This window comes from Planctomycetota bacterium (assembly GCA_018242585.1).
GTDB lineage: Bacteria > Planctomycetota > Planctomycetia > Pirellulales > PNKZ01 > JAFEBQ01.
Map to the genome: position 1 here is coordinate 57672 of JAFEBQ010000041.1, position 57671 is coordinate 115342.

At 62.1% G+C, this 57671-nt stretch carries 49 protein-coding genes (2 of these 49 cut by a window edge); 36 read left to right on the plus strand and 13 right to left on the minus strand.

Annotated features, from left to right (window positions below):
- From JSS27_18700 to JSS27_18750, 11 genes are all read left to right on the plus strand, one after another.
- On the plus strand, positions 1 to 959 hold the 3' portion of the coding sequence (locus JSS27_18700) for a TerC family protein (protein ID MBS0210978.1). 28 nt of this gene lie to the left of the window's left edge; 959 of the gene's 987 nt are visible here — the last part of the coding sequence; its start codon lies off the left edge, out of view; its stop codon occupies positions 957 to 959.
- Positions 960 to 1209: 250 nt separating this feature from the next.
- Entirely contained in the window at positions 1210 to 1659 is a 450-nt protein-coding gene (locus JSS27_18705; protein ID MBS0210979.1) for a hypothetical protein, read from the plus strand.
- 263 nt (positions 1660 to 1922) lie between these two features.
- Positions 1923 to 4328, plus strand: coding sequence for a PQQ-like beta-propeller repeat protein (locus JSS27_18710; protein MBS0210980.1), 2406 nt, complete (start codon positions 1923 to 1925; stop codon positions 4326 to 4328).
- Positions 4329 to 4370: 42 nt separating this feature from the next.
- Entirely contained in the window at positions 4371 to 5429 is a 1059-nt protein-coding gene (locus JSS27_18715; protein MBS0210981.1) for a MoxR family ATPase, read from the plus strand.
- Positions 5386 to 6291 (plus strand): DUF58 domain-containing protein, encoded by a 906-nt coding sequence (locus tag JSS27_18720; protein ID MBS0210982.1) that lies wholly within the window; start codon positions 5386 to 5388, stop codon positions 6289 to 6291. The genes JSS27_18715 and JSS27_18720 overlap by 44 nt, the downstream gene beginning before the upstream one ends.
- Before the next feature lie 207 nt (positions 6292 to 6498).
- A complete protein-coding gene (locus JSS27_18725) occupies positions 6499 to 8658 on the plus strand; it encodes a VWA domain-containing protein (protein MBS0210983.1) in 2160 nt (719 codons plus the stop codon).
- 1 nt (position 8659) lies between these two features.
- Entirely contained in the window at positions 8660 to 11035 is a 2376-nt protein-coding gene (locus JSS27_18730; GenBank protein MBS0210984.1) for a hypothetical protein, read from the plus strand.
- 56 nt (positions 11036 to 11091) lie between these two features.
- Positions 11092 to 14919, plus strand: coding sequence for a hypothetical protein (locus JSS27_18735; protein MBS0210985.1), 3828 nt, complete (start codon positions 11092 to 11094; stop codon positions 14917 to 14919).
- Positions 14916 to 15803, plus strand: a complete 888-nt coding sequence (locus tag JSS27_18740) for a hypothetical protein (GenBank protein ID MBS0210986.1) — start codon at positions 14916 to 14918, stop codon at positions 15801 to 15803. The genes JSS27_18735 and JSS27_18740 overlap by 4 nt, the downstream gene beginning before the upstream one ends.
- A 22-nt stretch (positions 15804 to 15825) precedes the next feature.
- Positions 15826 to 16863, plus strand: a complete 1038-nt coding sequence (locus JSS27_18745) for a terpene cyclase/mutase family protein (GenBank protein MBS0210987.1) — start codon at positions 15826 to 15828, stop codon at positions 16861 to 16863.
- Positions 16864 to 16875: 12 nt separating this feature from the next.
- Positions 16876 to 18120: an NPCBM/NEW2 domain-containing protein gene (locus tag JSS27_18750; protein MBS0210988.1), complete on the plus strand. Its 1245-nt coding sequence runs from the start codon at positions 16876 to 16878 to the stop codon at positions 18118 to 18120.
- 195 nt (positions 18121 to 18315) lie between these two features.
- Here JSS27_18750 and JSS27_18755 read toward each other — a convergent pair whose 3' ends face one another.
- Positions 18316 to 18627, minus strand: a complete 312-nt coding sequence (locus tag JSS27_18755; GenBank protein ID MBS0210989.1) for a Rieske (2Fe-2S) protein — start codon at positions 18625 to 18627, stop codon at positions 18316 to 18318.
- Positions 18628 to 18860: 233 nt separating this feature from the next.
- Between JSS27_18755 and JSS27_18760 the strand changes: the two genes are divergently transcribed.
- The gene (locus tag JSS27_18760; GenBank protein MBS0210990.1) at positions 18861 to 19658 is read left to right on the plus strand and encodes a 2-dehydro-3-deoxyglucarate aldolase; all 798 of its coding nucleotides are present in this window, start codon (positions 18861 to 18863) and stop codon (positions 19656 to 19658) included.
- 83 nt (positions 19659 to 19741) lie between these two features.
- Here JSS27_18760 and JSS27_18765 read toward each other — a convergent pair whose 3' ends face one another.
- Entirely contained in the window at positions 19742 to 20428 is a 687-nt protein-coding gene (locus JSS27_18765) for a metal-dependent hydrolase (GenBank protein ID MBS0210991.1), read from the minus strand.
- A 236-nt stretch (positions 20429 to 20664) separates the two neighbouring features.
- Positions 20665 to 22092, minus strand: coding sequence for a glucose-6-phosphate isomerase (locus tag JSS27_18770; GenBank protein ID MBS0210992.1), 1428 nt, complete (start codon positions 22090 to 22092; stop codon positions 20665 to 20667).
- Between the two features lie 393 nt (positions 22093 to 22485).
- On the opposite strand from JSS27_18770, the gene JSS27_18775 reads away from it, so the two are divergent.
- Together JSS27_18775 and JSS27_18780 are read left to right on the plus strand one after the other, a co-directional pair.
- Positions 22486 to 23691, plus strand: coding sequence for a 2,3-bisphosphoglycerate-independent phosphoglycerate mutase (locus tag JSS27_18775; protein ID MBS0210993.1), 1206 nt, complete (start codon positions 22486 to 22488; stop codon positions 23689 to 23691).
- Between the two features lie 161 nt (positions 23692 to 23852).
- Positions 23853 to 25205 carry a hypothetical protein gene (locus tag JSS27_18780; protein ID MBS0210994.1) on the plus strand — a complete coding sequence of 451 codons (1353 nt, stop codon included), beginning with the start codon at positions 23853 to 23855 and terminating at the stop codon, positions 25203 to 25205.
- Positions 25206 to 25333: 128 nt separating this feature from the next.
- On the opposite strand, the gene JSS27_18785 is transcribed toward JSS27_18780, so the two are convergent.
- The 6 genes from JSS27_18785 to JSS27_18810 all read right to left on the minus strand — a co-directional run bounded on the left by JSS27_18785 (position 25334) and on the right by JSS27_18810 (position 33428).
- The gene (locus JSS27_18785; protein ID MBS0210995.1) at positions 25334 to 26260 is read right to left on the minus strand and encodes an ABC transporter ATP-binding protein; all 927 of its coding nucleotides are present in this window, start codon (positions 26258 to 26260) and stop codon (positions 25334 to 25336) included.
- A complete protein-coding gene (locus JSS27_18790; protein MBS0210996.1) occupies positions 26257 to 28464 on the minus strand; it encodes a hypothetical protein in 2208 nt (735 codons plus the stop codon). The genes JSS27_18785 and JSS27_18790 overlap by 4 nt, the downstream gene beginning before the upstream one ends.
- Positions 28461 to 28802, minus strand: coding sequence for a nucleotide pyrophosphohydrolase (locus JSS27_18795; GenBank protein ID MBS0210997.1), 342 nt, complete (start codon positions 28800 to 28802; stop codon positions 28461 to 28463). The genes JSS27_18790 and JSS27_18795 overlap by 4 nt, the downstream gene beginning before the upstream one ends.
- Before the next feature lie 195 nt (positions 28803 to 28997).
- Complete coding sequence (locus tag JSS27_18800) at positions 28998 to 31856, minus strand: tetratricopeptide repeat protein (protein MBS0210998.1); 2859 nt, start codon at positions 31854 to 31856, stop codon at positions 28998 to 29000.
- 78 nt (positions 31857 to 31934) lie between these two features.
- Positions 31935 to 32477, minus strand: a complete 543-nt coding sequence (locus tag JSS27_18805; protein MBS0210999.1) for a hypothetical protein — start codon at positions 32475 to 32477, stop codon at positions 31935 to 31937.
- Positions 32478 to 32495: 18 nt separating this feature from the next.
- Positions 32496 to 33428: an HAD family phosphatase gene (locus JSS27_18810; GenBank protein MBS0211000.1), complete on the minus strand. Its 933-nt coding sequence runs from the start codon at positions 33426 to 33428 to the stop codon at positions 32496 to 32498.
- A 258-nt stretch (positions 33429 to 33686) separates the two neighbouring features.
- Between JSS27_18810 and JSS27_18815 the strand changes: the two genes are divergently transcribed.
- Positions 33687 to 34922: a protein-L-isoaspartate(D-aspartate) O-methyltransferase gene (locus JSS27_18815; GenBank protein ID MBS0211001.1), complete on the plus strand. Its 1236-nt coding sequence runs from the start codon at positions 33687 to 33689 to the stop codon at positions 34920 to 34922.
- A gap of 193 nt (positions 34923 to 35115) precedes the next feature.
- On the opposite strand, the gene JSS27_18820 is transcribed toward JSS27_18815, so the two are convergent.
- Positions 35116 to 36249 carry a rod shape-determining protein RodA gene (locus JSS27_18820; protein ID MBS0211002.1) on the minus strand — a complete coding sequence of 378 codons (1134 nt, stop codon included), beginning with the start codon at positions 36247 to 36249 and terminating at the stop codon, positions 35116 to 35118.
- Between the two features lie 270 nt (positions 36250 to 36519).
- Here JSS27_18820 and JSS27_18825 point away from each other — a divergent pair, with 270 nt between their 5' ends.
- From JSS27_18825 to JSS27_18915, 19 genes are all read left to right on the plus strand, one after another.
- Complete coding sequence (locus JSS27_18825; protein ID MBS0211003.1) at positions 36520 to 37650, plus strand: TIGR03000 domain-containing protein; 1131 nt, start codon at positions 36520 to 36522, stop codon at positions 37648 to 37650.
- Positions 37651 to 37822: 172 nt separating this feature from the next.
- A complete protein-coding gene (locus JSS27_18830; protein ID MBS0211004.1) occupies positions 37823 to 38452 on the plus strand; it encodes a hypothetical protein in 630 nt (209 codons plus the stop codon).
- A 73-nt stretch (positions 38453 to 38525) separates the two neighbouring features.
- A complete protein-coding gene (locus tag JSS27_18835) occupies positions 38526 to 39551 on the plus strand; it encodes an HTTM domain-containing protein (protein ID MBS0211005.1) in 1026 nt (341 codons plus the stop codon).
- 282 nt (positions 39552 to 39833) lie between these two features.
- Positions 39834 to 40871 (plus strand): aspartate-semialdehyde dehydrogenase, encoded by a 1038-nt coding sequence (locus JSS27_18840; protein MBS0211006.1) that lies wholly within the window; start codon positions 39834 to 39836, stop codon positions 40869 to 40871.
- Between the two features lie 151 nt (positions 40872 to 41022).
- On the plus strand, positions 41023 to 41844 hold the full coding sequence (truA, locus tag JSS27_18845; GenBank protein ID MBS0211007.1) for a tRNA pseudouridine(38-40) synthase TruA: 822 nt from the start codon (positions 41023 to 41025) through the stop codon (positions 41842 to 41844).
- 134 nt (positions 41845 to 41978) lie between these two features.
- The gene (locus tag JSS27_18850) at positions 41979 to 42953 is read left to right on the plus strand and encodes an acetyl-CoA carboxylase carboxyltransferase subunit alpha (GenBank protein ID MBS0211008.1); all 975 of its coding nucleotides are present in this window, start codon (positions 41979 to 41981) and stop codon (positions 42951 to 42953) included.
- A 764-nt stretch (positions 42954 to 43717) separates the two neighbouring features.
- Complete coding sequence (locus tag JSS27_18855; protein MBS0211009.1) at positions 43718 to 43999, plus strand: hypothetical protein; 282 nt, start codon at positions 43718 to 43720, stop codon at positions 43997 to 43999.
- A 402-nt stretch (positions 44000 to 44401) separates the two neighbouring features.
- On the plus strand, positions 44402 to 44680 hold the full coding sequence (locus JSS27_18860) for a hypothetical protein (GenBank protein MBS0211010.1): 279 nt from the start codon (positions 44402 to 44404) through the stop codon (positions 44678 to 44680).
- A gap of 229 nt (positions 44681 to 44909) precedes the next feature.
- Positions 44910 to 45419, plus strand: coding sequence for a hypothetical protein (locus tag JSS27_18865; GenBank protein MBS0211011.1), 510 nt, complete (start codon positions 44910 to 44912; stop codon positions 45417 to 45419).
- Positions 45416 to 45766, plus strand: coding sequence for a hypothetical protein (locus JSS27_18870; GenBank protein MBS0211012.1), 351 nt, complete (start codon positions 45416 to 45418; stop codon positions 45764 to 45766). The genes JSS27_18865 and JSS27_18870 overlap by 4 nt, the downstream gene beginning before the upstream one ends.
- Before the next feature lie 2 nt (positions 45767 to 45768).
- Positions 45769 to 47217: a hypothetical protein gene (locus JSS27_18875; protein MBS0211013.1), complete on the plus strand. Its 1449-nt coding sequence runs from the start codon at positions 45769 to 45771 to the stop codon at positions 47215 to 47217.
- Positions 47218 to 47233: 16 nt separating this feature from the next.
- Complete coding sequence (locus tag JSS27_18880; GenBank protein MBS0211014.1) at positions 47234 to 48277, plus strand: hypothetical protein; 1044 nt, start codon at positions 47234 to 47236, stop codon at positions 48275 to 48277.
- Complete coding sequence (locus JSS27_18885) at positions 48240 to 48527, plus strand: hypothetical protein (protein MBS0211015.1); 288 nt, start codon at positions 48240 to 48242, stop codon at positions 48525 to 48527. Before JSS27_18880 ends, JSS27_18885 begins: the two co-directional genes overlap by 38 nt.
- 262 nt (positions 48528 to 48789) lie before the next feature.
- A complete protein-coding gene (locus JSS27_18890; GenBank protein ID MBS0211016.1) occupies positions 48790 to 49185 on the plus strand; it encodes a hypothetical protein in 396 nt (131 codons plus the stop codon).
- A gap of 46 nt (positions 49186 to 49231) precedes the next feature.
- The gene (locus JSS27_18895) at positions 49232 to 49465 is read left to right on the plus strand and encodes a hypothetical protein (protein ID MBS0211017.1); all 234 of its coding nucleotides are present in this window, start codon (positions 49232 to 49234) and stop codon (positions 49463 to 49465) included.
- On the plus strand, positions 49458 to 50450 hold the full coding sequence (locus tag JSS27_18900; GenBank protein MBS0211018.1) for a hypothetical protein: 993 nt from the start codon (positions 49458 to 49460) through the stop codon (positions 50448 to 50450). Before JSS27_18895 ends, JSS27_18900 begins: the two co-directional genes overlap by 8 nt.
- Positions 50447 to 50884 carry a hypothetical protein gene (locus JSS27_18905; protein MBS0211019.1) on the plus strand — a complete coding sequence of 146 codons (438 nt, stop codon included), beginning with the start codon at positions 50447 to 50449 and terminating at the stop codon, positions 50882 to 50884. The genes JSS27_18900 and JSS27_18905 overlap by 4 nt, the downstream gene beginning before the upstream one ends.
- Positions 50862 to 51722 carry a hypothetical protein gene (locus JSS27_18910; GenBank protein MBS0211020.1) on the plus strand — a complete coding sequence of 287 codons (861 nt, stop codon included), beginning with the start codon at positions 50862 to 50864 and terminating at the stop codon, positions 51720 to 51722. The genes JSS27_18905 and JSS27_18910 overlap by 23 nt, the downstream gene beginning before the upstream one ends.
- Before the next feature lie 1039 nt (positions 51723 to 52761).
- Entirely contained in the window at positions 52762 to 52905 is a 144-nt protein-coding gene (locus JSS27_18915; protein MBS0211021.1) for a hypothetical protein, read from the plus strand.
- A gap of 86 nt (positions 52906 to 52991) precedes the next feature.
- Here the strand turns inward: JSS27_18915 and JSS27_18920 are convergent, their stop codons facing one another.
- Entirely contained in the window at positions 52992 to 53519 is a 528-nt protein-coding gene (locus JSS27_18920; protein ID MBS0211022.1) for a CvpA family protein, read from the minus strand.
- A 414-nt stretch (positions 53520 to 53933) separates the two neighbouring features.
- Between JSS27_18920 and JSS27_18925 the strand changes: the two genes are divergently transcribed.
- Entirely contained in the window at positions 53934 to 54626 is a 693-nt protein-coding gene (locus JSS27_18925; protein MBS0211023.1) for a metal-dependent hydrolase, read from the plus strand.
- A 212-nt stretch (positions 54627 to 54838) separates the two neighbouring features.
- Here the strand turns inward: JSS27_18925 and pdxA are convergent, their stop codons facing one another.
- Positions 54839 to 55873: a 4-hydroxythreonine-4-phosphate dehydrogenase PdxA gene (gene pdxA / locus JSS27_18930; GenBank protein ID MBS0211024.1), complete on the minus strand. Its 1035-nt coding sequence runs from the start codon at positions 55871 to 55873 to the stop codon at positions 54839 to 54841.
- 103 nt (positions 55874 to 55976) lie between these two features.
- On the opposite strand from pdxA, the gene JSS27_18935 reads away from it, so the two are divergent.
- Positions 55977 to 56558 (plus strand): hypothetical protein, encoded by a 582-nt coding sequence (locus JSS27_18935; GenBank protein ID MBS0211025.1) that lies wholly within the window; start codon positions 55977 to 55979, stop codon positions 56556 to 56558.
- A 214-nt stretch (positions 56559 to 56772) separates the two neighbouring features.
- Here JSS27_18935 and JSS27_18940 read toward each other — a convergent pair whose 3' ends face one another.
- Positions 56773 to 57671, minus strand: partial view of a ZIP family metal transporter gene (locus JSS27_18940; protein MBS0211026.1) — the 3' portion only. Its footprint extends 4 nt past the window's final position; the window shows 899 of its 903 coding nt (coding positions 5-903); its start codon lies off the right edge, out of view; it ends in the stop codon at positions 56773 to 56775.

A 57671-nucleotide genomic window follows, 5' to 3' on the forward strand; every position in this document is an offset into this window, starting at 1 on the left:
GGATTGCCTTTGGCCTGTTCGTCACCGTGATGCTGGTACTGGACCTGACGGTCTTTCACCGCAAATCGCACGAGCCGACCACCCGCGAGTCGTTTTTCTGGACGGTTTTCTGGTGCAGCCTGGCGGTCGGATTCGCTGGCGTGGTCTGGTGGATGTACGACAAGCAGCAGCCGGGCATCGGCTGGGACAAGGCGGTGCTGTTCATCTCGGGCTATCTGACCGAGTGGTCGTTGTCGATGGACAACGTGTTTGTGTTCGTGGTCATTCTGACCCACTTCAAGATTCCGCTGAAGTACCAGTACCGGGTGCTGTTCTGGGGCATCCTGGCGGCCGTGGTGATGCGATTGGTGTTCATTGTCGTCGGCGCCGCGATCGTCGAGCGGTTTGAATGGGTGCTCTATCCGCTGGGGGCGTTCTTGATCTACACCGGCGCGACGCTGGTGTTCAAGGAAGATGAAGTCGACCCCGAACAGAGCAAGACGTTGATCTGGTCGCGCAAATTGTTGCCGGTGGCCCCGGGCGATCACACCGTACACGGCGAAAAATTCTTCGTCCGTCACGAAGGCAAGCTGATGTGCACCACGCTGTTCCTGGTGCTGTGCGTGATCAACATCACCGACATCGTGTTCGCCGTCGACAGCGTGCCAGCTATTTTCGGCATTATTCCCGACGATACGTTCCTGATCTTCACGTCGAACGTGTTCGCCATCTTGGGGCTGCGGGCGCTATACTTTCTGTTGGCCGATTTCATGGGGATGTTCCATTACTTGAAGTACGGGCTGAGCGGCATCTTGATCTTTGTCGGCGGTAAGATGGTCATCAAACACTGGATTCAGATTCCCAATCTGATTTCGCTGTTGGTCATTGGCGCCTTGCTGGCGCTGTCGATTGGGGCCTCGATGATGTTTCCGCCCTACAAGGAAGAAGAGCACGCCGGGGCAGGGGGCGGGAAGTTGTAAACAGGTCAACCACTGGGTGGCCCAGGTGCTTGCACCTGGGCGGCCGAAGACCGCAAGAAACCTCGGGCAGCGGTTTCACCAGGTGGTGGCTCGCTTTCATGGTTGGCGCGGCGATCGAGGTTTCTTGTTGCTGCGCAACACCGGTTGCAGAGCAACCGGTGCTACCCGATGACTTGATCATTGACTCATCCTGATTCGCACTGGTGGACAAGCCACCAGTGGCACCCTGATACCAGGCTCGACGAGAAACGTGACTGGCGAACCACACGTTATCCGGTTGCGGGGGCCTTGGCGGTACGAGCTGCCCGAGGGAGCAAGCTTGCCCGAGTTGGCGGGTGTGCCGCTGCCTCGCACCGGGACGCTCAATCTGCCGGCCGAGCGATGCCGATTGCACGACCTAGGCTACTCCGGCCCGGTGACTTACCGGCGGCGATTTCACACGCCGACGGGTTTGGAACCGGGCGTGCAGGTGCTCCTGGTCATTGCCGAATCGAACTGCGCCGGCGCAATCCTGCTGAACGGCAAATCGCTGGGGAACCTCGCTACAAACACGACGTTCACCTCGCCGCCGGTCGAGCAACTGCTGGCCGCGCACAACGAAGTCGTTCTTCACATCTCCGCTCCGGGCGAAATGCCCGGGCAGGTTTACCTGGAAATCCGGGCGGCGAACCTCTTGGCTGGCGGAACCAGCTTCCCATAACTCGCCATCCTGCATATAGTTATGTGAACGCGCCGGCGTCTGGCCCGATCTGTGGGTTGCCCGACGACGACGCATGCCCGATGGTAAAGCATCTTGGCTGTCGTCCGGGCTCCCGGGCGTTGGCCCACGGGAACCGTTCCGACCCGAGAACTGTCAGTAATAGATGACGGTTCGAAGGTGGAATCGGGGACGACCGCAAGGAACGAGAAATCGAGGGCGATTAGATGGGCCCGGAGCGGCGCAGCCACGGTTGGCTCGCACTGTTGGTTACCCTGGGATGGCTGGCCGGACTTTGTGGTCCGGCCCTGGCACAGCCTGGCTTTGGTCAAAGCCAGTTTGAACTGTCCGGCAATGTTCACCTGCCCGAGATCGATTCCGCCACGCGGCAGCACCTGAATCGCGTCGAAGCGTTGATCAATAACCGCCAATGGGACGAGGCGGTCGACACCCTGCAACAGGTGATGGAGAACCAGGCCGACCATGTGGTGTCGGTCGATGGGCGTCTGTACCTGAGCGTCCGCGACTTCTGCCAGTGGAAGATCAGCCAGTTGCCCGAGGAAGCCCTGGCGGCCTATCGCGGCCGGGTTGACCCGCTGGCCAAGGTCTGGCTCGAACAGGGGCAATCGTCGCGCGATCCCGCGCCGCTCGTCCAGTTGCTCGACACGATGTTCTGTAGCAGCTACGGCGACTCGGCATTGCTCGCACTGGGGGACCTGGCGCTCGAGCGGGGCGAAACCGGCGTCGCGGCTGATTACTGGCGTCGGCTGATCGAATCGCCTCCGCACAAAGTCTCGCGCGAGAACTTCAACAAGCTGCTCGAAGCGGCTGACGTCAACGACGCCCAGCGCGAACTGCTGAACACCCACTACCAGGCCGACCCGGCGCGCGATGGCAAGTGGCTGAACCTGAAAGCTGTGGTCGGAGATCGCCGCGGAATTGATACCGACCTGATCGCGGTGGCGAGATTGTTCCGCGAGCACCGGCTGAGCGATCCCTGGCTGGTTTATCCGGGAACCGATTTGCCGCTCGCGGAAGTGTTGGCGCGATTGGTGCTGGTCGAGATTCTCGAACGCTCGGACCAGGCCCCGCAACTGGTAGAATGGTTTGCCCGCGAGCATGGCAACGCCGAGGGGCGCTTTGCGGGACGTGTTCAGCCGCTGGCCGCGGCGCTCGAAACCTTATTGAAGCAAAGCACCGATTGGCCGCGAGCCAGGCCGCAAACCGACTGGCCGACGTTCGCCGGCGCGCCGTCGCGGTTGTTCATCGCTGAACCGACGCTGCAGTTGCGCAAATGGGCCTGGAAGATCGCGCTGCCCAAGCCGACCGAAAACGGCATGCACGTCAGCGAGTCGCGCTACGATCAGTCGAGTTACTTTCCCGTGGTGGTCGGGCGAACAGTATTCGTCGCCACGGCCACCCAAATCGACGCCTACAACCTCGACACCGGGGCGCCGGCTTGGGGAACGGCGGCAATCTTTGAAGACCGTGACACGACGCAGAACTTCAACATGGGACGCCCGCCGCTCGGCGTGGCCCGCTACACGTTGACGGCCCACGACGGCAAGCTGTTCGCGCGAATGGGTTCGCCCGTCACCAGCAGCTCGCCGCAAAGCCAGCGCTCTCAGTCACACCAGAGCTACCTGATCTGCTTGGACCTGGAACGGGAAGGAACGCTGCTCTGGGACACGCGGCTGATCGAGCCGCTGGAAGAGCGCTGGAGCTACGACGGCGTGCCGGTGTCGGACGGGCGAAATGTGTACGTCGCCATGCGGCGGAGCGAAGTGCATCCCAAGGCGTTCGTGGCCTGTCTCGACGCGCAAACCGGTCGCCAGCGCTGGCGGCGCGAAGTTTGTAGCGCCGAAACCCTGGCCCAAGGCACGAACGACGAAATCACGCACAACCTGCTGACGCTGCAAGGGGGCGCGCTCTACTTCAGCACGAATCTCGGCGCGATCGCCTCGTTGGCGACCGGCGACGGGCGCGTCCGCTGGATCTATCGCTATCCGCGCTATCAGGGAAAGATTCAGATCACGAATCCGCCGGTGAACTTCTGTCGCGACCTGACTCCTTGCGTGTACGACCGGGGGACGATCTATGCCGCGCCAGCCGACAGTTCGCACGTGATGGCGTTGAACGCGACCACCGGCGAGTTCTTGTGGCAGACGTTCGACATCAACGACGCCCAGGTTCACTTGCTGGGCGTGGCGCAAGGAAACGTGATCGCCACGGGCCGGAACATGCGCTGGATCGAAATCGCCACCAATGGCAAGATCGGTCCCTTCTGGCCCGACATGCCGCGCGTCAACGGGCGCGCCGGCTATGGGCGTGGCTTGCTTTCGGACGGGCGCGTCTATTGGCCAGGCATCGATCCCATTCAAGGGCAAAGGATTTATGTCTTTGACCAGGCCAGCGGTCGACAAGTGGCGCAGCCCATCGAATTGACCATCGTGCGCGAAGCGGCAGCGGGAAATCTGATCGTGGCCAGCGACCATTTGCTGGTGGTTTCGCCCGACTCGATTTATGCTTTCCCGTTGTTGGGCGTCGGCGATGTCGCGGGCGCGGACAAGCCAGCCGACGAGGAATCATCGAACGCCCCCGCCAAGCCCCCCCAGTCCGACGCCCCCCAGCCTGAACCGAAAGGCGCCACGCCCGCCACGCCACGCCCCTAGCCCCTTCGACGTTTCCAAGCACCACCCTGGTGAAAGCTAACTATGTCGTTCGCAGAAGACGATCTCCAAGCGGTTTCCCGGCTCAAGAAAGCTCACGAGCAAATCACCTCGGAATTGGGCAAAGTCATCGTCGGCCAGCAACAGGTGATCGAAGAGTTGCTGATCGCGATCTTTGCTCGGGGACACTGCTTGCTAGTGGGCGTGCCGGGCTTGGCCAAGACGTTGATGATCCGCACATTGGCCGAGACGTTGTCGCTCGATTTCAGCCGCATTCAATTCACGCCCGACCTGATGCCGGCCGACATCACCGGCACGGAAGTCATTCAAGAAGACAAGTCGACAGGCAGCCGATCGTTCAAGTTCCTCAAAGGGCCGATCTTCGCCAACGTGATCCTAGCCGACGAAATCAACCGCACGCCTCCCAAGACCCAGGCCGCGCTCTTGGAAGCGATGCAAGAGCACCAGGTCACGGTCGGTGGCCAGCGGCACCGGCTCACCGAGCCGTTCTTCGTCTTGGCCACGCAGAACCCGATCGAGCAAGAAGGAACCTACCCGCTGCCCGAGGCGCAGCTGGACCGGTTCATGTTCAACACCTTCGTCGACTATCCGAGCGAAGAAGAAGAGCTGCAGATCGTCAAGCGGACGACGGTCGAAGCCACGCAACAACTTTCGCCCACTCTGTCGGCCGACGACATCCTGCACCTGCAACACCTGGTGCGCAAGGTGCCGGTGGCCGATCACGTGGCCCGTTACGCCTTGCGATTCACCCGCGTCACGCGCCGCAACCAGGACGATACGCCCGACTTCATCAACGACTATGTCAGTTGGGGCGCCGGCCCGCGCGCCAGCCAGTACCTGGTGCTGGGGGCCAAGTCGCGCGCCGTGCTGCACGGACGCTACCACGCCACGTGCGAAGACATTCGCGCGGTCGCGGCGCCGGTGCTGCGACACCGGATCATGACGAACTTCAACGCCGAAGCCGAAGGGATCAAGCCCGACTGGATTGTCCAGCGGTTGTGCGAGACGATCCCGTCGCCCGAGGAACAGGTCGCCGAACGTGGAAACTTACCAGAAGTATTTCGATCCGCGGACGTTGGCTAGCCTGGAAGGGCTGGAGCTGCGCGCGAAACGAATTGTCGAAGGCTACGTCTCCGGCGTCCATCGCAGTCCGTATCACGGCTTCTCGATCGAATTTGCCGAACACCGCGAATACGTTCCCGGCGACGACTTGCGCTTCGTCGACTGGAAGGTGTTTGGCAAGACCGACAAGATTTATCTCAAGCAGTTCGAAGAAGAAACCAATCTGATCAGCTACATGCTGCTCGACACCAGCGAGAGCATGCGCTATCAGAGTTCGCAAGCCGCGATGTCGAAGTTGGAGTACGCCCAGTGCATCGTGGCGGCGCTGTCGTACCTGGTCTTGCAACAGCAAGACAGCGTCGGCCTGGTGACCTTTGACCGCGAAGTGCGGAGCTTCGTTCGGGCCAGCGGCAACCCGTCGCACCTGAAACAGTTGCTCCACGTGATGAGCAACGCCGCGGCCGAACGCAAGACGCGACTGGGGCCCGTGCTGCACGATCTGGCCGAGCGGCTCAAGAAGCGCGGCGTGGTGCTGGTGCTCAGCGATTTCTTCGACGACGTGCCGGCCATGCTGACCGGACTGAAGCACTTCCGCCACCGGCGGCACGAAGTGATCGTGTTTCACATCCTGGACCCAGCCGAGCTCGATTTTCCGTTTGACCGGATGACGTTGTTCAAGGGACTGGAAGAGTGGCCCGATCTGTTGACCGACCCGCGGTCGCTGCGCAAGGCGTACCTCGAAGAGTTCGGCGCGTTCCAAAAGCAGCTTCGCGTCGGCTGTCGGAACGCCGGCATCGACTACTTCGAGATGCGCACCGACCAGCCGTTGGACATGGCCCTGACCACGTACCTGACGCGACGGATGATGCAGTACAAGATGTGAGGGAGAAGTTGCTGGTTGCGAGTTCCTAGTTGCTAGTTTTTGTCCGTTGTCAGTAGTCAGTTGCACTCGTTTGCTGGCCTTCCTCACAACTGACAACGGACCACTGACAACTGACACGAGTTTGAAAAACGCTCAGAGTCACTTTTGATTACGCCATTCGTAACCCCTGTACCGGCCCTGTGGCTCCCCCTCGCTTTCGTCGAGAGCATGGGGACGTTGTTGGCTTGGGGCGGGCTGGTGGCGGCGCCGCTGCTGTTGCACCTGCTCAGCCGGCGTAAGTACCGCGAGGTCCAATGGGCCGCCATGCAGTACCTGCTGGCGGCGATCAAAAAGAACTCGCGCCGAGTGCAGATCGAACAGTTGATTCTGTTGCTGCTGCGAACGCTGGCCGTGGCTTGCATCGTGCTGGCCGCCGCCAAACTGTTCTTCGAGAACAGCCCGATCGCCGGCAGTTCGCATCAGCGGACGCACCGCGTGATCGTGCTGGACGCTTCGTATTCGATGGCCTACAAGCCCGCCGATCGCAGCCGCTTTGAGTCGGCCAAGCAGCTCGCCGAGAACATCGTCCAGCAAGGAACGCAAGGTGACGGCTATTCGCTGGTCCTGCTCGGCGCGCCGCCGCGCGTGGTCGTGGGGAATCCAGCCTTTGAACCACGCGACTTCCTGGAAGAACTGAAGAATATCCACCTGGCCCACACCGGCGCCGACTTGTCGGCCACGCTGCAACAGGTCGAGCAAGTCATCACCGCCGCCAAGACCGAGCATCCACGACTGGTGGCTCGCGAGATTTACTTCCTGACCGATCTGGGGCGCAACACGTGGCAGCCCGACCTGAAGGAAACCAGTGCCGACGACTTCCGCGCCCGCAGCCAGCGACTGGCCAAGGAAGCGCGACTGGTCGTGCTCGATCTGGGGCAGCCCACGTGGGAGAACGTGGCGGTTACTGGCATTCAGTTGGCCGATTCCACGCTGGCCACGGCGCGCGACGCCACGATCGAAGCCGAGATCAAGAACTTCGGCAACCAGTCGATTACCCGGCTGCCCGTTGAATGGTACGTCGATGGCCGCCGCGCCGGTCAGGACGCGGTCGATCTCGACGCCGCTGGCCGCGCCACCGTGGCGCTGACCCACCATTTCGACACGCCGGGCGATCACTCGATCGAGGCGCGGCTCGCCAGCGATCTGTTGCCGGTCGACAATCATCGCTGGCTCTCGCTGCGCGTGAAGCCCCAGTTGCGAGTGCTCTGTGTCGGCAGCGGGCAGTCCGACGGTTATCTAGCGCCGGCCGAGTATCTGGCCCTGGCGTTGCGTCCCGACGACGATCGCGCCGACAGCAGCGACATTCAATGCGACGTCCTCGGCGAAAGCTCGCTGGCCGACGCCGATCTGGCGTCGTACGACTGTGTCTTCCTGGCCAACCTGGGGCAATTCACCGCCAGCGAAGGGACGTTGCTCAGCTCGTACGTGGCGCACGGCGGGAACCTGGTCTGGTTCCTGGGCGAGCAAGTCCAGCTCGACTCGTACAACCGCCGGCTGTGCAGTCTCGATACCGGCGCCGAGCGGGCCCTGCCGGCGCGCCTGACGGGCTTTGCCCCTGCCGGACAGTACATGTTTGATCCGCTCGACTACCAGCATCCGCTGCTGGCCGCTTATCGCGGGCGCTCGGACCATACGTTGCAAGCCACGCTGGTCACGCGGTATGTCAAAGCCGAACTGCCGCCGCTGTCGAAAGCCCGGGTGGCGCTCGCCTATGAAAATGGCGACCCGGCGATCATCGAAGAAGCGATCGGCCGCGGACGGAGCATTCTGGTCACCACCAGCGCTGACCGTTCCTGGTCGGTCATGCCGTTGATTGGCAGCTTGAACGAACTGGTTTACGAGATGCTCGGCTGGGTGGTCCATCCGGCCGCGCCGGAGCGCAACCTGCTGGTCGGTCAACCGATCGGCGACACGCTCCACGGCCAGGCGGTGGCGGCCAACGTCCAGTTGCACATTCCCGGCGGCGAGCAGCAGCAACTCCGCCTGAACATCGACGGCGACTACAGTGTCTGGTCGTTTGCCGACACGCAACTCAGCGGCCTGTACAAGGCGGAACTTCCCAGCCCCTGGGGCGTCGAAAGCTTGTCGGCCGTGAACGTCGACACTTCCGAAAGCGACCTGACGGCCGCCGATCCGACGGAACTGTCGGCCAAGTTGTGGGCCGGCGTCCCGTTCACGCACCTGACCGATTGGCAAGACATCGCCGAAGCCGCCGCCGACGCGGCGCCGCGCCGGCATGTGTTGCAGGTTTACCTGTTGTCGATCGCGATCATTTGCCTGCTGGCCGAGACGTTCCTGGCTTGGCGCTTTGGCACACGGGGCGCCTGATATGCAAGAACACCTTTCGCAATGGTTCGTCAACTTGTTGGCCCGGCTGGCCGGCGTGCCCGAAGCGCGCCCGGGCGAAGGGATCAACGTGCGCGTGGTCTGGTCCTGGCCGCTGCCGCCGTGGCTCACGTTGATCGTCGCCGTCGCGGTCGTCGGGCTAGTGGTCTTCTGCTATCTGCGCGAGCGCGGCACGGCCAACCCCGCCGTCCGCTGGATGTTGACCGGCATGCGGTTATTGATGCTGCTGTGCATGGCCTTCATGGTGTCGCAGATCAAGCTCCTGCCCGAGCGAACCGGCTTGCCCTACTTCGTCGTGTTGCTCGACGATTCGGCCAGCATGTCGATCGCCGATCGTTACGACGACGAGCAGATGAACCGCAACCTGGCTGACAGCTTGAAACAGGTCGGCCTCGACGAGCCAACGCGCTGGAATCTGGCCCGTTCGATTCTGCTGGGGCACGACCACCGACTGCTCGACGTGCTCGGCGAGCGGTACAAACTCAAGCTCTATCTCGTCGCCGACACCCTGCGACCACTGACCGGCGAGTTGGACAAAGTCGCCGCCGACCTCCGCGAGCAGAAACCAACCGGCGCCTCGTCACGCTTGGGCGAAAGCGTCCGCTCGGTGCTCAACGAGCTGCGCGGGACGCCGCCGTCGGCGATCCTGTTGTTGAGCGATGGCGTGGTGACCGAAGGGCCAGCGCTGGGCGAAGCGGCGCAATACGCCCGCCGCAAGGGAGTGCCGCTGTTCACCGTGGCTCTGGGGAGCCAGAACCCGCCGCGCGATGTCGAGCTGGCCGACTTGCTGGTCGACGAAGTGGCGTTCGTCGACGACGTGTTGAACTTCGAGTGTACGCTGACCGGTTCGCGGATGGCGGGACGCTCGGTGCAAGTCCGCCTGCGCGAAACCGGCGACGCCGAGGTGCTGGCTTCGGTCGATGTCACGATTGGCGCTGATGGCCGCCCGCAAAAGGTCCGCGTTCCCTACCGGCCGACCGAAGTGGGCAAGTTTGAATACATTGTCGATGTCGAGCCGTTGAACGATGAAGTCAGCTCCGAGAACAACCGCTTGTCGCGCGTCGTCACGATCCGCAAGGAACAGGTCCGCGTGCTGCTGGTCCAGGCCTATCCGAACTTTGAATACCGCTACCTGAAGCAGATGTTGCAGCGCGACTCGACGATCGTGCTGAAGGCGGTGTTGCAGGAAGCCGACCCGGAATACGCCGAGTTCGACCAGACAGCGCTGCGCGTCTTTCCGGTGCGGCGCGAGGAGCTGTTCGAGTACGACGTGCTGATCCTGGGGGACATCGACCCGGCCTTCTTCAGCTCGTCGGCCTTGCAATACATCGAGCAATTCGTCACGCAAAAGGGGGGCGGCGTCGTGCTGATGGCCGGCCCGCAGTACATGCCCTGGGCCTATCGCGACACGCCGCTGGCGACGTTGATCCCGGCCGACTTGACCGACGGCCAGCCCGAGACGCCGGCCACGAACCTGGGCTACCAGATCGAACCGACCGAACTGGGGAACTCGCTCTCGTCAATGCAGCTTGGCAACACGCCGCAAGAGACGGCGGAAATCTGGCGCAATCTCCCACAGTTGTATTGGCTCAGCCAATTGCACGAGTGGAAACCCGGCGCGCGCGTCCTGGCCCAGGCGCGGTTCGACACCGAATCGATCCCGGCCCTGGTGTTGCAGCACACTGGCGCGGGCAAGGTGCTATTCCACGCCACCGACGAAACGTGGCGCTGGCGCTGGCGCGTGGGGGATGTCTTCTTTGCTCGTTATTGGGTGCAGACGTTGCGGTTCCTGGCGCGGTCAAAACTGTTGGGACAGGATCTGCAGGTCGAAATGGCCGCCGACCGGCAACAATATCGCCGTGGCGACTCGGTTCGCTTGCGTGTCCGCTTTCTCGACGAACGCCGGGCGCCGGCCGAAGACGACGGCGTGGTCATTATGGTCGAGCAACAAGGGCACCCGAATCGGCGCGTGACGCTGCGGCGCAATCCGACCTATCGCGGCGTGTTCGAAGGCAGCGTCAGCAAACCCTCCGACGGCAAGTACCACGCCTGGGTCACCGTGCCGGCCATCGAGCACGGCACTGCGGCGGCCGATTTCACCGTGGTCGCTCCCCCCGGCGAGTTCGAACGGCCCCAGGCCGACCTGGTCGAAATGAAGCGCGTGGCGACCGACACCAAGGGACATTTCTACACCGCCAGCACCGCCAACCGGCTGATCGACGATTTGCCCCAAGGGCATCAGACGCCGCAAGAAACGCTGACAATGCACGAACTGTGGAACAGTCCCTATCTGCTTGGCGTGCTGTTTCTGCTGCTAATTGGTGAGTGGATTATCCGCAAACTGGTAGGGATGCTCTAAGAATCGCCAAGCGTACAATGAGATTGGTCCGCGAACCCTAGCGACGGTTACACACCATGCACCTGCTCACCAAACGGCTCGAAGCACTGCGCCGGCGGCTGCGGCGTTTGCTGCTGGGCTATGCGCTCGGCTGGTGGATCGTAGCCGTCGTGGGTATCGGCACCATATTGGCTGCCGCCGATTACCTGATTGGGTTCCACGATCCGGGCTTGCGGGTGATGTCGTCGCTGGCGTTGTTGGCGGCGCTGGTAATTCCGGCCTATCGGCTGGTGTGGCGATTGGCGCGCGAGCGATTCGGCGACGTTGACCTCGCCTTGCGCATCGAACGACGCTATCCCGAGCTGCGCAGCCGGCTGGCCAGCGCCGTCGAGTTCCTCGACGACCCCGAAGCGGAAGAAGCTGGCTCCCCCGAGATGCGCCGCAAGGCGGTGCATCAGATGTGCGAGGAGTTCGTCCGGGTCGACCTGCAACCGGTGCTCGACGTGCGCCCCACCCGCCGCGCCTTGGTGGCCGCGGCCATTGTGCTGGTTTTGGCTTCGGCCTTGGCGCTCGAGAATCCGGCGGCGACCGGCACGGCGCTCGCGCGCTTGGCGCAACCCTGGGGGGGACCGGCCTGGCCCCAGCGCAACCATTTGCAACTCTTGAAGCCGATCGAGCGCGTGGCCCTGGGCCAGCGCTTTGAGGTCGAAGTCGTCGACCCGACCGGCGTGACGTTGCCCGACGACACGCGGATCGTCTATCGCCACACCGCCGCAAATGGCGCCGTGAACGAGCGGGTCGAACCGCTACAGCGCGTCGGCGATCGGCAAATCGCCACCCAGGAACAAGTCACGCGGCCATTCCAGTATCGCGTGCTCGGCGGCGACGACGAGTCGATGACCTGGATCAATCTGCAAGTCATCGAACCGCCCCAGGTCGAACGCCTGACCTCGACGGTGCGTTATCCCGTGTACACGTCCTTCCGCGACACGCAAGCCGAGGGTCAGATTCGCGCCCTGGTCGGTTCACGCGTGGCCCTGTCGGGTACGGTCAACAAACCAGTTCGCTCGGTGACCCTGGTGCGCCCGAACGAACCCGAGATCAAGCTCGACGTTGCCGAGGACGGGCTTCATTTCGACTGGTCGCTGGAGCGCGAGCCGGCATTCCTGGTCACTAAGGGCGGCCCGTTCACGCTCGACTTGGAAGACCGCGAAGGTTTTCACGGCGGCCTCGACGTGCGATATGAAGTCGTCGCCACGACCGACCGACCGCCGACGGTGACGCTCGAACTGCCCACCGCCGATGTGTACGTCACGCCCGAGGCTGAAGTGCCGGTGCGCGTTTCGGCCAAGGACGATTTGGCATTGAAGACGATGCGACTCCTCTGGCAGCGCTCGGAAGACGCCAAAGGCGCGCCGACCGAGCTGTCGCTATTCACCGGGCCCGACCAATTGCCCGCGGGTGACTTTGCCGCCACGGCCGCCGCAGGGCATTCGGCGTCGGTTGACCACCGTTGGGGCCTGAGCGAGTGGAAACTGAAGCCGGGCGTGTCACTGACGATTCGCGCCTCGGCCATCGACTATCACGGGGCCGAGGCGCAAAGCCCGACGCGGCGTGTGATCATCGTCTCGCGCGATGAACTGCAGGACCGGCTCTCGGATCGGCAAAGCGCCATCTTGGGCGAGTTGGCCCGGATGCTCAAGTTGCAACAAGACGCGCGGCAACGAGTCGCCGGGCTGCAAATTCAATTGGACCAGGCCGGCCAGGCCAGCAAGCAAGACGTCGACCACCTGCAACAAGCCGAGCTGACCCAGCGCAAGGTGCAACAAGGGATCGGCAAGCCCGAGACCGGCCTGCCGTCCCAGGTGAAAGAGCTGCTCACCGATCTGGAGAACAACAAGATCGAAAGCGTTGACGTGGCGGCTCGGCTCGACGACTTGCTCAAGGCGCTGGAAGGACTCGGCAAGGAACAGTTGCCGACCATCGCCGGCGAGTTGACCACCGCGCTCAAGGAGTTGCAAAGTCAGCCGGGCGAATCGCGCGGCGGCGCGAACGACAAGCCCGCGACGAGTGACCAGAAGCCGGCGGAAAACGACCAACAGTCGCCAGCGAAGCAATCCGGCGGCAAACAATCCGGCGATCAGCAGCAGGCCGGCGACAAGCAGCAATCTGGCGACAAGCAATCGGCGGGCGACAATAAGCCCAGCGGCGAGTCACAGCAGGGTAAGCCCTCGGCATCAGGCAAGCCCAGCGGCAAGCAGCCGCCGGCCGCGAATAAGCCAACCGACGTCGCGCGCAGCGCTCTGGCCGAGGCGGGCGCCAAGCAGGATGAAACGATCGACACGCTGGAACAGATGCTCGGCCAGCTTTCCGAGTGGGACAACTACCGCCGCTTCCATCGCGACGTGGGGCAACTGCGCCGCGAGCAGGAACAACTGGCCCGCGACACCGAGCAAGCCGCCGCCAAAACGCAAAGCAACGACCTGAAGAATCTCAAGCCGCAGCAACTGGCCGACCTGAAGAAGCTCGGCGCGCGGCAATCGGCCCTGGCCCGCAATCTCGAAAAGCTCGAACAGCGGATGCAGCAGATGGGAGACCAGCTGCGCGAGAACGACCCGCTGGCGGCGACAACCCTGGAAGACGCGCTGCATCAGGCTCGACAGCAACAACTGGCCGGCCAGATGCGCGAAGCCGCTCGCCAGGTCGAACAGAATCAAACCGGCCAGGCCTCGGCGGCCCAGCAGCAAGTGCAGAAGGGGCTGGAGTCGATGCTCGACGTGCTGGCCAATCGCCGCGAGCGCGAACTGGGACGCCTGGTCAGCAAGCTGCGCGAGGCGGAAAACCAGCTTGCCGATTTGCTCAAACGACAAGAAGGGCTGCGCAAGAAGATGAACGAGGCGGCCAAGATCGCCGACCCAAAACAGCGCGATCAAGAACTGCAACGACTGACCAAGGAGCAGAAGCAGCTTCAAGCCGAAGCCGAGCGGATGGCTCGCTCGCTGCAGCGGTTGCAAGCCGACAAGGCCAGCCGCAGCGCCGGCAAGGCCAGTTCGAAGATGGCCAAGGCCGGCCAGCAAGGCGAATCGGGGCACAGCCAAGATGCCGCCGAACAGGCGAAGCAAGCTGAGCAGGATTTGGCCGAAGCCCAGAGCCAGCTCGCCCAGCAGCGCAAGAAGGCCGAGCAGGATTTGGCCAACGAGTTGATGGCCAGCATGGAAGACACCTTGCGCGCTGTGCGCCAACAGCAACTCAAGCTGCACGAGGACACCCGGCACTACGACGAGATCGCCCAAACCGAAGGAGGCCTGAAGCGGGCCCAGTGGCAAAGCCTGCGCGAGTTGGGCCGGGCGCAACGCGCCTTGTCGGGCAAGTCGACAGGCATCGCCGAGCAATTGGGGCAGGGGGCGCCGGCGTTCGATCTGGCCTTGCGCGACGTGGCCCGGCACATGACCCGCGCCGCCGAAGGGCTCGACCAACGCATCACCGGCGAGCCGACGCAGCGGCCCCAGCAAGACGCCGACAAGCGGCTGGCGCAACTGCTCGACGCATTGAAGCCCGACAACAACGCCGACCAAAAAAAACAGCAACAGCAGCAAGGTGGCGGAGGCGAGGGGGGCGGCAAGGACAGCCGCCCGCGCGTCGACCTGTCGGAGTTGAAGCTGCTCAAGCTGATGCAGCAAGGAGTGAACGACCGGGTCCGGCAATTGACCGATCAGCTCGGCGCCCGCAAACCGACCAAGGAACAGCTCGACGAGATTACCGAGCTGAGCCGGCAGCAAGGCGAGATTGCCGACCTGCTGTTGGAGATCACCAAGCCGGCGGCCGATCCCGAGAAGGACAACCTGGACGACGATTTGAAGAAGATGATCGATCCCGAGCGCAAAGCCGGCGAGGTGCAGCCATGATGTGGCGATTATTGATCGGCGTGGTGCTCTTGGCGACGTTGTTCAGCGTCGCCCCGCGCACCCAGGCCGACGACCCCGCGGCCAAGCCCGAAGCACCAGCGACAAAGCCTGAGAATACCGGCAAGGCCGAGGCGGCCAAGCCCGCGGCCACAAAAAAGCCCGCCCAGCCCGCTGCGTCGCTAGACGACGACTTGCTTGACGCCTTGGGAGGCGACAGCAAGAAAAAGCCGCTGACGCCGGCCGAAAAGCCGCAACCCAAGAAGCCCTCGGGAGCAAGCGCGCTCGACGACGATCTGCTCCGCGAACTTGGCGACGATGGCAAATCGAAGCCCAAGACCGACAAGAAAGATGAAGGGGCCGGCCCCGGCGGCGGGGCAGAAGACAGCGACGACCCGTTGGTCAAGTTGAACCGTCAGATGCGCGACGCCCAGCAACGTCTGGCCCAGGCCGAGACCGACGAAGCGGTCCAGAAGCTGCAACAGGACATCGTCAAGCAGCTTGAAGAGCTGATCAAGCAAGTCCAGCAACAGCGGCAGCAACAGTCGAGCAGTTCGTCCATGTCGCAATCGAAGCGCAGCCAACAACGCGAGCAAGTCGCCCAGCCGCAAAAGCAGCAAGGCCAAGCGAACCAGGGGGGCAAGCGCCCCTCGCAACAACCCGCCCGCGACAGCACGGAAGGGCTCGCCAAGCGTGAGACCGAGAAAGTCGACGCCAAGAAGCTGGACGACGCCCTGAAAGACATCTGGGGCGAGCTGCCGCCGCGACTGCGTCAGCAAATGCTGCAAGGTTCGACCGAAAGGTTTCTGCCCAAGTACGAGTTGTTGATCGAACAATACTTCAAGGCCCTGGCCGAGCGCAAGAAGGGCTCGACCTCGCGCCCCTAGGCGAACAACGACAGGGACGGCCATGACTACCATCTTGCTCCGTGGCGCGCTGGCGTGCGTGTTGCTCGGCATTGCCGCGCAGGCCCGGGCGTTCGACGAAGACCCCGAGCGCACGGCCGTGGAGTTTGTCACCCCCGAGACCGAGCGCGCCGTCGAGCGCGGCCTGAGCTTTCTGGCCAAGCAACAACTCGAAGACGGCTCGTTCGGCAACGGCGGCTACAGCAAGGACGTCGCCGTCTGCGGCCTGGCCGGCATGGCCTTCATGGCCAGCGGCAGCACGCCGGGGCGCAGCCGCTACGGGGCCGAGGTTGACCGCTGCGTCGCCTTTATCATGGACAATTGCCAGGACAGCGGGTTCATCAACGTCTCGCAACAATCGGTTAGCCACGGCCCGATGTACGGGCACGGTTTCGCCACGCTGTTCCTGGCCGAAGCCTATGGCATGACCCAGCGCACGGCCATTCGCGACAAGCTGGCCAAGGCAGTTGAGTTAATCATTAACACACAAAACTCGGACGGTGGCTGGCGCTATCAGCCCGTGCGGCGCGATGCCGATCTGTCGGTGACGATCTGCCAGGTGATGGCGCTGCGCGCGGCGCGCAACGCCGGCATGTTCGTCCCCCACGACACGATCGATCGCTGTGTCGGCTATGTGAAGCGCAGCCAGAACCCCGACGGCGGCTTCATGTACATGATCCAAGGTGGCCAAAGCGCGTTCCCGCGCTCGGCGGCCGGCGTGGTCGCGCTGTACAGCGCCGGCATCTACGAAGGGCCCGAGGTCGAGCGTGGGCTACACTACATGATGGAGAATCTACCCCGCGGCGGGTTCTTCAACCGCGAGAGCCATTACTTCTATGGCCATTACTACGCCGTCCAGGCCGCCTGGCACGCCGGGGGCGAAAACTGGCGGCGCTGGTACCCGGCAATTCGCGATGAGCTGCTGGCTCGCCAGCGCGACGACGGCTCGTGGATGGATTCGATCTGCCAGGAGTACGGCACGGCGATGGCCTGCATCATCCTGCAAATTCCCAACAACTACCTTCCTATTTTCCAGCGCTGAGAAGAATCGCGTATGAAGTTTGGCGCTGGATTGATGCTGCTGGCGGCGCTGCTTTGCGCAAGCGCCGCGCGAGCCGAGGAGTTGCCGCGGCTCTTGCCGCTGGTTGGCAAAAGCGTGCCGGCGTCGCTGGTGCAACTTTCCGCCGAGGGGCAAGGGCGTTGGCAGCCGGTGAGTGGCGAGCCAATTGACCGGCCGCTGGCTGAAATCGTCTCGTGGGGCGCGCCAGCCGAGTTGGTGCATGGTCCGGTCGTGTTTCTGATTGATGGCAGCTGGATCTCGCCCGGGCTCTCGCCGCCGGTGACCAAGCCGGCCCAGTTGCTGCGCTGGTCGAAAGATCGCTTGACACTCCAACGCAGCGAACTGGGGCAGCTCAGCTTGCCGATCGAAATGGTCCGCGGTGTGCTGATTCAATTGCCCGGCGACCGGCAAGCGCGCGACAAGGCGATCAATCGGCTAATAGCCGACGGTCAGCCGCGCGACACCGAAGGGGACCAAGTCCGGTTGGAAAACGGCGACCAGGTCGTCGGACCGATCACCGCCTGGGACGATCGACAGCTAACGGTCAAGGTGGGCGAAGCCGATCGCGCGTTCTCGCTCGAACGGTTGCAGTCGGTGGTGTTCGACCCGGCTTTGCTGGCGCGGCCGACACCACTGAAATCGCGCATGCTGGTCGGACTGCGCGATGGTTCGCGAGTGCTCGTGTCACAGATCGAGCGCAAAGAACAACACGTGCTGCTGACGCCGGCCAAAGGGCTGCTTAACGATTCGCAGCAATACTGGATCGCCACGGCCGAAAGCCTGGTCAGTCTGCAACCGCTCGACGGGCCGGCGAAGTATCTGTCGGACATGACGCCCGAGGGGTATCGGCACTTGCCCTACCTGTCGGTCGAGTGGCCGTACGAGCGCGATCGGAATGTGCTGGGGACGCAACTGCGGGCCCGCCGGCGGCTGTACGCCAAAGGAATCGGCATGCACAGCACGTCGCGGTTGACGTTCAAGCTGGACGGCACGGCCCGGACGTTCGAGAGCGAGATCGCCATCGACGATGCCGCGCGCGGCGGCGGCAGTTGCCGCTTCCGCGTGTTTGTCGATGCCGCAGAAAAGTTCGCCAGTCCCGAGATCACCGGCGGCGACGCCCCCGTGCCGGTTCGCGTCGAGTTGGGCGACGGGAAACTGTTGAGCTTGATTGTCGATTTCGGTGACCGGGCCGATGAACTCGACTACGCCAATTGGCTGAATGCTCGGCTTGTCCCCTGATTCGACATCATTGGGGTAGCACCGGTTGCTCGCCAACCGGTGTCGCGCCGCGACAAGAGGCGTCGGACGCTGCGTGCAACAACGAAGCAGCACACAACCCTTGCGTGCTTTTGCTCGTTCCCTCTTGCAGGCTGCGCCTGCCCAGGTAGACGAGCTACCTGGGCTACCCAAGGCAGGAGCAAACTCCCCGCCTTGCTACTCCGGCGCTTTCACTTGAATCGCGTCCCCTTCGACGCGGACTTCGAAGCAGGCAACCTTGAGCTTGGGGTTATCGAGCCAGCAGCCGTCGCTGACCCGGAACCGCCAGGCGTGCCAAGGACAGGTGACCGCGCCCCCCACGACTTCGCCGGCGCCGAGCGAGGCCCCCATGTGCGGACACAAATCGTCGATCGCGAAGTACCGGCCGTCGGCCAGGAACACCGCCACCAGCTTTTCGCCGACGGTGAACGTGCCCCCTTGTCCCTCGGGAATCTCGCCCACCCGGGCCACGGTTACCCAATCGCTCATCAGTGTTACTTTCTGGTGCGTTGCTTTTTAAGGCGCCGCTTTATGTTCCGACGCTTGCTGTTGCATTAAAACCCTGGCCGCACGCTTCCGCGCACTTGCGTCGCGGGCGCAGCGCCGTTATTTGTTAGTGATTATGACGCATCGGCCGCCGGCTGGAAACCGCCGCGCTTGAGGCTGCTGCGGCGCAACCCACCACGAACCACTCCCGTCCCTCACCCACGAAACACACTTCCATGCGCACCAACCCGGTCAAGCGAAAACTGCAAGCGGGCGAACCTACTTTTGGCACCTGGCTGTCGCTGGGCGATTTGTACGCCACGCGCGTGCTGGCCCGGATGGGCTTCGATTGGCTGACGCTCGACATCGAGCACTCGGCCATCGACTGGTCCCAGGCCGCCATGATCTTCGGCTGTATCGCCGACGCCGGCTGTGTGCCGCTGGCCCGAGTGCCCAAGGGGAATCACGATTTCATCAAGCGCGTCCTCGACGCGGGCGCGTGGGGCATTGTCTGTCCGATGATCGACACGGTCGAGCAAGCGACCATCGCGATCCGCGCGGCCAAGTACCCGCCCGAAGGGAACCGCAGCCTGGGTGGCGGCATGCACGCCATGAACTTCGACACCACGGCGCAAGAGTATTACCAGCGGGCCAATGACGAAATCCTAGTCGTGCTGCAAACCGAAAGCCCGACTGGCGTGGCCAACGCCGAGAAGATTTACGCGCTGCCGGGCGTCGACGCGATCTTCGTCGGGCCAGTCGATCTGCGCGCCAACATGACCACGCCCGACGGCCGCAAGGCGACCGACGCCGAGTTCGAGGATCTGCTGGCCCAGATCGTGGCGGCCGGCAAGAAGACCGGCTGTCCGACCGGCATGCACACCATGGAGCCCAAGGCGGCGCTGGCCCGAGCCGAACAAGGCATGCAGTTCATCGCCATCGGCAGCGAGCTGCGGTTCATGACCCAGATGGCCCAGCAGACGTTAAAGGCCATCCAGCCCGACGGCGTGGTGAAGGAACTGGCGAAGTACTAGGAAAAAGTTGCTAGTTGCTGGTTCCTAGTTGCTAGTGAACCAGATGCCTTTCCTAGCAACCAACAACTAGCCGCTAGCAACTTCTACAACGCCCAGCTCTCGCCTGGTTTCAACAAGTGTGGCGTCGCCGTTGTTTCGGCCTTCACGCGGGCGCACCAGGCCGCGGCATCTTGATGGATCGGCGGCCAGGTGTTGAAGTGGGACGGCAGCACGTGCCGCGGGTTGACCAACTTCACCGCTTCGAGCGCGTCGCCCGGGCCCATCGTGAACAGATCGCCAATCGGCAGCACTGCCACGTCAACTCCGCCCGCGCCGATCAGCTTCATGTCGTAAAACAGCCCGGTGTCACAGGCGAAGTAGACCCGCGGGCCGCCCGTGAGCGAAAGGAGAAAGCCACTCGGGTTGCCGCCATTGCCGCCGTCGGGCAGTTGCGAGCTATGATGAGCGATCGTCAGCTTGACGCGGCCGAAGGCCTGTTCCGAACCGCCGCCCAGGTTGTGAGCCGACGTGTGCTTGACCCCTTGCGCGGCGAGCCAGTTGCAGATTTCATAGTTGCTGATCACCAGCGCGCCGGTTCGCTTGGCGATGGCCGCCGCGTCAGCCACGTGATCGGCATGGCCGTGCGAGACGAGGATGAAGTCGGCGCTAACATCGGCGGCCTTCACCGTGGCCGTCGGCGAATCGTCGAGGAACGGATCGACCAGGATCGCGTGCCGCCCGGTCTTGACCAACCACGTGGCATGACCAAGCCAGGTGAATTCGGTGGACATGGTTCAGGTCTCCACTTACCGCATCACTCTTCACCAATACTCACCATTGGACTTGGGTGCCATGCTCAAGCCCTTAAGGCTTGAGCATGCCTATTGCATGCTTCACATGCTCAAGTCTGCTGACTTGAGCATGGCACCCGAACCAACTGGCAAGCCGTAGGTCAGGCCTTGGCCTGACGCAATTGTGCGCACAACTCTGTCAGGCCAAGGCCTGACCTACGATTGACCTACTCCGCTTACTTCCCGCGCAGGATCGCGTTCATGTTCTTCTTGTACGCTTCGACCCCCGGCTGGCCGTATGGGTTGATGCCGATCAGGCGACCTTCGAGCACCGTGGCCAACATGAACATCTGGAACAGTTGTCCCATCGCCGGCTCGTCGGCCCGCGGCAGGTGCAGATTGGTCGTCGGGCGACCGACCTCGGCATAGGCCTGGTTCGTTCCCTGGATGGCGGCGCTCATGATGTCGGGCAGGGTCTTGTCGGCCAGCGAATTGAGTTGATCCTGGTCCAGTTCCGATTTACCGATGGCCAGCCGATCGCGTCGCACGTGGTCGATGATCACATTGGTAATCAGCTTGTCGCGGCGTCCTTCCTGGTGCTGCTGGCCGCGCGAGTGGAGGTCGCGGGTGTTGACCACGGTGATCGGCGTGGCCCCCTTTTCGTGCTTGCCCAGACTTTCGCTCAACAACTGGTCGTACCAGAGCCCGGCCGCTTCGAGCCCCTTGCTCCAGCACGACAGCACGCGAATATTCGCCCCGCGCAGTTCCTCCATCAGATGGCAGACCGCCACGTAATCGAGCACCGGGTTCGAGCCCTGCGGCGCCGACTCGAAGCGATCGGTCATCGCCGCGGCCCCTTCCAACAGCTTGACCACGTCCAGCCCCAACAACGCCGCCGGCAGCAAGCCGACCGCCGACAGAATCGAGAACCGCCCACCGACGCCGTCGGGAATGGGGAACGACTCAGGACAGCCAATCGCTCGGGCCAGGTCATGCAGCCGACCGCTGCTGCCCGTTACCGGCACGATCAACTCGGGCAACCGCGCCGGGTCGTTGCGGCACGCTGTGTGGAGCGCGGCCAGGAACTTACGGAAGGCGACGGCGGTTTCCATGGTGCCGCCACTCTTGCTGATACAGACAATCGCCCAGCGCTCATCGACGTTGGTGGCCGCGCGTTCGCGCCCTAGCACGTCGAGCAGCCCTTGCACCGAATCGTTGTCGACGTTGTTCCCTTCGAAATAAATCCGCGGGCGGCCGCCACGCTCGGCGCGGCTCAGCTCGTTGTGGTAGGGGTGGCAGCACGATTCGAACAACGCCCTAGCCCCCATGTACGAGCCGCCGATGCCCAAGATGACCACGCGATCGACCTGTTCGCACAACCGCCGCGCCGTGGCCAGAATGCGGCCCAGTTCGCTCCGTTGCCGATCGAGTCGATAGTCGGCCAGCAACCGCTCGGGCATGTCGATAAAGCCGGCGTCGAGGGGCTGCTTCTCGACCGGCGGCGTGACACCGCTGTGCCACAACTCGAGATCGGCGAACACCTCGGCCCGCGCCGCATCAAGCCGCGGCACCAGCGCGCCAATCTGCTCCTGGCTGATTCCGGTCTGGAGGATGAGGGCGGCGCGGTAATCGTAAACGATCGGCTCTTGGACGCTGTTGCTCATACGACACGCTGCTGGCTCAGGGTAAGAAGAAACACAAGACAAGGGGGCGGCCGACACGGCGCTGCCTCGCTGGGCGAGTAGGCGGTGCGGCCACGCCCTTGAAGATACCGAACCATCGTGGCTGCTGCCACCGCCAGTGGCGGGCGGAAACAACACATGGGCAAAAGCTCATCCTGCCGCAGGGGCCGCCCGGTTTCACCAGGCTAACTATTACGCCCCTAAATGATCGCTGAACGCCCGCTCATCAAGCGCGCCGTTGCGACACAAGCTACCTTACAACCGCCGGGGCCGGCCCTTGTCGCGCCGACGACCAAAGGGTAGAAGGCATAGGTTGCGGCGTGTCCCGACGCCGACTTCTTTTCACTTCTTCCTCAACCGATCGGCCAGCCAGCTATGGACCTCCACGACCTGATGCGCAGTTTGCACCAGAAGAACGACTCGAAAATTGTCATGCTCGTGGCCGACGGGCTGGGGGGCCTGCCGCTTGAGCCGGGCGGGCTGACCGAGTTGGAAACCGCGCGGACGCCGAACCTCGACGCGCTGGCCCACCGGGGCACGATGGGGCTGAGCATTCCGGTCAAGCCGGGTATCACGCCGGGCAGCGGACCAGGGCACTTGGGTCTGTTCGGTTATGATCCGTTGAAGTTTCTGATCGGTCGCGGCGCGCTCGAAGCGACGGGCATCGGCTTCGAGCTGCAAAAGAACGACGTTGCCGCCCGTGGCAATTACTGCACGCTTGACGCGGCGGGCAAGATCAGCGATCGCCGCGCCGGCCGCATTAGCAGCGAAGAGAGCGCTCCGTTGGCCGTCCGTTTGCGCGCCGTCAAGATTCCCGGCGTCGAGGTGTTCGTCGAGCCGGTCAAGGAGCACCGCTTCGTGGTCGTGTTCCGCGGCGAAGGACTCGGCGGCAACGTCCATGACACCGATCCGCAAGCCACCGGCGTGCCCCCCTTGGCCCCCAAGGGGGCCGACGCCGCCAGCCAGCGCACCGCCGAGATCGCCGCCGAGTTCATCAAGCAGGCCAACAAGATTCTGGCCGGCGAAAAGAAAGCCAACGGGCTGACCCTGCGCGGCTTTTCGCCCCAGCCGCACTTGCCAAGCTATGAAGAACTGTACGGTCTGCGAGCCAGCGCGATTGCCGTCTACCCGATGTACAAGGGGCTGGCCCGCTTGGCCGGCATGACACTGTTGGGCAAGGCCCAGACCCTGTCGGAACAGATCGACGCCTTGAAGCAATCGTGGAACGATTACGACTTCTTCTTCATTCACTTCAAGTACACCGACAGCACCGGCGAAGACGGTAACTTCCCGGCCAAGGTGGCGCGGATCGAAGAGCTCGACACGGTCGTTCCGCGGATCGTCGAGTTGGATCCGACGGTGCTGATTGTGACCGGCGACCACAGCACGCCCAGCTTCCTGCGCAGCCACAGTTGGCACGGCGTGCCGACGCTGCTGGTGTCGGAATGCGCCCGGTTCGATCATTGCCAAGGCTTCAGCGAGCGCGAGGCGCTGCGCGGTGGCCTGGGGCAATTCGAGGCCCAGTATCTGATGTCGCTGGCCCTGGCCAACGCCGGCCGGTTGGGCAAGTACGGCGCGTAATCACGCGCCGCTGACTCGCTTCCTCCGCGTGACAAATCCTTAATCGGGAACTCCGCCGCGGCTGCGCGCATCGAATCGGGTGCGACGACGGCTGGCTTTGCGTCGCGCCGCACGTGCCCTGGGCGCGGTGCGACCTTTCACTCGGTAGAGGAGTTCTCGCCATGTTCCACCAGGCGCTGCGCTGGACGTTCGTCGTTGCGTTGTGTTGCACCTCGTCAACGGTCTGGGCTCAGGTCTCGCGAGATCGCGCGCAAGAGCTGCGCGATCAACTCGATCAACTACAAGGCGAACTACGCCGGCTGGAAGTGACCACGCAGCGAAGTGATCGCATCTCGGAAATCGGCACGCAACGCCCCGCGGCGCGCGACGTCGGACTGGTCGTGCGACTTTACGACCTGAACGACTTGTTCGCCGTGGCGCCGAACTATCGCGCGAGCACGCTGAATGATTTCCAGCCGCAGACAACGCTCTTCCCTACGTACGATGCGGCCTCGCATTTGGCGGGAGGGCTTGGTGGCGGAATGGGCGGCGGTGTGGGCGGGGGAGGTGGCTTCTTTAGCATTCCAAGTGACAGCCGTAGTGTTTCTGCTGCGGATCGCGCCACGGTATTGGCCCAAGTCGGGGGCTCGGGCGCGACATCTCACTCGACTGGTGTGCGGACCACGCTCGACGACCTGATCTCTGCGATCACCAGTACGATCGCCCCCAGCGCCTGGGCCGACGTCGGCGGCGAAAGCTCGATCGCCCGGCTGGGCAACACGCTGTTGATTTCGGCCGAGACCAAGACGCATGAACAAATCGAAAGCTTGCTGGCCCAGTTTCGTCAGCGCTGGAAAACTCTGCGCACGGTGACCGTTCAGGCGACGTGGGTGTGGCTGACCGATGCGCAACTGGCCGCGCTGGTGCCACCGCGCATCGAGGCGCGACTGCCGTTCGGCGCGATCGATGACCAGGCCTGGAGCAAGCTGCCGCCGCCCGACGCGAAGCTCGGCTCGGGTTATCGCGCCATGCTCACCTGTTACAACGGCCAGACGGTCCACACCGTGGCCGGTGAGCAGACGCTGGCGGTTACCGATCTGAACGCCGTGTTCGTCAAATCGACCGACGCCAAAAAAGAGACCAGCGACGTGCTCTACACGCCCAAGATCACCGTGCTGCAAGACGGCGCGGGCCTGCAAGTCACGCCGTTCATCAGCAGCTCAGGCAAGTTCATCGTCGTCGACCTGCACAGCCGCGTGGCGCGGATTCATCAGCACCACAACGCCAAACCGCGCGAGGCCCAGAATCTGGCCGAGCGGGCCTGGGACGAGCGGCAAGCCGCCCCGTCGATGAGCACGCAACGGCTGTCGACGACGGTCCGGCTGCCGGTTGATCAGTTGGTGCTGGTCGGCGGGATGTCGTTCCCCGGCGAAGCGGTCGAGGACGCGAGCTTGTACTTGTTCGTGCGGGCGTCGATGCACGACATGCGCGACGACGCTCCGGCGAATGAACCACCCGCCGCCCCGCGCCGTTGACCGCTTGAGCGACAAACACCCCTCCCTTCCAGGGAGGGGCAGGGGGGAGGGTATGAGCGCTCCTAAAGTTGACGGCTACAACCATCACTTCTCGCGCAAAGCCCCCGGTCATTGACCGGGGGCTAATGTCATGCGCGCATGTCGCGCGTAAGTTCCAAGAACGCCGTTTCGAGATTGATCTCTTCCTCGCGGAACTCGGTCAGCTTGAAACCAGCGCCGATCAACAGCGACGGCAACTCGCTGTAATCGCCCGCCTCGCGCTTGAGTTGCACCGCTAGGTGACCGTCGCGGATGTTCACCGTTTCGACCGCGGGGTGCTGCTCGATCACTCGGGCCGCGGCGTCAGGTTCGCCAACGACCACGATGCGCAGCACTGTTTGCTGGCGCACGCGCCGCATCACCTCGGCCACGTCGCCGGCGACCAGCAACTGCCCGTGCTCGATGATGCCGATCTTGTTACACACCTCGCCCAGCTCGGGCAGGATGTGGCTGCTGACCAAGATCGTCTTGCCCGTCTCGCGCAGCCGGCGCAACAGAGCCCGCATTTCAATCCGCGCGCGCGGGTCGAGCCCGCTGGCCGGCTCGTCGAGCAGCAGCACTTGCGGATCGTGCAACAACACCCGCGCCAGGCCCAGCCGCTGCATCATGCCGCGCGACAGGCTGGTGACCAGTTCGTCGCGCTTGAATCCCAAGTCGACGATTTCGAGCGACCGTTCGGCCACCTGCCGCCGGGCCACGCCGTTGATCCGGTACGCGGCGGCGAAGAACTCCAGGTACTCGATCACCCGCATGTCGTCATAGACGCCGAAGCTGTCGGGCATGAACCCGATCAGCCGTCGCACCTCGCGCGGGTTGGTATAGACCGACTGGCCGCAGACGTAGGCTTCGCCCCAGGTCGGCGCCAGCAGCGTGGCCAGGATGCGCATGGTGGTCGTCTTGCCAGCGCCGTTGCGGCCGATGAAGCCGAACAGGTCGCCGGCATCGAGCTTGAGGGTCAAACGGTCGAGGGCCCGCAACCGGCCGTAGACTTTGGTGAGCTCGCGGGTTTCGATCACGGCGCGCCTCCCACCGGGGCAGGGGAGGGGGCCTCGAGCGGCAACACCACGCGAACAAAGCTGACCCGCCGCGCCGGCTTGATCGTTTGCTTCTCGTTCGGCGTCTTCGAGTCGCTGACTTTCCAGTCGCACGCTGAGAAGTCCTCGTCCAACTCGGCGAACAAGATCGCGCGATCCTTGAGCAAATGGCTCATATCGAGCCAGGCCTGCTGCACGTTGGGAAGTCCAGTGTAGTGGCGGCCGCCGATGGCTTCGTGGAACATCATGGCCCGCATGACCGGGGCCAGTTCGCGGCTGGTGGCGTCGTATTCGAGGGCGGCTTGCCAGTGGCTGCCGCGCTCGGCACTGCTGACCGTGCGAGTTTCGCGCAGCGTCGCACCGATGTCCTTGTGCCCCGCCGGCGGCACAGTGAAAGTTTGCCCAGGGGCCAGGTCGCCAATCTCCCAAGCCCAGCGATCGTGCAAGAGGACGGCGTTGTGGAGCCTTAAGTTCTTGTTTGTGAGCGAGCCGAGGAGTATGCCATCTACGCCAACACGCAATTTGCCATCGACCAGAGACGACACTTCGTATTCCCATCCCCATCGCGAGTGAAAGGCGCGTGTACCGTGGGCTTCGAATGGAACCTGCGTGAGCTGATGCGCGTGATTCTCGTAAGAAATTCCGGCCCACATGGCGCCTTCGGTGCGTGAGTGCATGCCCGTCCAGCCAACGCCGGGAGCTGCAAACCAACCGACGCGCGTATCGAGAGGTTCGATGCCAAGTATTGCATTTGGCGAGACGCTTACATCGAGTCGTTGGCTGCGCTTACTGTACAACCCCATCCAACTGTTGCTTCGCTGAATGTTTGAAGCGAGATCAAAATCGAGCAAATCAACCTGGCTCGCGACGATGGCAGGTTTGTCGCGTGATGCGTTTATGGCTACAACGCACCAAGTGGCAACGCCAAGCATGGCAGGCAACGTCAACCAAGTGAGTGCCGGACGTCGAAGCAGGCGGTAGACGAGCCAATAGTCAGCAGGCCCAACAATCAATGCCAGGGCGACGACGAGGGCGACAAGCTTCCAGAACGAAAACTCGCCGACCGAGGAGTAGCAGTCGAGCGCCCCACAGAGCTGACCGCTCAGGTCGCTTAAGCCAAAGCGGTGTGACAAATGCTCGTCACCTCTTGGCTGCGTTGCTGGCGCGATGCCAAGCACACGATTAACAAAAGCTTGTCTGCCTGGCCAAGAGCTGACGGGCTCTTCATCGAGCGTCAGCGCCACAAAGGTGATTTCGCCAAAGCCGCACTTTGAGCGGACAATGAGTGGAATGCCCGCTTCGCTCAATTCGACCCTTCCTCGCACTTCATCAAGTCGTGGCACGTGTAGGCCGGTATCATTCCGCCGGCCGGCCGAGACAATGCGGTGCGAGGTGCCGCTGTAGCTTTCCAACGCGTCAAAGCGTGGTAGTGCTATTGTCTCCGTGATGCGGACTGGAACAAACAACCTCGTTATCTGCTCTCGATCGACGCCTGATGGATTCTTGTTAAGATCCTCGACGGCCTTGGCGCCAAGGAATACGACTAGGCGACCACCAAAATGAACCCAGGGAATTATTGCGCCAATCTTGTCGTCAGAATAGTTTTCCTGATTGATCTCGGGTAAATGCATTACCAGCGTGTCTACTCCGGACAACCCTCTGGCATCCAGCCACAGTTCGTCGATGTGGCTCAGGTGTGACAATGTCACGTCGCCAGCCTGTGTTTGATCGACGTTCCACAAGGGCCATCGGTCGCGCCGCCCCACTCCCACGAACCAGAGATTGTCCGCCGGCACCGCTCGCGCCAGAGGCCCTTCCCGCCGGCGAGCGCCTCGTGCAGAGGAAAGAGAACCAATGATTGGCTCGGCGTTTCGTATTACTTTGAGCTGGCCAGCAGAGCGACCGATTTGGCCCCAATACGTACCATCAAACACATCAACGCCTTGTGGCAAATCGATTCCAAGGCAATCAACTTCGATGCCGTCGGCATCTGGTAAAGACACGGATAGCTCGGGGGAATCAATCCGGACGGACGTCCAGCAACCAGCACGGTAATGGCCACCGATACCAATCTTGATATGCCCGGCAATGGGGTCTTCAAGATACGTAGGCTTCGCTGCCCGGACGCCAGGACCAGCGATCAGAAAGACGCTCAGCCCGACTAGCGCAACACGGACGGCGTTCATGGCTTCTCCGCGTTGGCACACACGCAGACAAATTGCCCGCAGCCGGGGCAGCCCGCGCCGTACTTCCGCGCCACCGCCTCGGTCAGATCGACCCCCGCCACGTTGGCAATCGTCGTCAGCCATGCCAGCACGTCGGCGAACTCGCCCAGGCGTTCTTCGTGGGTGCCGTTGCGCAAGGCCGACGCCAGCTCGCCGACTTCTTCCATCAGCCACATGAACGTCCCGTCGATCCCCCGGGCCAGATCCTTTTCCAGGTACATGTCGCGGATCAGTTGCTGGAACGCCCGCAACGAGATGTTCGGTTGCTCGGCCGGTGGCGCTGGGTCTGATGGAGTCATGCGATGCTGCGAAACGGAGGTGGAACCGAGAGACTCAAAAGAATCAATGAAATCGTTAGCTAGTCGTAGGTCAGGCCTTGGCCTGACATCATTGTGGCATCCTTATCAATACAATACACAACTTTGTCAGGCCAAGGCCTGACCTACCAAATCGCCCGGCCGACGCCAACATTCTCCCCAGGCGATCTCGCCAACCTATTTATTCTTGGCCTTTTGCTCCTCACGTAACGCTTCGAGCAATTGGGCCGCGCCGGGATACTCGGGCGCGATGGCCACCAACCGTTCCAAGGTTTCGATCGCCCCGGCCGTGTCGCCCCCTTGCAGGTATGCGTCGGCCAGCGAGAATCGCCAGGCAGGCTGCTTTTCGTCGAGCGAGATCGCCGCCTGGAATTCCTCGATGGCGTCCTTGAACTTCCGCTGCCCGACCAGGGCGTCGGCCAGCAACCGGTGTGAATCGCCATCCTGCACGTTGGCGTAAAGCGCTTCGCGCCCCCAGCGGGCCGCGGCCGCGTAGTTCTCTTCTTCCAGCGCCAGGTACGCCAGCTTCTTCCGCAACAACAAGTCGTCGGCGTCAAACGACGCCAGCCGTTCCAGCGTCGTGAACAGCCGCTTCTTCTCGCCGGTCTTCAGGTACAGCCGGGCCAGCGCCTTGGTCCATTGCACATCGTCGGCCCAGGTCTTGGCCCCCAGCTCGTACAACTGCCGCGCCGGTTCATAGTCGCTGTTCTTGTAGTGCATGTCGGCCAGCAGTCGCAACGACACCGGCTCGGGCTGTTTCTCGTCGACCGCTTTCAGCAGCAACTCCTTGGCCGCCTCGTCCTCGCCGATCACCATTCGCACGCGGGCCAGCACTACCGCGGCGCGGCCATTGTGCGGGTCGGCTTTCATGGCCTGCTCGGCCAGCTTGCGAGCGTCGGGGTAGTTCTTCCGCTCGAAGTACGCCGACGCCAGTCGCGCGGCCAGCGCCGGATCGTCGGGCTTTTCTTTCTGAGCCCGCACCAGATCGGCGAACTTCATCGACTCGCTCGGCTTCTCGCGCTCGATCGACAGTTGCTCGACCAGTTCCTCGACGTACTTGCGATAGCCGCGCTCGAAGTCGGCCTGGTCCACGTTGAACGACCGCTTCAGCGCGTCGCGGGTGTTCAAGTTGTCGGCGTAGCAGTTCAACATCTTGGCCAGCGCTTCGTCGCCGTAGGTTTTCAACATGTACTGGGCGTAAAGCTGGGCCTGGCAGTATGCCATCTGCCAATCCTCACCGCTCTTGGGGCGGACGAATCCCAGGTTGATGTTCTCGAGGTTGAACATCTTGCCCGCCGGCACGCGCGCCACCAACATCTCGTTCCACGAGGGTTGCCGCGGATAGCCTTCCGATTCGACGGCCAAGGCTTCGGTGTACCAGTGGGGAATGTTGAACTTGCTTTGCTGCAGGTTCAGCACATGTACGAACTCGTGCTTGACGACCCGAGCCCAGTTGTACGGCGAAGGCATATCGTTCGGGCTGGCCAGCGCCACCATCTTGCCGGCGCACGCGCCGACGGTTCCCACGTAGGGCAGCCCCACCATCCGGGCGCTGAACCAACCGTGGCCGCGCGTGTTACGAGCCCGATTGAATATCTCGAACAGCGATTTCCCTTCCGGCTTGAAGCCGAACTGTTTGGTCAGTTGCGGGTAAACCTCGTCTTCCAGGTAGCGGGCCACGTACTTGGCCAACAAGCCGTCCTTGACCCGGTCGAACTTGATGATGAAGTGTTCGGTCTCCAGCACCGCGTAGTCGTCCAGGACTTCCAGCACTTTCAGACTGTTACTGACGCGAACATTGAACGGATCGACCTCAAACGACTCGGACAATAGCTTGCGAGCCTGGGCTTCGTCACCCAGTCGCATGTACATCATGCCCAGCATGCCGCGCGGCTCGATCAGTTGCGGCATCCGCGCCACGGCCAGCTCGTAATACTTGGCCGCCGCCGGATAGTGACGGGTCAGGTCGAGGGCCGCGCCGGCCTGCAGATAGAACGTCCCGCAATGCGGATTGCGGGCCTCGACCTCGGCGGCGAGCTTGGCGCCGCGCGAGTCTTTGGCCAGCAGGTCCACGCCATCGACCACGGACCAGACCGCGGCCAGTCGGCCGAGCGTCTCTTCATCGATCGGGTTGATCGCGCGGGCTGCTTCCAGCGTCTCGATTGCGTCGGCCAACTCGAAGTTGGCCATGTGCGCATCGGCGCGCGATTGCAGCGCGCCCAGGTGGCGGGGGTTGATCTCGAGCGCTCGGTCGATATGCCGGCGCGCCCCCTCAAGCTGGTAATTCTGCACCCCCAGTCGGGCCATCGCGGCGTGGGCGTCGGCCGCGGCCGGGTTCAGCTCCAACGCCGACTCCAAGTGCTTATTGGCCTCGGCGTCGTTGTACTTTTCAATGAACAGCACACCAGCTTCGTACGTCGCGGGCCAGTACGCCGGGTCGAGCTGCAACACCTCGGGAAAGAGTTCATTGACCAGAAACGTAAACTGCTCGCTCAGCCCATGCCAGCGGGCATATTGCGCCGCGGCCCGGCCAATCAGACACAGTTCCTCGGGACGAGTGACGTCTTGCTCGTTGTAGTAATCGACGAACGATTTGTAGGCCTTGTCGGCTTCGTCCAGTTTGCCGCTGGTCCGCCAGCGCTCGGCCTGAATCCAGCGGGCCAACAGATGGTTCGGTGCCTTCTTCAGTGCGGCCGCGACGGCGGCGTCGGCCTGGTCGATCTGACCATGCTGAAAGTGGAGCGACGCTTTTTCGGCCAGCAAGTCGGCGGCGTCCGGTGACTTTTTCAGCGCGGCATCGAGCGCTTCGAGCGCGCGGTCGTCCTGCCCCATGGCCGCGCGGGCTTGCGCCACGCCGATGGCCGACGCCTTGGGATGGTCGTCGGCCAGCTCCTGAAACGCCTCGATCGCTTCTTCGTACTTGCCGGTCAGGAGCAACTTTTGAGCGGCGTCGGGCTCGGCGGCGGCCGCGACCGTGGCCAACAACCAACCGGCGACCGCCAGCAGAGCAGGGGAGGGGAGCCAACAGCCATGCATGGCGACGGTCCTTGTGCGCCGGGACGCGAAACAGCAGCCATGGCGAGTCCGCGTGCAAACCGCAGGAGTCGCCTACGTTTACGGTATCTCAACCCGCCCGGGCCGACAAGTAAGTGTGTCGGTCATCAGGTCGGTGAGCCAGGGGATGTCGCCGCGCGAGCAGGCCTTGCAAATATGAATGAACGCGCATGCGAATGCCACAAAAAGGGGGCACCCTATCAGGAAAGCCAGCCCGCTTCGATCTCCCGACGACAGTGCTGTGATGCCCGCAATGAAACCGCCTGTAGTACCTAACAACACACCACCGAACCAGATCGTCAAGAACACTTTGACAAAGAGCGACATTGTGAAACGCCCCTTGAGCACAACGCGATTATCGTCCCGCGTCAAGAACTTGCCGTAAAAGTGGTACTTGAACCCATTGTTTACAAACGAAACCATCCGTTGCAGCGACACACGATTCTCATTGACTACGCCGATGGCGCCCGAGTCCATGAATGAGAATGGCGTCCACGGTCGCGTTGCCGTGCGCAATCGCGAAACCGATTCATCCAACGAATAGTCGCTTTGGATCGCTACCGGTATCGACTCGTAAACCAGATTGAACATCCAGCGGAGCATGGGCGTTCTCGATAGCCGTTACGCGCCGCGGTGTTCCAGCAACCAGTCGACCACTTGCACCAGGCCGTGATCGTCGTGCGTCGGCGCAATGCGATCGGCCGCGGCCTTCAACTCGGGGACCGCGTTCCCCATGGCAATGCCGAGCCCGGCCCCTTCGACCATGGGCAAGTCGTTGACGTCGTCACCGACGGCGCAGATTTCGTGCTCGGCAATCTGCCAAATCTGGGCCACGTGCAACACGCCCGACCATTTCGTGGCGCCGGCCGGCGCGATCTCGCACATGAATCCCCGATAGCGCGGCGAACGGATGACGTGGGTATAAAGCCGACCGGGCAGGGCGCTCTGCAGGGCGTGATGCAGCCCGACCATTTGCTCGCGGGTTCCCATCACGAAGCCGGCGAAGATGTCAGCAGGGGGCTCGGTGACCAGTTGCGGCCAGAGGCGCTCGCAATCGCGATTCAGCGCCAGATACTCGGCCAGTTCAGGCTGGCTGACATCGAGCCGGCGGCAGTAATAGTCGAACCCTTCGGCGAACGTGTCGCCATACAAGATGGCGTCGAAGCCAGCCTGATCGACTACGCGGAGCAGGGCACGCAGATCGTCCCGGTCCAAGTGAGCACGGAACAGCGTGCGATGGTCCCCCGGGTGTTTAATGAGCGCGCCGCTGGCCGAAATGACTGGCGCGTCGATTCCCAGTGGTTCGACCAACGGTAAGGCCCGGCTGTAGCGCCGTCCCGTGGCCAGGACAATTCGCAGCCCGGCCTCGGCGGCGCGGCGCAAGGCGTCGCGAGTTTCGGCCGAGACCTCGTCATTGCTATTGACCAAGGTGCCGTCGATGTCGAGTGCCAGCATCCGGTACATCGGCCGATCGATCACGCTAAGCAGCCAGGTTACGAAGTTGGAAGTCGCGGCCCGGGAACCGTCGGGCCGGACCAGACGTTTAATATACAAGAAATGGCCTTCGCCCGCTGGTTCGCGCCGGCCAATTGGGGCACGAATTGGCCAGGGATCGTGTTATGCTTGTGGCGGATCACCACTGCTCGGGTGGCCCGGACAACTTGCTTGTCCGGGCGGCGCAGCCGCAAGAGGGATCGAGACGGCGATCCATTGCCCTCTTGTCGCTGCGCGACACCGACAACCAGTTGTCGGTGCTACCCAGGGATTATGCGCAGCACGCCATTGCGTAATCGCGCTACGAAAGAGAACAAGATGAAGCTGGCTTACGCCCTTTGGGTTCGTTGCTTGTTGGTTGCTGTCGTCTGCCTGGCGGCGGCGACGGCCAATGCTGCGCCGCGGCCGGCGAGCTTTGCCGAGTTGCGGGCGCAGATGACCGAACACGAAATCGCCGGCGCGGGAATCAAGAACCCGCGGGTGCTCGACGCCATTCGCAACACACCGCGGCATGAGTTCGTGCCGATCGCCCAGCGGCACATGGCCTATTTCGATATGGCGCTGCCGATTGGCGAGCAGCAGACCATTTCGCCGCCGTTTATCGTGGCGTTCATGACCGAGCAGCTTGACCCTCAACCCGAGGATCGCGTGCTCGAAGTCGGCACGGGCAGCGGCTATCAGGCGGCCGTCCTGAGCCCGCTGGTCAAAGAGGTCTACACGATCGAAATCAAAGAACCGCTCGGGCGCAAGGCGGCCGAGACGCTGAAACGACTGGGCTACAAGAATGTCTTTGCCAGGGTCGGCGACGGCTACGAAGGCTGGCCCGACAAAGCGCCGTTCGACAAGATCATCGTCACTTGCTCGCCCGAGAACGTGCCGCAAAAGCTCGTGCAGCAATTGCGCGAGGGGGGCCGGCTGATCGTGCCGCTGGGCGAGCGTTATCAACAGTCGCTCTACCTGTTTCGCAAGGTCAACGGCAAGCTCGAGGCCGAGGCGCTGCGGCCAACGCTGTTCGTACCAATGACGGGCAAGGCCGAGGACGAGCGGCGCGTGAAGCCCGATCCTTCGCACCCGGGCATCATCAACGGCGGCTTTGAAGAAACGTATAAGGACGGCGAAGTCGAAGCGCCGAAGGGCTGGCACTATTCGCGGCAGGGGAACGTACTCACCGACCCGAAAGCGCCCGAGGGAACCCACTTCATCCGCTTCACCAACCAGGAAGCCGGCCGCGGCAGCCAGGCGCTGCAGGCCTTTCCGATCGATGGTCAGAAGATTCCCAAGCTGACGGTCAGCTTGAGAGTCCGCGGCGAGCAGATTCACACCGGCACTCATCCCGGCGAAGTCGCGTACTTGGTCTTTACGTTCTACGACATCCAGCAGCACAACCTCGGCGAGATCGGCGTTGGCCCCTGGGTGGGGACATTTGACTGGCAAAACGAGGAAGAAACCGTCAAGGTGCCGCCGACGGCGACACACGTGATTGTGCGCGTCGGGCTGCTCGGCGGTGTCGGGCAGTTGGACGTTGACGACGTCAAGATTGTGCCGGCGAAATGATTCGTTAGTGAAGCTTGCAAGGCGCAGCCCAAACCCTTCTCCCGCCGGGAGAAGGTGGCGGCGCTAGCCGCCGGATGAGGGTTCCGCGTCAATCTTGTGCGACGTCGTTACCCTCCCCCAGCCCCTCCCTGGCAGGGAGGGGTGTTCATCGCTCGTCGCACGAGGAGTGAGTGACGGTGGTGGTCTATCGCACTCAAACCAGCGCGCGGCTGAACGGGCCGGGCGCGATTTCAATGTCGGAGCGCAGGCCGACGTTCACCGCCAGCCCCAACGCCAAGGCGTGCGACACCAGCGCCGAGCCGCCGTAGCTGACCAGCGGCAGTGTCAAGCCCGTCACCGGCAACAGGCCCAGCGACATGCCGGTGTTGATCAACATCTGGCTGCCAAACAGCGCCGCCACGCCCGTCACCAACAGTCGGCCGAACGGATCGCGCGTCTGGCGCGCAATGGCCAACAGCTTGCCGACCAGCAGCAAGTACAACAACACCACCGACCCCAACCCAGGCCAGCCATAGCGCTCGCCGATCACCGCGAAGATGAAGTCGGTGTGCGCCTCGGGCAGGTGATACGACAATGACTCGTCGCCGGCTTCGTGCAGCCAACTGCCGGCGACGCCTCCCAGGGCGAGGACTTGCTTGGCCTGATGCAGTTGATAGCCGTCGGCCTTGGGACGCTCGCCGGGGTTTGATTGTTGAAACAGTGACGTGATGCGTGAGCGCTGCTCGCGACTCATCTGCGACCAGAGGGCCGGCGTCATGGCCGCGCCGCACAACATCAGCACCAGCAAGTCGCGCCGCCTTAGGCCGGCCACCAGCAGCATCGCCAACAGGGCCGGGATGAACACCAGCGACGTCCCCAAGTCGGGCTCGCGCAGCACCAGCCAGACCGGCGCGACGGTCATCGCCAACGGCGCGAACAGCGCGCGCCAGCCGCGCAGCTCGCGCGCGTCGGACAAAAATCGCGCCAGGGCGAGCACATAGGCCACCTTGGCCAGTTCCGAAGGTTGCAGGCTAAGCGGCCCCAGGCGAATCCAACGATGCACGCCATGCACCGGCGGGCAGAAATAAACCACCACCAGCAGCGCCACGGCCACGGCATAGATGACGTAGGCCAACCGATTGAGCCGCCGGTAGTTCGGCAGCGAGGCGACCAGCAGGGCCAGAAACCCCAGCGCCGCCCATAAGAGTTGCTGGTGCCAATGACGGCCCGCGGCCTGGCTGGCCAACTCCTCACAGCGGGCGATCGCCGCCACCCCTAAGAGCGCCAAGCCGCCCCCCGAGGCGACCAACAGCCAGGGGCATTGCCGGAGCCAAACGGGAATATCCATGCTTGGGGCAGGCGGGTGAAAAAGGGGCTGGCGTCGTAATCTGCGGGAATAGTAGGGGAAACCGATTTTGCCGCCGACGCCAATTTTGACGGTTGGATGCTTGCACTCCCCCAGTTGATGACGGTATTTTGGCAGTTAAATCTTGTGCATTTTCCGCAACCTTCGGATGCGGAAAAAACTACGCACGTCCCGCCAACTGTGTGCTAGGTTTTTGAAGCTTTGGGTCTTTCCTCGGCATCATCGAACAAAGTTCTCTCGGGAGTCTTCAAAATGGCTAAATGGAATTTTCGCAAGCTCGTGCTGGCGTCGCTTGCGGCGCTGGTTGGTTGGGCGGCCACGACCTCGGAAGCCAACGCTTTCGGGCATCGTTTCCACGGCAGCTCGGGCGGTAGCTCGGGTGGCTGGGGCAGCTCGGGTGGATCGTCGGGCGGCTGGTATGGCAGCTCGGGCGGTTCGTCGGGGGGATCGTCGGGCGGCTACGGCAGCTCGGGTGGTTCGTCGGGTGGATCGTCGGGTGGTTGGGGTAGCTCGGGCGGAAGCTCGGGGGGCTACGCTCCGCGCCACGGCTTGTTCCACCACCACCGCTGGAGCTACGGCTCGTGGGGTAGCTCGGGTGGTTCGTCGGGCGGCTCGTCCGGTGGTTGGGGCAGCTCGGGCGGAAGCTCGGGTGGCTCGTCGGGCGGCTGGGGTAGCTCGGGCGGAAGCTCGGGTGGCTACAGCACCGGCTACAGCGTTGGCCCGATGATCGATGGCGGCACCGTGGTTCCGGGCTCGGTTGTTCCGGGCTCGGTTGTTCCGGGCACCGCTGTGCCAGGCGCCGTGCAGCGTCCGGTCGATGCCAAGCCAGCTCCGGCTGACGGCACTTCGATCAACAGCGCGACGATCATCGTCAGCGTTCCGGCCGATGCCCGCGTGTTCGTCAATGGCAAGGCCACGACCAGCACCGGCAGCGTGCGTCGCTTTGTGTCGCACAACCTGGAAGCTGGTTTCACCTACACCTATGAACTGCGTGCCGAACGCATGGTCGACGGCCGCGTGTTGACCGAAACCAAGAGCATCACCGTCCGGGCCGGCGAAGCCGCTGACCTGGCCTTCAACTTCGATGCCAACACCGAAGAGAAGGTGGCCGAGCAAAAGGCTCGCACGAACCTGACCCTGATGGTTCCGGCCAATGCCCGCGTGACCTTGGCTGGCACCCCGACCGAATCGAAGGGTGAAGTTCGCGAGTTCTCGACCAGCCGGTTGAACAACGGCCAGGTTTGGAACAACTACGTCGTCCGGGTCGAACTCGACCAGAACGGCGAAACGCTGGTCAAGGAGCAGGTTCTGACGCTCCGCGGCGGCGAAAACCGTGAGCTGGCCATCGACTTTGGCGTGGCTCAGGTTGCCCGGGCGAACTAGCTCGCTGGCGTGCGGCGACGCACGCGTTAAATCTGTTACAGACGAAAAACCCTCGCACGGCTTAACGGTCGTGCGAGGGTTTTTTCTTTTTTGGGCTTCAGCCCCAATCGGAGGCCGATAAGGCGAATAGCCGCTGAACTTGAAAGGCTCTATCCCCCGGACACCGACCGCCATGGCCACCGAACTGAAAACCAACGCCACGGATCGCCCCACCTGGGGCCCGACAGTCCGCACGATTGTCAGCATGCTGGTCGTGCTGCATGTCGCCGTGGTGGTCATCGGGCCGTTGTCGCTGCCGCCGTCATGGATCGGATCGCGACTGCGATCGTTCGTTTATCCTTACATGGAAGCGATGTTCCTGGGGCACGCCTATAAGTTCTTCGCGCCGGAGCCGGGGCCCAGCCACCTGGTCCACTATGAACTCGAACTGGCCGATGGCTCGACGCGCAAGGGTGTGTTCCCGAACTTGTCGGAAGAGTGGCCGCGGTTGCTCTATCACCGGCACTTCATGTTGACCGAGCGCGTGGCGGCCGGGCCTCCCGATCTGCCGCCGGCGGGCGCTTCGGGCCAAGGTCAAGCCTTGCCCCAGCCCGCGCCGCGCCCGGACGAGCAACCGCCGCTGACCCAGTGGGAACAAGACTTCGCGCGCTCGTACGCCAATCACTTGAAGACAAAGTACCAGGCCCGCCGCGTCACGCTGACCTTGGAACGCCACTTGTTCCCCAGCATGGCCGACGTGCAGCAGGGGCTGAAGCTCGACGATGCGAAGCTGAAGCAGTATCGAAATCTGGGGACGTATTGAAACAGCGCGATAGCCGATTGCGCTTAACAGAGCAGGGGAGGGCCGCCGCGCGTGGCCCACGGAGTGAATCGCCATGGAACTGGTGACCGAATACTTGCGGCGTTTGACACGTGAAAGCCTGGCCGGCTGGAACCGCTTTTGGTTCGGGCCGAGCGACCCGGCCACGCTGGGGATGATTCGCATCCTGGCCGGTGCGATGCTCCTCTATACGCACCTGGTCTGGACGATCAACCTCACCGACTTCTTCGGCCCCAACGCCTGGATTTCACAGTCAGTGGCGGCCCGACAGTTCGACGGCACCTATGCCTGGAGCTACTTCTGGCTGATCGAATCGCCGACCGCGCTGTGGATCGCGCATGGCTTGGCGCTGGGCGTGTTTGCGTGCCTGATGCTGGGGCTGTTCAGTCGGGGGGCGTCGATCGCGGCCTTTGTGTGCGCGGTGTCATATGTAAATCGCACGCCGGGCGCGTTGTTCGGCCTGGACCAGATCAACTGCATGCTGGCCATGTACCTGATGCTGGGACCGACCGGCGACGCCTACTCGCTTGATCGCTGGCTGGCCGCGAGGCGCGCCGGTGTGCCGAGCTTGCCCCGGGCCAACCCCAGCAGCGGCGCGACCCTGGCCGTTCGCCTGATCCAGATTCACATGTGCGTGATCTACTTCTTCGCCGGACTTTCCAAGATGCAAGGGGAGTCGTGGTGGATTGGCGACGCATTGTGGGGAGCGGTCGCCAACCTGGAGTATCAATCACTCGACATGACGTGGCTGTGCAACTGGCCGTTGACGCTGGCGGTGATGACGCAAACGACGGTCTATTGGGAGCTGTTCTTTGCGGCCATCATCTGGCCGCGGCTGACCCGGCCGGTGGTCTTGTTCATCGCCATTCCGCTGCATCTGGGTATTGGCGTTTGCATGGGGATGATGACGTTCGGGCTGGTGATGCTGATCGGCTGCTCGTCGTTCATCTCGCCGGCGGTGGTGCGGTACGTCCTCGACGGCGAAGACGCCAAGCCGAACGGGGTAGGGGAGGGGAGCGGCAACAAAGCCGGCCGCACCGTCCCACGCCGCAAAGGAAACAGCCCGCGAGCGCTGGCGTAGAGTGCTTGGCACTTCACTGTTGCGTTGCAGATTTCACCAAGCCGGTGGCCTTGCCACCGATCTCGGCGGCCAAGCCGCCGGCTTGGAATCAGTCATCAAACACCAGCCCACGTTTCGTCATTCCCGCGCAGGCGGGAATCTAGGCGTCGCGACAATCCAATTGAAGTCCCGTCTGCGCGGGAATGGCGACCGGACAGGGCAGGGGGGGACATTGCCCCTCGGGCCGGCTGGCAACTATAATCGTGGATTGACTTTTTCACGATTTTCCTGAGGGAGTTTCGCGTGTTTGACTCGCTGGCCGTGGTGGGCGCTACCGGCGCCGTCGGTGGTTTGATTCGACAGTTGCTCGAGGATCGCAAGTTCCCCATCGAGCGCGTCAAGTTCCTGGCTTCGGCCCGGTCAGCCGGCAAGACGTTGAAGTTCCGCGGCCGCGACGTCCTCGTCGAAGAACTCCGCCCCGAGTCGTTTGAAGGCGTCGATCTGGCCATTGGCAGCACTCCCGACGAGACCGCCCGCGACTTCGTCCCCTGGGCCGTCGAGCGCGGCTGCGTGGTCGTCGACGAAAGCGGCTACTGGCGGATGGACCCCAAGATCCCGCTGGTGATTCCTGAGGTGAATCCCGACGCGGTTGACAAGCACCAGGGGCTGATTGCCAGCCCGAACTGCTCGACCACCCAGTTGGTCGTGGCGCTCAAGCCGTTACACGATGCCGCGCGGGTCCGCCGCGTGGTGGTCAGCACCTACCAGGCGACCAGCGGCGCCGGCGTGGCCGGACAGCGCGACCTGGAAAACGGCGCGCACATGAGTCTGCACGGCCAGGAGTACAAGTACGAAATCTTCGCGCATCCGATCGCGTTCAATCTGATCCCTCAGATCGGTTCCCCCAAGCACGAAGGGTACACTTCCGAAGAAATGAAGATGGTGTACGAGACCCGCAAGATCATCGGCGACGATTCGATTCAGGTCTGCCCGACGTGCGTTCGCGTGCCGGTCAGCAACTGCCACAGCGAGAGCATCCTGGTCGAGACCGAACGCAAGGTCACCGTGGCCGAAGCCCGGAAGTTGTTCGCCAACTTCCCCGGCATCGTCGTGGTCGACGACTTGGCCAACAAGCAATACCCCATGCCGAGCACCTGTGACGGTCAAGACGGCGTGTTCATCGGCCGCATCCGCGAAGATTTGTCGGGGCCCAACGGCCTGGCTTTCTGGTGCGTCAGCGACAACTTGCGCAAAGGGGCGGCCACCAACGCGGTGCAGATTGCCGAGCTGTTGATCGCCCGCGGCGCGCGTGGCCCCAAGCCGAAGGCCGTGTCGGTCTGAGGCGCGCATCAGAAGCAATGGTCCGTGATGGAAACCGGCCGATGAGCGTTGACGGGGTTGCGCAGCAACAAGAGGGCACCGAAAGCGGCCCGTCCTGGCAATTCGCGCCGCGGACGATGCTTCTTGTCGTTGTGTCAATGGAAACCGGCCGATGAGCGTTGAGCACGAGGCCCCAACTCACGACGTCCCGAACGCGGCCAATCGCTCGCCGCGCCGCATTCCCCTTTCGGGCCGCGCGTTCAAGCTGACCATCGCCTACGACGGCACCAATTACTGTGGCTGGCAGTACCAGATCAACGGCCCGTCGATCCAGGCGGCCTTCGAGGCGGCGCTGGCCAAGGTGACCAGCGAGCGCATTCGCGTGACCGCCAGCGGCCGCACCGACTCGGGCGTCCACGCGATCGGGCAAGTGATCAGCTTCGTCTCGAACACCACGCTCGACGCCGACAAGCTGCTGATGGCGCTCAATTCGGAACTGCCCGAGGACATCGTCGTTCACCAGTCCGAGCAGGTCGAGCTGAGTTTCCACGCCATTCGCGAAGCGCGGCGCAAGCGCTATCGCTATGTGCTGCAGGATGGCCGCTCGTCCGACATCTTTCGCCGGCAGTATTCTTGGCACATTCCCCAGCAGCTTGACGTGGCCCTCATGGACCAGGCGGCTCAGGCCTGGGCCGGCACGCATGACTTCTCGGCGTTCCAGGCCACTGGCTCGCAGCGATTGTCGACGGTTCGCACGGTGAACGACTTGTTCGTGCGCCGCAGCGAGGCGGACGTAAACACGGTCGAGTTCGAGATCGAGGCCGACGGCTTTTTGTACAACATGGTCCGCACCATGGTCGGCACGCTGGTCCAAATTGGCCGCCATCGCAAGCCGGTCGAGTGGGCCGCCGAGGTGCTGGCAGGGCGTTCGCGGCGCGAAGCGGGCATCCGCGCGCCGGCCGGGGGGCTATTCCTGGTCTCGGTGACGTATTGACCGCGGGCGGTATCGCTAGAGAGAATGGGCGCGTGATCGGAAAAGTTGCTAGTTGCTAGTTCCTAGTTGCTAGTAAATGCCAGTCACGTCTTGTCCTCACTAGCAACTAGCCTCTAGCAACCAGCAACTTCCCCATGTCCGTCGCTAATCAACGTCTGGTGTTCGAGCGTCCGATCTACGAGCTTGAACTCCGGCTCAACAAGCTCGAAGCCGCTCCCGACCGCAAGGCCGACGCCGAGGACGAAATCCGCAAGCTCCGCCGCGAGGTGGCCGAGCTGCGCAAGAAGGTCTATGGCAATCTTCAGGCCTGGGAAGTCGTGCAGGTCGCGCGGCATCCTGACCGGCCGATGACGACCGATTACATCGATCTGATCTTCGACGACTTCTTCGAACTGCACGGCGACAAGGCCTATGGCGACGACCAGGCCATTCGGACCGGCTTTGCCAAGCTGGACGAGTACAAGGTGATGGTCGTCGGCCACTTCAAAGGCAAGACGCTCAAGGAGCGGAACGCCTGCTACTTTGGTTGCGCCCATCCCGAGGGCTATCGCAAAGCGCTCGGCAAGATGAAGCTGGCGGCCAAGTACCAGGTGCCGGTGATCTGCTTCATCGACACGCCGGGCGCTTACCCAGGCGTCGGCGCCGAAGAGCGCGGCCAGTCGCAGATGATCGCCAACAACATGTTCGAGATGTCCCGGCTGGGGACGCCGATCATCTGTGTGGTGATCGGAGAAGGGGGCTCAGGCGGGGCGTTGGGCATCGGCGTCGGCGATCGCGTGGCCATGCTCGAGTTCGCTTACTACTCGGTGATCAGCCCTGAAGGGTGCGCCGGCATCTTGTGGAAGAGCGCCAAGCACGCCCCCGAGGCGGCCAAGGCGTTGAAGTTCACGTCGCGCGATCTGCTGCAGTTGGGCGTGATCGACGACATCATCGAAGAGCCGCTCGGTGGCGCTCACCGGGACCATCACCAGATGGCGGCCCGGCTGAAGATGTACTTGCTGCGTCACTTGCGCGATCTGGTCGCGCAGTCGGCCGAGCAACTGGTCGGCGGGCGCTACGAAAAGTTCCGCCGCATGGGCAAGTTCCTCGAAACGCCCGCGGCGACATAAGCGATTCCCGCACGATCGGTTGATGCGAATATCGCGCCGCATTGCGAAGCGAGAGCGCGGCTACCACCTCACCGAGCTAGCGCTAGCCCTTCTCCCACCGGGAGAAGGTGGCCGACAGGCCGGATGAGGGTCTCGTCACAATCGTCAAGTCGCACCAGCCTGAGCGCTACCCGGCGAGCTGCGCTCGCCACCCTCTTCTACAAGGGGCGAGTGTTGAATGAGTCGCATAATCGTTCCACGATGGAGCAGGGGAGCGCCAGCGGGTTTCACCCCTCGGCCGCCTGTGGCCCCAAACCCGGTGTAGCCCCCCTGCCGAAATCACGATTTTTGGATCCCACGCCGGCCGGCCGTTTTGGCGCGCCGGCGGGTGGTTGGAGAACCGAAAACTTCTCGGGCCGGGCCCTGCTTCGGCGTCGGCGACCGGCCTCGGTTCCGAATGGCGACCTCGCCAGACGCTCTCAGACGCCCGCGGACTGGGACCATCGACCTGGGACTCAAATCGACGCCTGCAAACGCCTGGATGGGAACCGCAGCAGAGCGGGGCGTCATGAGCCGACTCACACGATTTCAGCCTTCAGAAGAACGTCCGATAATGTTTCTTATGTTCGGTTCGGCCAATCGCCGAAAACCGGCGTTTTCCTCGGGAAAAACGGGTCTTTTGGCCCTTTCACTTTTCCTGCTGCTCTGCCCGGTCGCGTGCGTTTCGCGACCAAATTTTGGGCGGATTTTCAAGCAGCATTTCACCTGCAACGGAGTGCAACAAGATGGATCGACTCGTTCAGTACAGCGAACCTCTGAAGGTGATGCGGAACCAGGTTCAGCATGGCGGCGAGTTTGCTGGCTCTCGCAACCTCGACCTGGCCGGGATCGGGGAGACCGACAAGCTGTTCATTGGCAAAGACGATCCGGGGCAAGCGATTGCTGCCGGCCTGCAAGAGGGCCAGTACGTGCTTGTCAAGTGCGGTCTGGTCCTCACTGCGAAGGGCTATCGGCTTCGGCTGCTGGAAGCGAAGCCAGCCCAGGTCCAACAGGCCCGGGCAGCTTAGTTCCGGGGCTGCGGCCGTGCGGCCTCGTCGGACTCCCCGCAAGTGGGCGGCTGGTTAGCATCCTGGGAGAGGTCACGCTCTCCGGAGTCTTTTCGCGAGTCTCTGAATTCCTTTTTCTGAATTCCTTTCCCCCGGAATTCTTTCCCCTCGAATTCTCTTCTTCCGAATTCTTTCCCCCCGAATTCTTTCCTCCCGAATTCTTTCCTCCCGAATTCTTTCCCTCTGAATTCTTCCCCGGAGGAATTTCCTAATGGACGGCTTCGCTTCGATCTCTGACTTCTTCGTGGGCGGCTGGGCCTTCGGATTTTTTTTCGTTCTCTCCGGGTATTTCCTTTTTTGGCCAGCGACCGCCGCTGTCCGGGAGTGCCTGGCTTGGTTTGTTTCTTGGTAGGAGGATTGCAAATGGAATTGCTTCGTCGGATTTGTCGTGCGGTGCGTGGTGGCTCCATCGCCGGTCACGCCGCGTTGTTGGTCGCCTTGACCCTGGCCATGAGTGCCGCTCCGGTCGCCTGCTTCGCCCAGAGTGGTGGAGTCACCATTCCTTCGTACGTGGATTTGTCGTCCATGTTGACTGCGTTTGGGTCGGCCCTCGGTGCCGTGGTCAGTGCTGCGGCCGTGATTGGTTTCGGCTTCCTTGTCGTTCGCTACGGTTGGGGCTGGCTCAAGAAGCTCGCCCACTAGGCTTCGCCACTCGTGGCTCTGGGGCAGGGCGGCCGCCTCCGCCCTGCCCCCTCTCTTTTGTTTGGTGCTTGATGACTGACGATCAGTTTTCGACGCTGATGGACGCGATGAACACGATCTCATTTTGCGTCCGTGCCGGAGCCTGGTCGATCGCGGTTTTGTGCGGAATGTTCACTTGGCGTTTGTTCGTGCTCGGTAAGAATCAGCGCCACATTCTTTGAGTTGATACATGTTCACCTTGTTGATGTGCTTGGCGAGTCTCGGTCAAACTGGCGATACGCCGGTTTTCGTTGATAATGTTGTTACGATCGTCCCACTTGAGCCGCTAGCCGTCACGTTCTCCGGCACGCAGACTGTTTCCATTGATCCCGGCTATGTGCCACCGGCTGATACGGGGCCTCTTGGCCTTGCTCAGCTTTTTAGTGCCGCATCCGCTCGCACGATGGATTCGATGCTTGACATTGATTCTCAAGCGAATCTGATGAGTTGGGCGACGGCGATTCACGGTGTCGTTGATGGGCGCACGAGCTCGCCCGCCTCTTACGAAGTTCGCATCCCCTGCCAGTTCTTTCCCGGGGGTGAAGACCTCGTCCTCACGTTTACGACGGGCGATTGGGACAACATGAACGGAGTTGGAACCATGTTGAACACCATGCGGGATCGCATCAGACAGATTCTTCTTGCGGCAGGATTGATTTGCTGCGCCGTGGTCGTGCCCAAGGCGTTTTTTGGAGAATGAGCATGTTTCAACTTTTTTTCAACGCGGTCAACAATGCGTTTCTTGCCACCGTTGCTGCACTCTTGGATGGCTGGACGACGACTCTTGGGCAAGGAATGACGTTTATCTTTGGTGGCCCGATCAAGCTTCCTTGCTGGTTCGATTATGACGCTGGTTATGGATCGGGCACGGGGTCGGAATCGGTGCTCGACGCTCTGACTCGCGTGCTCGACTGGTTGGACATTGCCAATAACTTCATCCCGCTCTACGAGATTCTCTGCGTCATTCTCGGCCTGGTGGTGCTCAAAATGTCGATCGTGATTGTCCGCTGGATCAAGGCCTGGATTCCGACTGTGAGTGGTGTCTAGGCATGGCGCGTGGCCCAACCATCATTAAGACCGTCGGCTTGCCCGGAGCGGGCAAGACGTTCCGTCGTGCGGCCCTCTTCCTTTCAAAAGAGTTTTTGCCCAACGCAACCGGCACTCACTGGTCCAACTTTCCGATCAAAAAACAGGTCATTGCCGATTACGTTGCGAAGAGAACCGGTCAAGAAGCGTCCACGTTCTTTCAACGCATGAAGCTCATCGACCAGGGGGCCTTAGATTCGTGGGCTGCTGGTCAATCGGGGCCTTGGGATTATTTCGCGAACGTGTCTCTTGAAGGCGCCCACATCGCGATTGACGAGGCTCATAATTTCTGCGGCGAAAAAATGTCCTCGGACCACCTCAAGAGGTGGCAAGACTGGTTGGGCGAGATTCGGCATCGCGGTGCCTCGATTGAATTCTTGACCCAGCACGAGGACAAAATGGCCCGCTGCGTCAAGCAGCATTGTGCCCTGACGCTCGAGATTATCAGTGGCGAAGATCGACGTGATCCCTTTTTCAAGATTTCGCTTCGCGATTGGTACGAATTGCGGGCAGTGGTTTTTGGCAACTACCTGGCCGGTGGGGCGCAGCTTGAGTGGCGCGATGTGGGCGGCAAGAAGACGCTCAACCATGCCCATCCTTATTGGTTGAGTCCCGAATTTTTCGAGATGTACGATTCGTATTCCGCCCCAGTTTCGGGCGATGCTTCCGGGGCGGAGCCGGAACTGCACGAGTTCCAGCGTCGTTCCAAGCTCGGCGTTGTTTGGTGGTTCATCCGGAAAAACTTCTTTCAGCTTGCTCCGAAGCTGATCTTTGCCTCGGCTGTTCTTTGGGCGACAGTTGGCGGCGGCGGTGTCTGGGCCTTTCAGAAAGTGATGCTGCACGTCAACCAGGCGATGAAGCTTGAGGCACAACAAAAGACCATCGCAGGCGGCGGGAAGGTTGCTCAGCCTGGTTCAGTTGGGCAACCTCCCGCCGGAGTTAAGTTGGCGATGGGTGATTCGATTTCACAAGAGCAGTTAAATGCGGTGCGTGCCTCAACCGCCGAGCTCGCCAAGCTGCGGTCTCGGATCGCCGAGCTTGAGGCTGTTGCTCATCGTGCTTCGCAGTTGCGGATTCTTTTTCCGGACGCCTTCGGCCTGGCCGACGGCTCTGTTTACAGACTCGATGAGGTGATTCGCGATGGCGTGCTCAAGGGGCGGCGGGCCAACAGGATCGATTGGCCGAATAAACTGGTTTTTCTCGATGATGGTCGCGTGCTCGGTTTCCTGCCTGTGCAGTTGCAGGAGCGCAAGACCCCAGGTCGCGGAACAGATTCCGGAGTTCCAGAAGCGTTACCAGGAGCTCGCGACGTTGGCGGCGACCAGCGTTCCGGCGAGACCAAGTGGACCGCGGCTAAGCCTGTCGTGCAACAATCTGGCCCTGGGGCAGGTGCTCCGGTTGATCGCAAGTAGGACGGAGATTGCAGCCGTGTGCGAAGAGTCGATCGAGGGAAAACCAGTGACGCTCGATGTTGTCGATCTTGGAGTCGAAGATGTTTTTTCGCTTCTCGCCCGTCGATCTGGTGTGGTTGTCCATCGCGTTGGCGGCACGTGGTATCTGGGCCAGTTCAAACCCGAAGACCGCAGCGTGCTTGTTCGGCGTGTTCGCCGTTTGGATGCTGCTGGCATCCGTTCGGCGGTCTCTGTTCTCGTTTCCGCTTCGGGCAAATGCGAGGTGTTCGGCGACGGGCTTACGATCGTGGGCGAACGTGCCGACGTGCTCGAAAGAGTCTCGGCGATGCTCGATCGACTGGAACAGGTCGAAGCGGCGACGTGGGTCTGTCAACTGCATGTCCTTAGCGCGTCGGATGCTGTTGTCGATGACCTGGGCATGGCGTTCACTCCGAGCCTGGATGTTTCGGTTGCTTTTAACTCGGCGTCGAACAACCTCGCCCTGCCTGGTGCGACGACCTCGTTGAGGGGCGGTTTCGACGCTCTGCTTAAGGCGAGCCGAGACCGCCTCGGCGTGTCGATGCTCGCGGAACCGTTGCTGCTTCTTGTCGACGGTTCAGAGGCAGAGTTCATTCGTGGCCAGCGTGTTCCGGTGCCGACCCAGACTTACATCGCACAAGGCGCCTCGAACAACCTGGTTAACAGCGTGAACTACCAGCAGCTTGGTTTGACGCTGCGTCTCAAGGTTCGCGAGGTCGGACCCGAAACAGGCAAGATCAGCGTTCATTTTGAGAACTCGTCACTGCAAGAGTACATCAACAATATTCCGGTTATTCAGCGGGAGTCCTACGACGGCGAGGCCGTGATTCGATCAGGCGGCATCTATCTGGTTGGCTCCTTGCGTCGGCACGATGAGCGGCACGACAAGCAAGGTTGGTGGCGACTCGGCCAGAGCGTCAACGACAGTGATGCGATTTTGCAAGTCTGGTGTCGAGCTGCCCGCGTGGGTGGCCCCGTTCTTCTTCCCTCTTTGGAGTCCCATGATGAAACAGTTGGAATTGGTGGCGGCAGTCCAGATTGACCGGCCCGGTTCGGAGCGTCTGCAAGATTGTTCCGGGCGCTCCTTGGTCACCGTTCGATTGACTGACCAGGCCTGGTTGTCGTGTCAGGGCCTGGCCGATGACTGCGGCTGCACGACCGGCGACGTGGTGTCCCTGGCCCTGTCGGACGTTCTTGACGTGCTGACCCCGGCCATCTCCGCGATGGTCGAGCATCACATCCAGCGCCGCATGACGGTGCTGGCCAACACGGTGCTTCGCATCGCGGTCTGAGCGGAGCGGCGTGACGAGCGAGCGCCCGGCAGCGAGCGAGGAACGCGGCGGAGCGGCACAGTGGGCGTTCTGGCTGGCCATGATCGAGCTCGCCGATCTGGTGTGAACGATGGACGCGACAGCGGTGCAACAACACGGGGCGCAAGCCCACTAAACACGGGGTACACCCCTCCCTTCCAAGGAAAAAAACTCGGTGCGTAACAGGCTTTGGAGCTTCCATAGTCCGCGTCGAGTGAGTCAATGAAAAACGGAGTTTTCAATCATGTCCGATTGTCGGTTGGTCCATGCGTTTCTGTACTCGGCTGCTGCCGAAACTCTTGAGCTCCTTGCTGCCGAGTACGGCATGACCCCTGAGGAGCTCGCTGGCCGAGCGTTCGCCGCCTGGATGGAGTGCGGCTTGTCCGAGTTGCAGAAGCTGCTCCAAGCCTGCAAGGACAACGCTTGGACCATGAACGGTGCGGGCTTCCCGATCGGTCGCCTCAGCCTCCACGTCCCTAAGGCTCTGCACGCCATGTTGTGCTGCTTCGTGCCTCAGGAAGCGTGCGGCAACGCCATTGGCTGGGTGCTCGTGCGAGCGGCTGAGAAGCCGCAATTGACGCGGCACTACCTGGCCGGGATCGGCGTCACAGGTGGCCTGTTTGGTGTCAAAGCGGCGTGAGTGTTTACTTGAAGGAAGAGCAGAAGATTGTTTACGGGAGTTTGCGATGCGAAAGAAACGTGATTTGCCGGGCCAACTGAGGATGTTCGAGCCTGTCACGGGGCCAGTGCGAAAACGGATTGGCGTTGTCGCGGATTTCTTGTCAGCCGTGGTCAGCGAGCTTGATGACTGTGCCTTGTGTGCTGCGGAGAGCGGGGACGAAGAGTTGAGCGAGCACATTGGCTGGCTGCGTGATTCGGTTGAAGTTGTCGTGGATGAACTCGGAGGGGCACGTGACTGAGTGCGAAAACACCGACGAGCAGCAAGAAGCCAACCGGTACATCGTTTCAGCTTGTTGCTGCAACTGCCATTTTTGCGAGACCTGCGGCACTCGCATGGGCTGGCGTTTGCGAATGAAACTCGATCGTCGAGCCGATCGCTTTCACAGTCCATACATGGTCACTTTGACCGTCGATCCCAAAAACTTTTCGTCCCCCCAGGACGCTTTTGATTACGTTCGCAAGCACCGTTGCATCTGGTGGCTCGTCAATGAGCTCCACCATCGCGGCTATTTACAGGCGAGAGACTACTTTTGCGTTTTGGAGTGGCAGAAGGACACCGAGATGCCGCATTGGCATCTGATGCTCGATGCCCGCTACATTCCAAAAACAGTTCTGGATGACCTCTGGCAGGCAAACCGGCCTCAGGGACTGCCTCCGAAAGAAGCCAACCGACCAGGCTTCGGGATGGTCCGTTACAGTCGGAAACCATTCCAGGACCATCATCATCTGGTCAATTATCTCACCAAATACCTCATCAAGTTCCCCGAGCACGGATTCCCGAATTGGGTGCTCGATTACGAGGGGCAGATTCATCGCTACACGACGAGTCGCGGTTTCTTCGTCGAGGAAAACCAGGAAGAAGAACCAGGCCCCGACGATCCGGGGCCTGGCGGGATGCCCTCCGGAAGCGATTCGTTTAACGATCCAGCCTCTTCGCGTCGGCGTCGAACGCCGCGTGAACGAATCGCGGCCTGCACCTCGAAGTGCAACGTGATTTTTCAGGACGAGTCCGGCAACTACACGTTCAGTTGTTCGATCAACATGTCTTGGGATGAGGTCGCAACGTACATCGCCGTCGATCCCGACCGGCTTTCATGCCGAGTCTCGGTAGCACAGGTCCAACTTTTGGAACGAGTCGTTGGCTGGCGTCGTTTAGAGCCCGAACCAAACATCAGCCAGCGCGATTGGGATGATTGGAAACACCAACACAGAAAAGCAGCATGACGAAAAAACGCAAGGACGCGAGTTTTCCCGGTTACAACCTTCAAATGGATGTGGAGTTTTTCCATGAGACTTTGGCCATACTTAACGGGCTGGATTGTCGGGCTTCTCACAGTGCCGCTGGCGGTGGTTTTCAGTCTCTTTGGCTGCGTCAGCGGCTTCGTCTTCTTAGAAATCATGTCGAGCGACGTTTTCGGGGCCTGCGTCTTGCCTGGCGAACTGCGGGACTGGTTGCAAGCCTCTCTTTGCCAGGCGATGGCCTTTCTCAAACTGATTTGCAGGGGCTGGACGACTTTGAGTTGATCTCCCGAGCTCGTGCGAGTTTCGAGCTCGATCGTAAGCTGTCCGAACGCTGTTTGGTTTCAGCCTTGAAAGAAGCCCGACGCATGGGCATCGACTTGCGAAAACTGATGCGTGAATCGCGAAGGATCGGTTGAAAATGTCGATAAAAATAACAGCGGCGCGTGCCTCGGGAAGGAGATCAGTGTGAAAACCGTTCGTTTGCTTCTGATTATCGCGTTTGTTGCTGTGCCGGCACAGGCGGTCTGGTCGCAGTCAGTCGAGGTGATCGCGTTTGATTGTTCGCAGGGGTTGATCAACGGCGGATTCTGGCAGGTCAATTCAAACAATTTCAGCGTTAATGATGTCCCAGCCTCTGATGGCTGGACGGGCAATCGTTCCATCATTGACGCGATGGGAAGTGATGGGACTATTACTTTTACCAATTCTGCTTCCAACGCGACCCCGCTTTACATCAGCGCGGGCACTCTCACTTATCCTGCCGATGACGGTTTCGGTGGCTCGACTGATGTTCAATTCATCGGGGCGATTTCTGTTCTATCTTTCGACCCTGGCCCACCGCCTGACGATCCGCCGCCTGACGATCCGCCTCCTGATGATCCGGCACCAGATGATGGGTCTGGTTCTGGCTCTGGCTCTGGTTGGACTGGCGTGATCCCCAACGTCCTCATGTTCGACTGGGTGCAGACCCTCGACGACTACGCGGGCAATCAACTCGGGCCTGTCGTTGCCGCTGTTGTTTTGCTCGCTCTGGCGTTCCTGCTCGTCAAGCGGCAATGGGATTGGATGCGTGCGATAGTTTGGCCGTGGGCGACGGCCACGGCGCAGGGCTTCCGCGAAAACTTGCAGCCAGACCCGATCAGTGCTGCACCGGCGGCCGGTCCCAGTCAGAATCAGGCTGCTCCGTCTTGGCGGGATAAGATGGCCGCGATGCGTTCTTCTTTCCAAGAACCTGACGAGGGCTGGGGCGACTGACTCGATGGTATTCTTTCCGATCGTCCCAGGCTTCGAATCGCCTCTTCTTGCGCAGCTTGCGTTTTAGCTTCTCGTCCAGCAATCCCATGCCCATGGCGACCAGGATCAACAGAAACGCCAATCCGTAAATGCCGTTCATGTTTTGTCCAGAGTTGTCGAAAGCTGGCCGATAAAACTGCTATTGGATTGATTCCGCGTTTCTTATACAACGCGGGCCAACGTCAGCCAATAAAAAAACTCACCCGGCTGCGAACCAGGTGAGTCAATCGAGTTCGCGAAAGTTTGCGTTAAAAACTTCCGTGCCTCTGACCATCGGTTTCTTGCGAAAACCAATGACTAATAACGCTTCTAGCCATCGCGTTCTTTTTGCACAAGCGCGAAATTCCATTCGGAGTTGCGTTCATTTGCTGCAAGTCCTTTGGCAGCTTGTGTTTCTTATGTTTGGTGGAATACCTCGTTTTCCGGCCGTTTCACGCATTTCGCCTGCCGCCGCTCGGGGCGACGAATATCTACCCTGCGTGCCTTGTTTCCGAACGGAATTCAGCCCATAAAACGCAGCCGCGCCGGCGGCCCAAACCCGCGCTCGGTTCGCGCCGAACCAGGGTGGCGGCGCGCAAATAACCTCGCGTCGCCCCAGCCCAAAACCAACCGGTCGCGTGTCCCCAAAAATTGCCGCGCAGGCAGGGGCCTGACACCGGGGTAGAGCCCGAACCTAGGCACCGCCCGGCAGCCCGCGCTGGGGTGAATCCCCCCTGCCCGACTTCAGCCCCCTGCTCCGCAATCTGTCGCCGGACTTGCCGGCTGCGCGAGCTTGTCGGTTTTTAATGATGGAAAGGAACGCGACGGGAGGTGTTCCAGAACGTGTCACCGAGCGCGAGCGTGCAGAAGCCGCCAACACTCCATCTACAAAGGGTACCAACCGAGCGCCGCGAAAAAAGTTTGTGACCCGAGGCAGGGGAGTTTATAACGCCCCAAACCTCATCATTTTGGTTCAGCCGTCTCGTCGCACGATTCACCGTCACCACCCCAGGGTTCCGGCATGATTCTCTTTGGCACGCGCACCAGCCATTCGACCGATTACTCCCAGCCGTTCCAGTGCCCACGCTGCAACATGCAACGCAATGGCATCGTCAAGTCGGCCAAGCGCTGGTTCACAAAGAAGATTCAAGCAACGTCCGTTTAGCCGCAACGCCAAAGGCGTGCGCGCCACACGCGCACCATCGCCGGCCCCCGGTCATTGACCGGGGGCTAAAGAGAGAGCCATTCCATTTAAATCCGCAAGCCGGTACCGCCGGGGCCGGGCCGGCGCGGGTCGAGACCGCGATTCAACTGGTCGATGTACTCGCCCAGGTAGTCGCGAACTTCCTTGGGCAGAATGGGCGTCGCGCGGTGCAGCCCAACCGAAAGGTAGTAGCCCGAGCGCGATTGCAGCACGTACTCGCGGCCGGTTCCCCACAGGGTGACGACGAAGAACGTGATCACCGTGCAATAGAGCAGCCCCTTGGCCACGCCAAAGATGCCGCCGAGTTGACGATCGAAACTGCCCATCTGCACCCGATCGATCGCGCTTTTGACGGCGCGGAACAGCATCCAAATCGTCAGCGACGTGGCCAGGTACAACAGCAACATCGCCAGAAACTTGTTCCAAGGCGTGCTGGAACTCAGATACGGCGCCAACGGGTCGCTGAACTGCAGGGCGACATAGCCGCTGGCCAGCAGCGCGGCCAGCGACGCGATTTGCCACGCCAGCCCCTTCCACGCGCCATGTACGGCCGTGCCCACCAGGACCACAAGCATGAGGACGTCATACGGTTGCATAGGGGAATCGTAGCTTACCAGTTGCTCGGCGGCCGGACCCGTTGGGCCGCCGGTTCTGAATATATCGAGAACCCGCGGCGGCTCGAAGATAGATTGGAGCAGCCTGCGGCGTGCCACGTTGGACACTTGTTCGGTTCAATGCAGCGGGTGGCCCGGCTGCTTGCCGGCCGTGGTCGCGATAGCGACGGGAAAAATGCGAGACGTACCCGTATTGTGCAGGTTCTTCTTGTTGCTGGCGCAACCCAGCCGGCGAGCGGCTGGGCCATCCATCAATTGTGCCGCTAGCACTGCATCGAGCGGCAACCTGCTCTTGGCCGGCCAGCACTCCCCGGCTAGAGTCTCGCCGCGCGGACTCTCATCCTTTCCCCACCTCGCTAGCAGGGATGCGTTGCGATGCCTGGCTTCAAAGTTCATATCACGGCGAGCACGATCTTGGGCGTGGGTTACGGCGCGGCGGGCCTGTTGTACGATGTGCCCGCCTCGACCTGCGCGTTGGCCACCACGCTGTGCAGCGTGTCAGGCATGTTGCCGGACTTGGACAGCGGGCCGGGCAAGCCGATGCACGAGAGCATCTGCTTCGCGGCGGCCGCGGTGCCGATGGCCATGGCCGACCGGTTCAAGCACCTGGGTTGGACGCACGAGTCGATCATTCTGGCCGGGGCAGCTATTTACCTGTTCATTCGCTTTGTCCTCTACAACATGCTCAAGCACCTGACGGTGCATCGCGGCATCTTTCACAGCTTCCCGGTGATGTTCATCTTTGCCGAGGCGGCGTTCCTGATCTGCTCGTCGGGCGATCTGAACTTGCGCTATTACAAGGCCGGCGCGATCGGAGTCGGCTTCTTCTCGCACTTGCTGCTGGACGAGATCTGGAGCATCGACTTCCGGCACATGCGCCTGAAAAGTTCGTTCGGCACCGCGATCAAGTTCTGGAGCGACTGCCGCTGGGCGAACTGCGTGGCGTACTTGTTGCTGATCGTCTCGACACTGGTCGTGTTCTACGACCCGGTGTGGGACAACTCGGGGGGCCAGACCGAGCAACTGCACGAGGTGGCCACGCGGCTGCTCGAAGGGTGGATGAAGTAGCGAGGACGCAAAGGTGACGACGTAGCGTTCGCTCGCGAACACCCCTCCCTTTCAGGGAGGGGTCAGGGGGAGGGTAAATACGTTCGCGGTCACTCGACATTGCGCAAAGATTCAATTCCCTTTGCGCCAAGTTCATCGGCCGGCAACCCGTTTACCCTCACCCGATTCGCTCCGCTCATCGACCTCTCCCTTAAAGGGAGAGGTGTAAGACTTCAGCCGCGGCGTTCCATGCGCTGGCGTGCCAGGTTCGCCGCCACGCGCGTGGCTTCGATCATGCTGCTCGTCTCGGCGCGCCCCTGCCAGGCCAGATCGAACGCCGTGCCGTGGGCCACGCTGGTCCGCACGATCGGCAGCCCGAGCGTGACGTTCACCGCCCGGTGCATGCCTAATAGCTTGAGCGCGATGTGTCCCTGGTCGTGATACATCGCCACCACGGCGTCGAACTCGCCGTCGCGGGCGCGAACCATCAACGTGTCGGTCGGGTGCGGCCCCGAGGCGTCGATTCCCCGCTCGCGGGCCGCCGCTACGGCCGGCGCGATCAGTCGCGGCTCCTCGTCGCCAAACAGCCCCTGCTCGCCAGCGTGAGGGTTCAAAGCACAGACGCCGACGCGCGGCCGCGGCGCGTTCATGGCTCGCATCACCTGATCGGCCAGTTCAATCTTTTCGATAATCGCCGGCGTGGTCAGATGGTTCCACACCTCGCCCAAGGCCATGTGTAGCGTCACATGCACTACGCCCAACCCGGCCGGCCCGCGGATCGTTTCGTCGGGCCCCAGATAGAGCATCATGGCGAACTGCTGTACTCCGCACAGCTCGGCCAGCAACTCGGTGTGCCCCGGGTAGTGGTGCCCTGCCCTCCAGAGTGCCGCCTTGTGCAGCGGCGCGGTGACGAGCCCGTCGATCTCGTTGGCCAGCGCCAGTTGCGTGGCCCGGACGACGGCATCGTAGGCGGCCTGGCCGCTGCGCGCGTCGATCGTACATGGCGCGACGCCGAGCACATCGTCGCTGCCACATGGCAGGCAAGGCATGACGTCGATCGATGGTCGCGCGTCGGCCGCGCTTGCCACCTCGACGATTTGCACGGGACTTTTGAGCAGTCGAGCCGCGCGGCGCAACATCTCGGGATGCCCCGCCACCAGCGGGCGGCACCACTGGTGAATGAGCGGATTCGCCCACGCGCCGACGAGCACCTCGGGCCCCACGCCGGCGGGATCGCCGATGGTCCAAGCTAAGCGCGGCAGTTCCATGGAGTTAACTTTCGCGGCCACACGACACCAAAGCCGCCGCCTATCGCGGCGCGCCCTCTCACTATACACTGAACGCTTCCTTGTTCGCTTGGGTTAAACGTCCATGAATCGCATCGCCAGCGTGCTTGCCGTGACGGCGGGCATTTTCCTGACCATCTCGACCGTGACCGGCGCGTGTTTGTTGACGGGGAACATTCACGACCCCGACGACCAGACCGCGTTCCGCTTCATGTCGATTCACCGGTTGGCCGGCATCGGCGGCGGTGTGATCATTCTGCTGGTCAACAGCATCGTGGTGACCTACTTCATCGGCACCAGCCGGTGGATCAAAGAGGTGTGCGACACTTACCGGCTTGCGGACGACTTTAGCGACCGCAGCACCCGGCTCAAGCGGCAGACGTTTCCGGCCAGCCTGGTGAGCATGTTAACCATCTTGGGGATCGCCACACTGGGGGGCATTGCCGACCCGATGGCGTCGGTGCGGCTGGCCCCACCCGAGGGAATTAGTTGGGGCACGCTCCACCTGCTGGCCGTTTGCTTTGGCGTGCTGCTGATGGGCTATTGCTACGTTGTTCAACGCCGCAACATCCTGACGAACCAGGCGATCATCACCGCCGTGGTCGACGAAGTGCAGCAGGTCCGCGTGGCTCGCGGGCTCGATCAGCCCACGGCCGAGAAGCTGTAACAGACGTCGTAGCCTAAGACGTCGCAATTACCTCATTAGCCCCCGGTCAATGACCGGGGGCCTTGCGTTTCCCACCGCTCATACGCATTAAAACCTCTCTCGCTTGGTCTGCGGGGAAGCTTCTTTGCAACGCTTGTAGAGCTTGCGATCGTTCTCTTTACGCGTCATCGCACGCCCCCGGTCATTGACCGGAGGCTAAAGGGGAAGTCACATTTCAGTGCTTGTGACCGTGATCGTGGCTGTGTCCGTGGTCGTCGTGTTGATGATGCTCGTGGCCGTGGCTGTGGTCGTGATACGTCTCTTCGAGCATGACCAGGCCGGCGGCCATCGCAATTCCCACCAGCAGCGCCAGCGTCAGCTTGAACCGGTCGTGGGTGTGGAACTGTAGCTCGGGCAACAAGTCGCTGGTGGCGATGCACAAGAACATGCCCGCCGCGAAGGCCAGGGCAATGCCCAGGGCTTGCGCTTCGTTGGCCGTTCGCCCTTCGATGCCGAAGGCGAACAAGATCGCTCCTACCGGGACTGTGAGGGCGTAGAGCAAGTTGATGACGTGCAGCTTCGCCGGCGGCGTGCGCTGCGACGCCAAGAGCGTCCCCAGGGCCAGCGAATCGAATGGCTTGTGCATAAGCACGATCAGAAAAATCGACAAGCCGGCCAGCCCCAGCGGACCTTGCTCGTCGGCAAAGACCGCGGCGGCCAGCGCGATGCCATCGAGCACGCTGTGCAATGACAAGCCGGCCAGCACCGCCGGCCAGCGCAGATTGTTTGACGCATGTTCAATGTCGTGCGGGTGCTCGGCGTGCTGACAATCGTGGTGATCGTGCGCGTCGTCCTCGGTCGCGCCGTGATGGTGAAAGTGGAAGACCCGCTCGATGAGGAACATCGCCAGGAAGCCAGCCAGCACCCAGCCGCTGGTCTGGGGCATGGACTCAAGCTGGTAATAGGCGTGCGGCATCAGGTGCAGCAGCGCCACGGCCAGCATGGCGCCGCCGACCAGGCTGAGCGCCATTTGCATCCGCGTGTGGCCCAAGCGGAGCCAGACCGGCGCCAATCCGCCCACGAGCGAGGCGAGCACGACCAGGAAGGCGTAAATCGTCAAAATCGCCGGCAGGG

What these genes read in the sequence shown, in the direction of transcription:
- JSS27_18715 (MBS0210981.1), top strand. Translation starts at nt 4,371, where the DNA reads ATGTCGTTCGCAGAAGACGATCTCCAAGCGGTTTCCCGGCTCAAGAAA.
- JSS27_18725 (MBS0210983.1), top strand. Translation starts at nt 6,499, where the DNA reads ATGGGGACGTTGTTGGCTTGGGGCGGGCTGGTGGCGGCGCCGCTGCTG.
- JSS27_18730 (MBS0210984.1), top strand. Translation starts at nt 8,660, where the DNA reads ATGCAAGAACACCTTTCGCAATGGTTCGTCAACTTGTTGGCCCGGCTG.
- JSS27_18735 (MBS0210985.1), top strand. Translation starts at nt 11,092, where the DNA reads ATGCACCTGCTCACCAAACGGCTCGAAGCACTGCGCCGGCGGCTGCGG.
- JSS27_18740 (MBS0210986.1), top strand. Translation starts at nt 14,916, where the DNA reads ATGATGTGGCGATTATTGATCGGCGTGGTGCTCTTGGCGACGTTGTTC.
- JSS27_18745 (MBS0210987.1), top strand. Translation starts at nt 15,826, where the DNA reads ATGACTACCATCTTGCTCCGTGGCGCGCTGGCGTGCGTGTTGCTCGGC.
- JSS27_18750 (MBS0210988.1), top strand. Translation starts at nt 16,876, where the DNA reads ATGAAGTTTGGCGCTGGATTGATGCTGCTGGCGGCGCTGCTTTGCGCA.
- JSS27_18755 (MBS0210989.1), bottom strand. Translation starts at nt 18,627, where the DNA reads ATGAGCGATTGGGTAACCGTGGCCCGGGTGGGCGAGATTCCCGAGGGA.
- JSS27_18760 (MBS0210990.1), top strand. Translation starts at nt 18,861, where the DNA reads ATGCGCACCAACCCGGTCAAGCGAAAACTGCAAGCGGGCGAACCTACT.
- JSS27_18765 (MBS0210991.1), bottom strand. Translation starts at nt 20,428, where the DNA reads ATGTCCACCGAATTCACCTGGCTTGGTCATGCCACGTGGTTGGTCAAG.
- JSS27_18770 (MBS0210992.1), bottom strand. Translation starts at nt 22,092, where the DNA reads ATGAGCAACAGCGTCCAAGAGCCGATCGTTTACGATTACCGCGCCGCC.
- JSS27_18775 (MBS0210993.1), top strand. Translation starts at nt 22,486, where the DNA reads ATGGACCTCCACGACCTGATGCGCAGTTTGCACCAGAAGAACGACTCG.
- JSS27_18780 (MBS0210994.1), top strand. Translation starts at nt 23,853, where the DNA reads ATGTTCCACCAGGCGCTGCGCTGGACGTTCGTCGTTGCGTTGTGTTGC.
- JSS27_18790 (MBS0210996.1), bottom strand. Translation starts at nt 28,464, where the DNA reads ATGAACGCCGTCCGTGTTGCGCTAGTCGGGCTGAGCGTCTTTCTGATC.
- JSS27_18795 (MBS0210997.1), bottom strand. Translation starts at nt 28,802, where the DNA reads ATGACTCCATCAGACCCAGCGCCACCGGCCGAGCAACCGAACATCTCG.
- JSS27_18800 (MBS0210998.1), bottom strand. Translation starts at nt 31,856, where the DNA reads ATGCATGGCTGTTGGCTCCCCTCCCCTGCTCTGCTGGCGGTCGCCGGT.
- JSS27_18805 (MBS0210999.1), bottom strand. Translation starts at nt 32,477, where the DNA reads ATGCTCCGCTGGATGTTCAATCTGGTTTACGAGTCGATACCGGTAGCG.
- JSS27_18815 (MBS0211001.1), top strand. Translation starts at nt 33,687, where the DNA reads ATGAAGCTGGCTTACGCCCTTTGGGTTCGTTGCTTGTTGGTTGCTGTC.
- JSS27_18820 (MBS0211002.1), bottom strand. Translation starts at nt 36,249, where the DNA reads ATGGATATTCCCGTTTGGCTCCGGCAATGCCCCTGGCTGTTGGTCGCC.
- JSS27_18825 (MBS0211003.1), top strand. Translation starts at nt 36,520, where the DNA reads ATGGCTAAATGGAATTTTCGCAAGCTCGTGCTGGCGTCGCTTGCGGCG.
- JSS27_18830 (MBS0211004.1), top strand. Translation starts at nt 37,823, where the DNA reads ATGGCCACCGAACTGAAAACCAACGCCACGGATCGCCCCACCTGGGGC.
- JSS27_18835 (MBS0211005.1), top strand. Translation starts at nt 38,526, where the DNA reads ATGGAACTGGTGACCGAATACTTGCGGCGTTTGACACGTGAAAGCCTG.
- truA (MBS0211007.1), top strand. Translation starts at nt 41,023, where the DNA reads ATGAGCGTTGAGCACGAGGCCCCAACTCACGACGTCCCGAACGCGGCC.
- JSS27_18850 (MBS0211008.1), top strand. Translation starts at nt 41,979, where the DNA reads ATGTCCGTCGCTAATCAACGTCTGGTGTTCGAGCGTCCGATCTACGAG.
- JSS27_18855 (MBS0211009.1), top strand. Translation starts at nt 43,718, where the DNA reads ATGGATCGACTCGTTCAGTACAGCGAACCTCTGAAGGTGATGCGGAAC.
- JSS27_18860 (MBS0211010.1), top strand. Translation starts at nt 44,402, where the DNA reads ATGGAATTGCTTCGTCGGATTTGTCGTGCGGTGCGTGGTGGCTCCATC.
- JSS27_18865 (MBS0211011.1), top strand. Translation starts at nt 44,910, where the DNA reads ATGTTCACCTTGTTGATGTGCTTGGCGAGTCTCGGTCAAACTGGCGAT.
- JSS27_18870 (MBS0211012.1), top strand. Translation starts at nt 45,416, where the DNA reads ATGAGCATGTTTCAACTTTTTTTCAACGCGGTCAACAATGCGTTTCTT.
- JSS27_18875 (MBS0211013.1), top strand. Translation starts at nt 45,769, where the DNA reads ATGGCGCGTGGCCCAACCATCATTAAGACCGTCGGCTTGCCCGGAGCG.
- JSS27_18885 (MBS0211015.1), top strand. Translation starts at nt 48,240, where the DNA reads ATGAAACAGTTGGAATTGGTGGCGGCAGTCCAGATTGACCGGCCCGGT.
- JSS27_18890 (MBS0211016.1), top strand. Translation starts at nt 48,790, where the DNA reads ATGTCCGATTGTCGGTTGGTCCATGCGTTTCTGTACTCGGCTGCTGCC.
- JSS27_18895 (MBS0211017.1), top strand. Translation starts at nt 49,232, where the DNA reads ATGCGAAAGAAACGTGATTTGCCGGGCCAACTGAGGATGTTCGAGCCT.
- JSS27_18905 (MBS0211019.1), top strand. Translation starts at nt 50,447, where the DNA reads ATGACGAAAAAACGCAAGGACGCGAGTTTTCCCGGTTACAACCTTCAA.
- JSS27_18915 (MBS0211021.1), top strand. Translation starts at nt 52,762, where the DNA reads ATGATTCTCTTTGGCACGCGCACCAGCCATTCGACCGATTACTCCCAG.
- JSS27_18920 (MBS0211022.1), bottom strand. Translation starts at nt 53,519, where the DNA reads ATGCTTGTGGTCCTGGTGGGCACGGCCGTACATGGCGCGTGGAAGGGG.
- JSS27_18925 (MBS0211023.1), top strand. Translation starts at nt 53,934, where the DNA reads ATGCCTGGCTTCAAAGTTCATATCACGGCGAGCACGATCTTGGGCGTG.
- pdxA (MBS0211024.1), bottom strand. Translation starts at nt 55,873, where the DNA reads ATGGAACTGCCGCGCTTAGCTTGGACCATCGGCGATCCCGCCGGCGTG.
- JSS27_18935 (MBS0211025.1), top strand. Translation starts at nt 55,977, where the DNA reads ATGAATCGCATCGCCAGCGTGCTTGCCGTGACGGCGGGCATTTTCCTG.